Raw genomic sequence first — 56,180 nt, forward strand, 5'->3', positions numbered from 1 at the left:
GCAGCTCGAATCCCGCCCAGGTGGTCACATCGTGGCCATAGACGGCGCAGAACTCGGCATACTGCTCTGCGGTGATCCACTTGAACGAACTGTGCTTGATTGCCGTGTGCACCAGATCCCACTCCGGCGGTCCGACCGATGTCCGCTCCAGATCGAGAAGGACGGCCTCCCCGCTTTCCATCGCGGCCACGTTGCCGACCCAGGCGTCACCGTGGATCACGCACCAGGGAAGCCCATCCGGAAGCGACTCCCACCGTTGCCGGAGATCGGCCAAATGTTCTTGCAGCCAACGTCTATCGGGATCGGACAGGGTGTGGGCGGCACTGATCCGTTCGTCCAGCCGCACGAACGGAGCGATCTCACCAAGGTTGAGTTCGGTGGGAATCGGCAGTTGGTGGAGCTGCTTGAGCAGGGCAGCCACCTGCGTCGGGGTGCCCTGATGGTGCGGCGGTAGCTCGCGCCAGAAGGTAATCGCGTGGCCTTCGACCTCGACGGGCTGGTCGACATCAGGAACAACCTGCACCGCTGGAACGCCGGATTGCTGCAACCAGCGAGCCACGTTGACCTCACGCCGCGCTGCATCCAATTGCCCCGGGCGACTTGCCCGAGCGACCACCGATCCTGGCAGCCGGTAGATGGCATTCTCGCTCACCTGAATCGGTTCGGCATGGTCCACGTCCAGGCCGACCGCGGTGCCAGCCGAACGCACGATCGCCAACCAATCGGTTCCGGTCACGTCCGTCATGCGTGAACCAGCGTGCTGTCGATCTGCGAGCGCAGTTCATCAACCTCCGCCGTTTGGGCATGAGTCTGGGTGAACATGCGAAGCTCACGCAGATCATCCGCCGCCCGGCGGGAACGAAGGTGTCCAGCGTCGCTGAGCGCAGTCTGGCCGAAGGAGGCAGCCTCTACCGGATCGCCAGTGGCCATGGTGAGCGACGCCAGCTTGATGCCAGATATCGCCCGCGAGCGAACAAAGGCGTCGGTGTGTCCGGCAACGGCAATCTCCAATCGTTGCCGGGCCTCACCGACGAACCGACCTTCGAGTGCCACATCGAATAGGGCATGCCCGGTATCGCCGGAGTGCTGGGCATGGTCGTAATAGGCCATTCAAGGCGGATCGTTTTCCGGCGCCGCCTGCGCGAACTCCTCGTCAGCTTGTCCAACCGCTCGCACGGCTTCGTCGGTGCGGTGCAGTTTGGCCAGCGCTCGGGCTCTCGCCGCGTGCAGCATGGCCCGCTCCGTCGCCGTCAGTCGATCAGCCCGGACCATAGCCAGTTCGATGAAGGTGAGCCCATCGTCGGGGTGCCCGCACCAGATGGCCTGACGAGCCATTGACGACAACACCTTGCCTCGAAGGTGCCAGTTGCCGACCTCTTCGGCGCAGGTCAGCCCGAGCTGAAACATGCTGCGGGCATCAGCGTGCGCGTAGGCATCGAAGGCCATGAACCCGGCCGTATGTCCGAGGAACCCGACCGCGCTGTGCAGGTCCATGCGGTGCTTCTCGGCACAACTGGCACCCAGCAAGTTCACGGCATAGCGCAGCTGGGCCGAGACCGCTTCTCGAACCAGGCCACCGCCGTAGGTGTGATCCCAGGAGCTGAACTCGCGCGCGGCAGTTCGCACCTGCTCGATTTCCGCCAGGCCGACCGTCGACGGGACAGGCGTTGGTTCAAGCTGGGCCAGCAAATCCAGTAGCGGCTGTTTGGTCGCGACCGCCGCAGTGACGCCCAGCGCGGCGCGAACAAATTCCTGGCGTTTCACATCACCGAGCGTAGCGCCGGACTTTGCTGGCAGCTTGAACCAAAGCAGCTCGGGCGGCACTTCCAGCGCCTCCGCCCAACGGATCAGTTTCGACAGTTGCTCGGGTGCTGGCCCCTTCTCGATACGGCTGAGTTGGGCCTGGGTGAGGCCAAGCCAGGTGGCAACCAGCTCCTGCGGCAAGGGCCGATGGTGAAATGGGTGCGTGCGGTAGGCGAAGATCACCCGGCCCATGTGCCAAGTGGCGAGCGCATCGCGCATCTGATCGGTTTGCCAGAAGGCTGGCGGTACCGGCGACGGCTCCTGTCGTTCATCCCGAAGCGTGATTTCGCATGGCGCGCAACGCGATTCAACATTGTACCGATTGAGCCTGCTCCCACAACGAGCGCAGTACCGCTCTGTCTGGGGTCCCCGCGTCATGATGGCCGCTCCCGGGTTTTCCTGGGTTTTCTCGCCGTTTCGCTTTGGTCGCGTGACCCTACCAGCGCTTGACAGGCGACGCTATGCGTTTCATACATACCCCGAATACCCGCTTGTCGTGGCCCTTTTCGCCCCAGAAACCGACCCTTGGGCGGGTCACGAAAACCCTGCCGAGGAAAGGGGTAGGCGTGGCGTTGTCCCTAGTAGTTCCCATCTTTGGTCCGCCAGCAGCGGGCAAAACGACGTGACGATGCAGCTCGGATCGGCACCTGGGCGTCGGGTGTTCCGGCTGCGCGAGCATGTCTCGCAGGAGGTGCTGGCCGCAACGGCGGTCACGCCGGAGCAGTTGGGGTGGATCGACGACTACACCGTCGCCGCAGCACTCCGCTCCTACTTCGAAACCGTCAATGCGGACCCGACGGTTCAGGCAGTGCTGCTCGACAATTTTCCCGGTTCCGCGGCGCAGGTTGATCAGCTGCTGGCGATCCTGTGGTCGCTGACGCCCTGCCACATCGAGGCCATCGAAGTAGTGACCGACGTCAAGACGCTCCGGCAGCGCGCCCGGAACCGGAAGGTCTGCCATCGCTGCGAGCGTGACCCGATCAACGATCCCCGCTTGCCGGCGATTCCGAGCGATGCCGACCCGTGGCAGTGCGGCCGATGCGGGGGCCTGCTGCATCCCAGACGCAGCGATTCACCACGGCTGTTCAAAGCGCGCATGCAGCGCTATCACCAAGCGGCAGTGGGCATCCGTGATGGCTTTGCCCGTGCCGACGTCACCCTCACCCAGCTCGACACCACCAACACCATCGACGGGGCGGCCAATTTACTTGTCCCGCCGCTTATCTCACGGAGTGCGCCACGATGACGACTGCCGATCTGCCTACCCCTGGCCTGCGAGCCAACAGCGATGGCTATGGCCATGCCCGCATGCCCCGTGGGGCCGATGTTCCCGAACCGGACCGGATTGACCGCGTCGCGTACGGCCGGTTCCGCAATGTCTATCTCTACATCACCGAAGCGTGCCAATTGCGCTGCGAGCACTGCTACATGGGTGAGCGGTTGGACCGCGCGCTCAAGATGCCCTTGCCGCAGATTGTGGACACCCTGACCACCTGGCGGCGGATGGGCGGTGACAAGCTGACCATCCTCGGTGGCGAACCCACGCTGCACCCGCACTACTGCGAGGCGATTCGTCTCAGTCGGAAATTGGGCTACGAGCACGTCATCACCACGACCAACGCCCAGAAGCCCGCGCTCAAGAAGTTCCGCAAGCTCGAACCCGACGATTTCGCCTACATCCAAGTCAGTTTGGACGGCGGTAGCGGCGATAGCCACGATGCGATCCGTGGCGCCGGGACCTTCACCCAGGCGCTGGAAACCACCGCCGAACTGACCCGCCGCGGTTTCGACACCCGCATCATTTGCACGGGGAACAAGGCGAACGAGCAGGACCTGCTGCAGCTGCTCGACATTGCCGATCAGCTCGGGGTCAGCCTGGTGAAGTTCCATGTCTTCTCAACCATCGGCACCGGGCACGGCAACCCGGATATGGCAATGAACCCGCGGGAGTGGGTGGAGTTCTGTGACAACCTGAACGTTGTCGCACCGCAGTACAAAACGCGGGTGTGGTACCAGCCGACCTATGCCCGGCGCGACCAGATGGAGCGCTACGCCGCCGAGGGCTACCAGGGGTGCATCGGCCGGACCCTGGATCGCATCTCGATCTTCCCGGACGGCCGCTGCTACGTCTGCTCCTACCTGTTCGACACGGAGCTGCACTTCGCCCAGATGGTCGACGGTCAGGTGCAACTGAACCACGGGGTTAATGAGTTCGACCTGTTCACCAGCGCGCTGGCCGAAAGCTCCTGCGGCGGCTGCAAAGCCAGTGCCTGTCAGGGTGGCTGCCCGGCCGAGGAACTGGTGATGGGCAAAGCGTCTTGTGCTGCCTAGGACGACATCGTGCCGGTCTGCCGGTTGTGGAAATCCAGCGCCAAACCCGAAAGCGAGTCTGTCTGATGGATGCCATGGACACCCTGGTCGAGAAGCTTCGCGACCTGGACTGGAACGACATCGACGCCGTCGAAACCGCCTGCATCGAAGTACTCGATCTCTTGGTCGAAGACCCCAGCATCGTGCGCGATCGGATCACCGTCCTGCCCACTAGGCCGGAGTTGTTCACCCTGTGCGAGCACTACGACATCCTGGACAAACTGGTGCTGCACGATGACGCCGAGGCCGGCTTCCGCGTTCGATTGCACATCTTCCTGCACGGCTACTTCGACCGGCCACATAATCACCGGTGGAGCTACGCCAGGCGGATCCTGCGCGGCCAGTACCGGCACTACCTGTTCGGCAACGCTGAAGTGGATGAGCATGTCGATCCGGCCAAACTGCCAGTGCTCCAGGCGCGAGAAGAACTTGTCGGTTCCAGCTACGCCTTGCACCACTCGATGGTGCACGCCGTGGTGGCCGAGCCCTACACCGCCTCGTTGGTCATCCGTGGCCCGGCCGTCAAGGATCGCTTCTTGGTCATGGACCGGACGACTGGGCAGGCGTGGTGGCAGTACGGAGCCGAGCAGGAAACCGCCGAGGAGGCAGCGCGGAAGCGGATGAGCCGCAGCAGATTCAACGAGATGGTGCGACTCCTGGAGGAGTGGGGAGTGTGCTAGCGATAGCAGGCTGGCCCTGCCCATTCTGTTCGATCCATGGCTGCGGGGGCAACGGCTCAGGTCGGGTCCAGCTGAGGCGCGGTGGGTGCGCGGCACCCACGTCCTTGGCAAGCTGGTGCCGGAGGTCGCTCGCGAGCACGCGAAGTGCGCCGATTTCGTCATTCGAAACAGTGTCATCGTCGGCGGGTTGCGATTCCCTCACCGGAGCTTCGGTTTCTACAAGTGCGGTAACCAAACGCATGTAGATTCTCTTGGCTTCTGGTGTCAGGAACATCCCTCCGGCACCTTCACCGAAGTACCAATCATGGAACGACTCTCGAAACCTTCGAATGTCCGCCCGCGTGACGTCCAGATTCGACTTGGGCCAATAGCGTGGAAGACACCCAGTGGTATGAAACAGCGCTTGGTAGTGTTCAAGCCGCTTGGTCTGAAGGGTCTGATCATATGAATGCTCAAGCGTGAGCTGCAGGTTCGCTCGTGCTGTGACGTAGGTAATGATGCCGCCAACGATTGAACCGAGTACCGCCCCGATGAGCCCGACGAGAACCGTCACAACACGTCTCCGTATGCAGCAAAGGCCGAGCAGCCGTATTACTTCCTCCTATAACAGGATACGGCGACAGGAGCACCAGCCGACAGTTGTTGCATAGACCATCAGGCCACGCCAACTCTTCCCGCCGAACCGAACGCCTCCAGTTCGGTCAGCGTCGGTAGTGGGGCACCGTGGTGTCGTGCGCACCGCAGTGCCCCACTCGCCGACCCGAGCGCCATACTGCGAACCATCGACCACCTCTCCCGCAGGCCATAGAGCAGCCCGCCCGAGAACGCGGCGCCTGCGCAATGGGTATGCCGCACCGTCACCGGAAAGGCAGGCGCGGCAACTTCGTCCGTGCGGCTCACAGCCACCGCTCCATAGGCTCCAGCCGTCACTACCACCCAGGCCGCGTTGCTTTCCGCCAGCAGTGATCGGGCGACGGTGAACGCTTCGGCGTGGGCGCTGTCATCGACGTTGGTTTGCACGAGCAGCTTTTCGTAGCCGGCCGCCGCGGACCGAATCCCATCCGATAGCGGCGATCCGCCGAGGTTGATAAGCAGCGGAGCGTCCGCCGCTCTGGCCGCCGTGATCACCCGCACCGCGGCCGTCTCGATCAGTTCGTATGCGTCGACGTAGACGAATGCGGCGGTCTGAACTGGCGACAGATCGACCGCTTGTAGTGCGTCGACCGCACCGGGCAGATGCGCGAACCACGTCCGGGTGTGGTGCTGATCAGCGATCACCACGATCCACGGCGTGATGACGTCGGGATCGGACATAGCGGTCGTCGTGACATTGCGGCGCTGCAGCCAGGTTTGGACTGTCCGGCCGTCCTGAGCATCGCCAATTATGTTGGCTACGAGCGTGGTTGGAACATCGAGTGCGGCCAAGACTGCCGCGGCCATCGGGCCATCGGCAGCGATGGACTGCTCGGTGGCCCGAACCTCGGCACCGTGGTTGGCAGCCGGAAACAGCGGCACGCTCCAAAGTTCGGCCAGGGCAAGATACGAAACACAGACGATCGGGCCGTCAGCACGTGCCGCCATGATTCTCACCAGCCGTAGACGGAGAAGACGCTGCCCTTGGCGATGTGGTGCATGGCTGTGCTGCAGTAGTCAATCATGTGGTCGGGCAGTGCATCCGCCGCGAACCACTCAAGCGCGCTGCACTTGTCCGGCTCCAGATTGGTGGGTTCTCCCTGCCACGACCGGACGGTGAAGAAGAACGCCATCCGGCCGCCCGAGGATGAGTTGTGCATGATGTGGCTGAACTGCACATCAGCCGGAACGATCGTCACGCCGATCTCTTCATGGGCTTCACGGATCAGAGCGTCGATGACAGATTCGCCGGCCTCAATGTGCCCCGAGGGCAAATGCCATGCCCCATCTTCGAATCCGGTGTTCTGACGCTGGCCAAACAGCACTTCGTTACCGCGGCGCAGCAGCAGATGGACATCGCCGGTGACCTGGTGACGCTGGGGGTTGGTTTCGTGACTGGATTCAGTCGTAACGCTCATACGGGCGCGTTTCCTTCCATCCTGGATTATATCGCTGACCTGAACTTTTACCGAACTTCGGGGTGAATCACGCCGAGCCTAATCCGTTCGTGACGTCCGGCCTATACGCCGGACGCATAACGCGGCGAGCCAACGCGGTATAGCCCCTGACCAGGGGTTACGCGAATTCTGGACCGCACCAGCCCGCCGGATAACGGCCAAACCGTAAGGGAGGCAACCGTAATGCGTACGAAGCCACGTCATATTCACATCGAAAGCGGTGCCCTCACGCTCGACTACCAGGCGAGCGCCGAGCAAGCACAAAGCATGGCGGACGAGCTGACCAGCGGCGGCTACGCCGACTTGGAACTGGTGGTGACCATCGACGATAACGTGCCCGAGGATTTGCCGCTGCTGCCGTGTGCCGAGCTGTGGGAGTGAGCGTCACAGGAAGAAGCCGAAGACGATGTCAAATCCACGGCAGCACAGGACATTTGTCCAGGCCGATGGCAAGCTGGCCGAGTTCATGTGCCAGGTGTCCTTGATGGAGCTAACCGTCGAACGAGCCCGAGAACTTCGGTACATCCACCGGTTTCATCACCCAGACGAGTGCGTCGTGCACTTGGAGGCCGCGTATCTGTTGCTTATTAGCGAAGACGACTGCTGAGTGGAATGTCGGCCTCCCTCGTCATGATCCTGTGGCCTGCTTCGGTGTTCTTCACGGCGGTGCTGAGCTTCCGGTTTGTTGGTGGTGGAAGAGGGTTCTGACGACCAACCGTCACACCGTCACCTTGGTCCGGCGTCACAGTGACGCTATGGATCCGACCGATGCCATGGGTGGCGGCAGCGGCGATGAGGGCTCCTGGCTGCCAAGGCAGTCGGTCTCGGCGCCGGAGGGATGGGTGGAAGATGAAGCGGCGGGCTATTCAGACGATCCGCGATCCGAGATGGAGGCCGCAACTCACCCGATAGAGAGGGTGCCGGCCCAGGGTCGAGTTGGACGAGGGTGGCGCGAGGATGAGGACACGGCGGTTCTGCCGCGGTTGCAAGACATACTGCCTCCTACGAGAGCGACGCCGATTCGACGGCCGCCTTGGGTGGGTAAGGATGACTGTCCAAGTCCGCATTGATATTTCATCGGCTACGGCAACTCCTCTAATATGTAGCGCTCTAATTGCTTGTGTCGGAAGAGGTAGACGGCACCCGACTGGCGCAAGATCCCTCGCCGGTGTGCATCATCGAGAAACGAAACCAAAAGACGCGGCATCTTTCCCGTAAGCGCCAACCACCCTCGCGTCAGAATGGCCCAGCGACCCCAAGCGCTGTTAACGATACCTGTTGCGATACCTGTCGAAATTCCTAGGGCCACACTTGCCCACGGATTAATGATGAAGGAAAGTACAACTCCGTGTGCCAGGCTCGTCATGACGGCGTAGTAGATGGTTTGGGACCGACTGTTGGCTATCATCTTGGATGGATTCGCCACTTTGTCGACTTGGAATCGAGCGTGGGGGCCGAATGCGAGCAGCAGGAATAATCCATATACCAATCCGAGGCGAAACCAGTCCCACCATGTGCCTATTGGAGCTTTTTCCAGGAATCCAACAGCACCGATGATGGCAGCGGTGCCTACTCCACCACCCACCGCCAGCGCTGTTTCATGGCTCCAGGACTTCGAATGCGCTTGCTTAAGCCAAATTCGTAAGGGGTACGACGTCAAGCCAGCGGCAATGCCTGCGATGGGTAGCGTCAGCCATCTGTAGGGATACTCGACCAGCGGGCAGTTGAGAAGCAGCCACCCGGTCATTGCACCCGCTAGGCCGAAAATGGGCGCTTTCACTATTTCACACACAAAATTGTAAAAGCTACCAGGTGCTAGAAGGCTGAAGCCGATAGGCGGCTCGCCCGGTACAAAATATACGCTCAGAAATCCGAAGATAGATCCTATGGCGAGCCCGATGGAAAGGTTTGCGATATTGAAGTCTACGGCAATACTAGCAATTGCACCCACGAGGCCGAGAAGGATGGCGGCAATGAAAGCTCGTGTCGTCCGAGGAACCTTGTTAGCCAGTTCCCACCACTTCAGTTCGCCGTTTTCCAAGTTGCGGGCTGTGTAGTTAAGCCATACCGGAACTCGTTTGCTGTCATAGTAGCGACGCTTGCGTGACGTGATTATTCCGTCTTCGGCCCCATCGTGATCCGATTCAGTCTTGAAGGAGGGAAAGGCTGAAGCGACAAACTGCGAGAACAGCATTCGTTGTAGATGGAAAATGTCCTCGAATTGCGTTTCGAGAAGCCTCTCAGGGCTCCGTTTACCCACATCTGATACGTAGATCGCAGAAGCGAGAGAAACCATCAGAGGACTGGTAAAAGCTTCGCGCAGCGGATCTGTTAACGGGCGCTCCTTGAGTTGATTCAGGAGGTACCGCCATTTTGAGGCGGCAGCTCGTGTGCCGCGAGCAAGCGAAAGGTACTCCTCTATGTCGTCGACTTCCAGGCTTTCCAACTCGATTGCCCACGCCCCAGGCAGAGGTCCGATATCGCTTACCGTCTCTCGGTATTGATCAATACGACAGGTGAGAACGAACGGCAGGCTCGTTCCTTTCAGCCGTTCCATCGCGGCTTTGCGACGCGGTGCTGGCTCATTGCTGGGGATAAGGGCGATCCTGGGGTCAGTTTTGTTGTCGCTATCTGGGCTAGCCTTTCGTTCTTCGTTTCCCTTCTCGTCCATTTCGTCCAAGCCCTCAAGGATCGGAAGAATCCGCTTGGCTATGAGCTCCTTGGCATCGTCTTCGAGGCCAGGGTGGTCGCGAACAAGTACGCTGGCCAACCAGTCAATGAACCCTATCTTTTGATCGGTCGAGTCCCAGGATGAGAGGTTGAATATGACCGGCACCCGCCCGTTGAGAGTGCCGGGATCGTTCGGCGGTGAGGTACCCAGATATTTCCCGAGGATGGTATAGGAGAAATCTCTGACCATGGTCGTCTTGCCTGAGCCGGGACTGCCCAGAATAACGAGCCGACCTGATTCAATCTGAGAATAAAGCTTGACAACGTCGCCGAATACGCCGCGTAGCATCGACCTGTTTTCCGTATCTACCGGGGAGTACTCCCAATGATCTGTGAGGGTATCGTCGGCGACGCGCCATCGGACCGGAATTACCGAACGATGCAGTTGGTGCAGCACGGCTTCGTCATGCAACTCCTTCCGAACAGCTTGAGCGAGTTGGCGGGCTGTGTCGGCAAGATGAGGGTATACGGTTATCTGATCTGGTCTGGGGATTTCACTTGCTTGCTCTGTCGGTTGTTTGTTGGCGACGGTTTCCGCGGGCTGCGCAATCGGTGGTGGTGGCGAAGCCGTAACTTCTGGCGGTGCTGGATTCGCCTCGTCGGCAACTTTACCGTCGTCGATAACAGAGAGGCAGTTGCTAATAATCTGTGCTGCTAATGCGTCCAACGCCTTGTCTTCCGGGCCACCTTTCCGAATGAAGTAGCCTTTCGTATAGGAGGTTCTTTTAACAGCCTCCTTCCGAAGATCATCGGGCACCATATGCTCATGACCTTTTAATAAGCCAAAAATAATCGTCAGCAATTCGCGATGACTAGGCGCGCTAACATTCTTGATTTGCTCCCTGAGAAGAAGGGAGATCTTTCTTCCGGATGTAAATGTGGGTAGGCAACCTTCAAGGCTCTCGGCTGCGATAAGAAGTACTGGTATCTCAAGCCCTCGTCCAACACGAGTGTCAAGTGAGGCGAGACCAGCGTCACGCACGATATTAAGTTGTTCGGCAACGACTTTCAAGAGTCGTTCGTGTTCCGCCCCTGATGGATCATCCTTCACATCAGGAAGTGTAGCAGCGAAGCACCGCTATACCCGACAGTATTAAGCCATATTATGTATCAGGCATTGTAATTACATCGAAATTTTGAGAATCTATATATAGATGAACGAAAGAGATCCAGTACCCGAATGGAATCCGCAACGGCCAGAAGTATATAGACGACGGCCAGGTGTTAATTATGAGCAGTATATTGAATCATTCAATATATGTGACTGGATTCTGGATACATATCGCCTGGTAGATAGTGATTCTAGCCGGTGGAATTGCAAAAAGGGCCTGAAGGATAATCTGGCGTCGCTCTCCGGCGCATTGGCGAAGAGATATCCAGAAATCGGCCGTGAAATCCTGGATGCGCTTCATCATCAAGATCCGGATGCCGACTTTGGCAGCATCGGATATGAAGTTGAGACAGAACTCGGCCTACAGCAGGCATCTCCCGGAGAAGATCATAAGCCCGGCGCATCATCTCCCGACGCATTGCCTCCCGAGTCCCCGGCTGCTCCAGCGTCCTAATCTCGGCGAAGGCTCGACCTAGGTCCTACCCAGCACCTACCTAGCCTCTACTTTTCGGCATCTGCGCTGGTGAAGGCTCATTTCGGCGTGCAGGCTGAGTGTCGAGGTGCAGACCTCAGTCAAATACGGAGAAATCCGAAACCCGCGCCCCCCGGCGCAGCGCACACGCACCCTGACAAATTCACAGTGAAAGAACCTTCATGGAACCAACCGCCTTCACGGTGTGGTCATACGCCATGTTGACCCTCCTCATTCTCCGCCCGCAGGCGGCACGGGAGCTGTGGAAACAGCTTCCGTGGCCTGAGCGGAAAGAAGATGAGGAGGAACAGCGCCAAGCGCTGCGCTGCAACTGCCGACCTTGCCCCAATCGGGAAGTCTCGAAGCAGAAACAGCAGCAGAGGCCCAAACGCAAATCCACACCGAGACAGAAATGAGGTTGCCGCCGGAAGATTCCTTCCGGCGGTTCCTCGCTCAACGTTCTTTATCGCACCACGCATGTAAGGAGGTGCCCATCCGTGGGTACCAAAATGACCCCCGAAACCACCGGCCTGGATATGGCCGAGTCGCTGTATCCGGTCGTTCCGGACAGTGATGACGTGAAGGTGGCGAGCGAAATCTTCGCCTTCGCCCATTCCCGTCTCAAGGAGCTGCGCCGGGATCTGGATTCGGTTTTGGCCGAATGCGAAGAAGTGGCCCCCTTCGCCGTGAGCCACACGAAGCGCCTCGGCGAACTCCTGACCAAGGCCCACATCGGCTGGTTCATCCACTGGCCGCACGAGTAGCTCCGACTTCACGCCGTTCCGGGGGGGCGCCAGGCTCGTCGCCTGGTGCCCACCCCATCCCCATTTGAACTTTCTGAAGGAAACCATGTCTCCACCCACCAGCAGGCGCAGCCACCGCCTGCACCGCAATATCATCAATCTGTTCGCCAGCGCCGCAACTCTGGCCGCTGTGCCCGGCCTCACCGCCTGCGCTTCCAGCATCACTTCCGAGCCCGCCCCCGTTGTACTGGTTGTCCCGGCAACCTCGGCTGAACCTCTCCCGACCATCCCGAAATCCGTTGAGGCAGAACTCATCTCCTACGCGAACCAGGCCAAGCATCCCGGCGATGCCATCGTGCGCATCGTCAGCTTGGCCGACGGTCCGGTCATCGAACGGGACTTGACTCCTCTTCGGTAAGGACGTCGAACACGGCAATGCGAAAGCTCGCAAAATCCGCGAGAACATCGAGGCCCTGAAAGAGCATCTCGCCAACGTTCAGGCCACGGCGCCGGGGTTGGAGCTGGTTCGCCTCATGGACCGGGGCAGCCAATATCCTCGCGCCCGGATGTTCGTGTTGAGCAGTGGCGCAAGCACAGAACCGCCCGTCGATCTGGACGTTCGCGGCCTGAGCTTCAATCCAGCAGAGATCGCCGAATCCATCCATCGTCAGGGTCTTTTGAACCTGCCCGGCCACCATGTCACCTATGCCGGCCTCGGCGTGACCGGCGGCAGCGTACAGCCTCGGCTGCCTGCCTACGGGCGTCGGTTGCTGGAAGACCTGTGGATGCAGATCTGCAAGAAGGCTGGTGCCGCTCGCTGCGACATCGCCGAGTCCGAACCGGTGGCGGCACCACCGCGGGCAACCCTGTCCGTACCGATCGTGCCAGTGCTAGCGGCCTTCACCGACGCTGACGGATGCCCGCGCTACGCCCGGCTGGATGACCAAACTCTTGCATTTCGCTCCGGACAGTGCCGCGTTGTCAGCCTCGGCCGATGAAGTGCTGCGGCCCCTGGTGGAATCCGCCAGACGCTGCCGAGTGCGGCAAGTGGATGTGATCGGGCACATCGCTTGCACGACACTCGACGGCCGCGACAGCAGCAACCTGTCTGGCCGGCGGGCTCAGGCCGTGGCATCACGCCTTGAGGCCCTGGGCCTGCCACCCAGCGTGCTGGGCACTGTGGTCGGCCGCGGGGCCAACGAGCCGGTCATTCCCAACCTGACGCCCGATGGCCGGTTCATAGAATCGGCAGCCGTGCTGAACCGGCGGGTGGAAGTGACGCTGTGGCAATGATCATCGCCGCTCGGTCGATGCCGTGAACACCGGCGTATTGGGTTCGACCGCAACGCTTATCGCTGAGTCACGCGCCAGCACCGCTACCGAACCGCAGCACTTTCCTGCCACTTCCACCAGCTACTTATCAACACCGAAGGAGTTCCTATGGCTCGTCCCTTGAACCGGAGAGCCCGGTCAACACCCAGAACGTCCAGCTCGTCACCGCCATCCCCGGCGTACACGCCGCCCAGGTATCCAAGGCCGATGTCTGGACCGCGGTGCGCGGCGGGTCGTTGGCCCGCCGTAAGGCTGCCCCGATCGTGTGGGCGTTGTTTCGGGAACAGCTGCGTATCAACAAGTCCCGCTCGGCCGACCGTCTGAGCTACGGGGAGGCTGAAGTCACCAGCGAAGGTGTCCAGGCCGCTACGAAGATTCGGGACGAGGCGGTGGCCCAGCTCGGAAAGCTCACCCAGCGGGCCGTGCAATTGCGGGGCAATATCTGCCTCGTGGAGGCCGAGACTGGCCAACACGGCAGCGGAACTGAGCCTCGGTATCGAGATGTTGCGCGATGCGCTTCGCCTGGTCGCCAATCCCCGCCAGCTCTACCACGACGGCACCGACTCGATCCGCCGTCTGCTCAACGAAACATTCTTCGAGCGCTTCTACCTGGACGACCCGGATGTGGCTGCGGACGAGAAGACACCGCTGTTCACCGAACTGCACGATGCCCACCGGGCCTACCTGCAACGAGCCACTGCCGAGGCTGAGGGTATGCGGCTGGCGTCCGATCGGGCCGGACATCACCCCGCAAGCGGATCGAAAGGGTCGGAACGACGGAAGCGTCCACCTGCCTCAGATCCAACCGCTGAACAGCAGGTCAACGAGGGAAAATTCCCCGGAAACGACTCGGGCCTTACCCTCGTCAGTGTCTTTTCAGTCACTGGTTCAGGTAAGGCCGCGCTGGTCGGGCTGACAGGATTTGAACCTGCGACCACTTGACCCCCAGGTCGGTCGGGGTGCTAAAAGTGCAGGTAGATAGCTGTTTTCGGTAGTTCGCTGGCTCGTATCGAGCAGCACGTTGTTTGGCATCGTTCATAGCGTGTGGTCCCGTTGTGGTCCCGCAACACTTCGGGTTGTCGTCGAATCCGTCGAGCGAGTCAGGCGGTGAGAGCTATAGTCCGCCTGTGCAGTTGGACGCGCTCACCAGCGATGCCGTGCTCTCAGCGATCCAAGAGTTCGACGACTCGGGCCGCGAGAAGTTCTTAGCTGATCACGGGTTTGGAAAGGCTCGTGGGTACTACATCGAGCACAACGGCACGCTGTATGACTCCAAGGCGATTGCTGGCGTCGCATACGGCAACTTGCCGGGACGAAAACCGCTGCTCCCCGGCGAATTTAGCGGCGGGGATGAGACTGTGGCACGTGCCTTGCGGGCGCTCGGCTTCCACGTTGCTGTAAAGGCCAAGGACGCGAATGTGAGAACAGCTGCCAAGGAGCAAACCGACTACTGGTGGTCTGGCGACAGCTCCGAGAACTGCTGGGTGGAGATCCGCGGACTTGAGGGCATCGGTATTTCGCTGATGTGCCCTGACCTCCGCCAGAACGGTAGCCGCGACCCGTGGTACGAACTGGTCTCCTCGGTCCGGAAGAGGGATGTCGTCTACCACTACAGCACTCGCGAAAGTGCGTTCGTCGGCCGCTCTGTCGCTGCCAAAGACGCCTTTCATGATGCCGCGGACGGCACATACTCAGTTGCACTGACGGGATTCTCTCCCTTCGGCACTATAGTTGATCTCGCCGAAGTGCGTCGAAAGGCCGATGCCTTGTATGCCGAGCGTGACCGGCTAGCCATGGCATATGAAGGGCAGAAGTTGTATTTGCCCTTCCAATTCAAGCAAGACCGTTCGCGCATGGCGATGATGTCGAACTACTTCGCCAAGCTCCCGCGATCGATCATAGACATCCTATTCGACGGCCAGGCGCTGACCGAGCGGACGGCTCCGGTGCCGGAAATCCGCACGGGTTTCCTTCAGCCCTTCAAGCCGAAGGCGGACTCTGACTACCTGGCCGCCGTTGCCGCGAGCAGCAGTAGACGGACACGGGCACATGAAACGCTGGTAAACGCATTCGCTCAGTGGCTCGATGCACGCGGGATTGTCCCGCTCCGTAACGCCGCTATCGACCTGGGGACGGAAAACCCGCCTACAATCATCGAGGCCAAGCGAGTGAACGGCCGTTTTGCTGATGCCATCCGGGCGGCTGTGGGCCAACTGTATGAGTACAGGTATTTCGAAGTTGCGCGGGACGACTCCGGCCTAATATTCTTGGCCGACGAACCCATCCCGCCTACCTGGTGTAATTATCTTGAAGATGACAGGGAGATTGGCGTGATCTGGCCAGAGGGATGCGGCTTCTATCTGAGCGATCTCGCCACTAAGTTCCTGGAGCTAGACGTCTGAGCCAGTCAGGTATGCAAGTACCGGGAGGTAACCTTCCGGCTTACGTTCCGACCGTAGCGGGTTTACAGCGCGGTCTCTCAATCGCCCCGCTTTCGATCCCACTTACAGCGCGCAAATGGAGGATACTATTCTGATGGATGTAGCGTTTGGTCCGTTTCCCTTGGATGTTGCCATATGGGGAACCGTTGCGGCATGGGTGGGGTCAATCGTCACATCGGCATCGTTTGCTTTCGCCGCCTACGTTTTCTTTAAGAACTCAAGCCTCGATGCCAAATCGCAAGCCCGCCATATCCGATTCGTTCACCTTTATTGGACGTCGGACGGATATCATACCCAAATATCAAACTATTCTGATAAATCAATATTTGAAGTTACTCCCAATAGGGGAAGGAAGTATCCTTTTCGTGAAGTTCTTAGAGGGGTGTGCGAAGGTCGGTATCTTGCTGATGACGAGGTTCAGCATCTAAGAAGTGAGTGGGAATCTACAAGTGGTGGTGAAACTTCTATCTTAAATGCTGAGAGTAGCCACCTCGGCCCGGGAGTGGCGCGCGAATTTGCATACAATGGAACAAAGAGGGTCACGGAATGGTATTGGCTAGAGTTTCGTGATGCAATGGGCCGGAAATGGAAGATTAGTCTGGATGGAACTGATCCTGTACGCATAAGGGAAGGTCGGAGTCTTCGAAATTCAATCCGTCACCCGCGCCTCACAATCGCCGCGCTCGGGCGCCGTAGAAAGCTGAATAGGTGGCTGGACGAGAACTCGTAGATCGAGTCGAGTCCGGACGGGTACAACTCTCTCCGCGGTCAGAGGACTCTCCCAGGCAGTGACAGTGAAGAGGCCGCAATCGACGAGGGGCTGCTAGATCCGTTAAGTGCCTTCGAAGATGTCCAGGATCTTGCGAGCGGATTGTGGTGTCCCGGCGGCGGACCGTGAAAATGTGCCTTGAACTCGGTAAAGGGTTCTCCCAAGTTCTCGTCCTTCCCGACTGCTGCCGGGCCTCTCACGGCCTGTGGACGGCCTGGCACCATGTATCAGCGTGACTTGACCTCTGGTCTGTGCAAGCATCAAGAGTTTCCGCTCTGTAGACGTACATTCGTTATAAGATTTACCGTAATACAGGGCATCCAAAATCCAGCAACCTCTAATCGAATGGAATAGTAAATGGTTGACAGTCTCGAATGGCGGAGCCCGCTTGAAGTGCACTGGCTGTGCGATCATGAATTAATCGGAAGCGATATCGAGACAAAAATTTCCGGCTATCCAACCGTGATACATTTCCCGCATGACACCGTCGGTCGCGATGCCGACAGAATGCTCCAAAAGCCTCCCCAACTTATCGGCTCAGTACTGGATCAAGATTGGGGAATGGCCCGCGAAAACCCTCGGATTGCGACAGTCATGCGACTGGGTTTTACCGCAATTGTCCCGCCAGGATTGAACCCGGAGACAATGAAGACCGACATACTCAATTCGCTTGATCCATGGCTTGACATTGCCATTGATTGGCTGAGCGTTCTGACCGGAACCCATACGAGACACGTTGGCCCGCAGTTTCATTTGGCTTTCCAAGATAGAACCATGATGTTTGAGATATCGAACTCCGAAGCGAAGCATGCACCAGGAATTAGACCAATCCCCGTCCCGTCTTCACTACCAGGTAAAATAGCGACGAAGGAGGCCGTTGAATACTGCTTTGAGCGCGCAGCCTCGGTCGAGCCAGTTCCACTGGCCTGGTCTCTAATCAGCGAAGCACGGGCGCTGCACCGGGCTAGGCAGTATCGGCGGGCAGTGGTAGATGCTGGCAGCGCTGTCGAAATGGCAGCCTACGCCCTGGTGCAGCTTGAATTGGCAAGCAAAACGCCACCGGGTGTTGCGAAATATCTGATGGAAGCCCGGGGGAATCTTACACTGGGCACATTAGTGACCTACCTCAAAGCTACGGACTATCCACTGCCGCCCAATCTGTATGAAGACCTTGTTGTGATTCGAAATAAGGTGCTTCACTCCAATAAGGGAGTCGGACCCGTACTTCCGACCGAATCCGAAAGTGGGACGGCAATAGAAGTAGCGACTAAGGTAGTGAAGGATGCGTTTCCGCTTGCCGCAGGTACCCCAATACTCTGGTAGCGGTTACATGGGAAATTCCCCCGACCAGATTGCCTGGTTAGGGGTATTTCTCTGTCTGAGCGAGTTCGCCTTATGGCCCAAGGGTGTGGCCAAGTGACCGCTTTATCCGTGCGTTGGGGCACGTAGGAGGCACGGGCAGCCGGGTCGTCCGACCGTTCCCGCCGGCCTTCTGCTCCGGAGGCAGGTCAGAGGCAGATTCGGGGGTTCTCGGCCGGGTGTTGATATATCGAACTGTCGCGGTTTGGTCTGGGTCAGTTTGCCGCTGTTCGGGGCGTTCGTGTCACCGATGTGTCATCGAGGGAGGACGCCACGACTCAGGACGTAGCGACGCCGTACGTGCTCTTGAAGCTGGAGGGGTGTGGGAACACTGTGCACGCCGCCATCCACCAGGGCCACGCGTAGGTTGCGCAGCCTGATCCGATAGCAATCCGATGGAATGCCGTTATGCTTATCCACGTGATTACCGGCATAAAAACGAGCCACCTCTATGCAGCATGTCGGGTGCGAACCGTGCACCACTATGAACCGGGGGGCACCGATAATTCAGGTAGTGCTACTGGATTTGTAGTGATGTTCGCTCCCGGTCGATTTGCCCTTATTACCAATCGCCATGTGGTCGATCTGCCATGGAGTGATTCTAAGTTTGACGGGACGAAGCTAACCGGACTGGTGGCAGAAATCTGGACGGGCGACGTTGCGGGAGCGCTGGAACGAGTGCATGTCATCCTAGATCCGTCAGGTGTCCGCTCGCATCCGGATCCCTCGGTAGATGTCGCTGCGATCGAGCTAGTGATGTCGGATATGCAGATACGAGACAACGACGGCGCGCTGAAGCCGGATACCTTCAACTTGACGGTCTTCGGCGGGTTCACACTCGATTACTTCGCTACAGAAGAGGACTTCGCCTCCTTAATTGATGTAGGCGAGATGCTGTTCTTTCCCGGGTATCCCGAATGGTACGACCGGAATGGGGAGCGTCCGATTATGCGAACCGGTGCTATAGTTAGTGACCCCCGCTATGGGTACAGGCGCACGACTGGGCCCGTATCCAGCAAAGATGGAAATCATCAGATTCTTTTCGATGCCTTCTCTACGAGCGGGAATTCCGGTAGTCCGGTGTTCGTTGCGCAGCGAGGCTTTGTCCCGGGCGGGGACATAACCACACCAAATTCGCGTCCGCACCGGTTCATCGGCATCAATGCCGGGCATTTCGAAAACTATGGAGACAATTCATCACGCATGCATCACGTCGGGCTGTCGCGTATGTTCAAGGCAACTGCGATCGCAGATCTTGTTACGAGACTGTAAGTCCAGCCGCCGACATCGGACCATGGCGAAGTCGGGCTGTGGCCCTGCCGTGTGGTGGCTTGCAACATAGGCGGGCTGGCTGCGCCTGCCCCCTTATCGGCCTGCCTTTCGCGCGTAGAGGCTCCGGAGTCAAGAGTGAGCGAAGCTCATCACGCAGTGACGCCGTAGGCGCTCTTGACGCTGGAGGGGCGCGTGAACACAATGCAGGCCACCACACAGCAGGGCCAAGCGGCCGTAGGACGCTCAGTAGTTCGGCAACCGGGAGAAGGGGGCCGAGGCCCCCTCCGGGATCAGTACGGGTACCGGGCCATGGTCTCGATGTTGCGGCGGTACTGGGCGTCGCACCGGTGGCAGCGCCAGCGGATCTCCTGCTGCTCGCCGTGGGTGGGGTACTCGTAGAGGAACGGGACCGCGGCGGGCCGGTCGCATCCGCGGAGCTGGCAGGTGTCGGGCTTGGTGATCATCGTTCGGGTTCCTCTCCGGTTGGGGTGGTCTGGCTGAGGGCGTCTCGATCACGGCTCCGGCGGGTGTGGCGAGAACCGGTTGTTCGTCCGCTTCGCCACCGACAACACCACGATCCTCGCCATGCTGGCCGAAGCCGTCGAGCTGATGCGTGAGCGGCTGGCCAGGATGCGGGCGGCGGGGCTGCGCAAGATCGTCCCGAGCACGGATGAGCCGTTGATCCTGATCATCATCGATGAGGCGGCGTCGCTGTCGTCGTATGCGACTCGGGAGGAGCAGCAGGAGTTCCGCCGTCTGACGGGGCTGTTGTTGTCGCAGGGTCGGGCGGCGGCGGTGTCGGTGGTCGCGGCGTTGCAGGACCCGTCGAAGGAGACGATGCCCAATCGGCAACTGTTCCCCGTCCGCATCGGCCTGCGCTTGGACGAGCCGACTCAGAGCGCGATGGTCCACGGGCAAGGCGCCCGCGACCGCGGCGCACGCTGCGACGAGATCTCCGACCTGACACCGGGTGTCGGCTATGTCGGTGAGGACGGTAGCAGCGAGTTCGTTCGGGTGCGGGCGTATTTCGTCTCCGATGACGACATCGACGCCATCGTGGACGCCTACTCGCCCGCGCCCGAGATCGCCGCTCCGGCTGAGGATTACAGCGGCTTCGACCCCGATGACCTCGGCGACGAGCCTGAAGACGGGCCGGTGGCGGCATGAAACGGGGCTTCGTGACCGAGACACATGTGGTCGTCTACTGCGATACCTGCGGCGACCACTACACCGAGGGTGAGAACGAGGCGGTCTGCTTCGACTCCGTCACCCAGGCCATCGCCTACCTCACCGTCCACTCTGCGGGCGGTGTCGGCTGGGTCTACGACGGCGACAAGGTCACCTGTGACGGCTGCCAGGCCACCAACCGGTGCGTCGAGCACGGCCACACCTTCCCTAAGTCCTGGCGTACCACGGTGTGGCCGCTGGGCAATTCCACCCGTTCGCGCACCTGCGAGGTGTGCGGCGTCCCCGAGATCGAGGCCCAGCCATGAGCAACCACCGCTACGACGACAACGTTATCGACCTGACGGCTCGTCGCCGCTGCCATTTGGAGCGTTCCGGGTTGGACTCGGCCGCGATCGCCGCGCACCTGCTGGTCGAGACCGGGGTTGTCCCGCTGTGGGACAACAGCGACGACCACGACGACTTCGACGGTGGGGACTGGGCAGCATGAGCGCGACCCGACCGGCCGCGATTGAGGTCAACCCCGTCGTGCGGGCCGCAGCCGAGCAGGTGAGCGACCGCAAGCGGCGTGCCCGCAAGGACATCCACGCTCCGTGTTCGGGGCAACTGGCGTTGTTCGAGCCGAGGCCAGGAGAGCGGGCATGACACGGCCGAGGCTGCTGGACTTGTTCTGCTGCGCGGGTGGGGGCGCCACGGGCTATCACCGTGCCGGGTTCGATGTCGTCGGCGTGGACATCGCGCCGCAGCCGCGTTACCCGTTCACTTTCCATCAGGGGGACGCGCTGGAGTTCCTGGCCGCGCATGGGCAGGAGTTCGACGTGGTGCACGCTTCCCCGCCGTGCCAGCGTTACAGCCCGCTGGCGGCGTTGTACCCCGATCGGGAGTACCCGGATCTCGTGGCGGCGACCAGGACGGCGTTGCTCGCTGTCGGTGCGCCGTTCGTGATCGAGAACGTGATGCCCGCACCGCTGGATCTGGCTCGCTCGATCACGTTGTGCGGCAGCATGTTCGGGCTGCGCACCTACCGCCACCGCCGCTTCGAATCCAACGTCACATTGCGGCCCCCGGCTCACCCGGCGCATACCGCTCGCACGGCCACGACCAACAGGCGGCAGCGGTGGGCGGAAGGCTGGAACGTCTCGGTCACCGGCCACATCGGCACCTACGTCGGGCCTGAGGCGATGGGCATCGACTGGATGACCGGCGACGAACTGTGCCAGGCCATCCCACCCGCCTACACCCACCACATCGGCGCCCAGCTGCACACGCACCTGAGCGACCCGTCCGGACAACTCTCACTCTTCGAGGTAGCGGCATGAACACCACCACCGTCCACATTCGCAAAGACACCCACCTGGACGCCTTCGACTTGGCCGCGCTCGGCCTGCTCCACTTCCTGGCCGCAACCCTGGTCGGCCTGTGGTGGCTGGTGCTGTTCCCGATGATCTCCCTCCCCCTCGCCTTGGTCGTCACCGCGTGGGTGCTGTGGGGGTGGCCGGTGGGTCTGGCGGCTGCCGGGGTGTCCGTCGCCGGACTGGTGCTGTGGCGGCGTGCCTACCCGCGGATGTTCGACCGCTGGGTCACCCGCCGGGCACGTGCCCGGTTCCTGACCTGGCACCGCTACCGGCGCCGCTGGGTCAAGCTGATGCGCGCCTGCCACCTGAGCATCGACCGCGGTGACCGCACGTTCATCCCGCGCCTGCTCGGCGTGGAGATCGGTGCGGCGACGGATCGAGTTCGGGTGCGGATGCTCGATGGCCACTGCCCGGCGGACTTCGAGAACCGCGTCTCGCAGTTGGCGCACGCCTTCGGCGCCTTGGACTGCCGCGCCACCATCACCGGCCCCGGCACCGTCGAGTTGGCGTTCCGCCGCTCGGACTCGCTCGCGGAAACGGTGATCCTGCCGCGGGTGGATCACTGGATCAGGCCGAAGGCGGCGTAGATGGAACCTGATACCACTGACACTGACTCGGTGGTCCCGATCCGGCAGACCGCGGCCGAGCGCCGTAGCCTGCCGGATTTCCGGGATGTCGCCCACGCGCTGGCCGATGAGCAGCACGTCTGCCGTCGCCCGGTGCCGATGCGCGCTGAAGACCCGAGAACGCTGCGGGTGGATTACGTCGGCGCCCCGTGCAAGTCCACCATCGAATCCGTCTGCCCGGCATGCGCTGCCAAGGCCCGGTATCTGCGGATGACGCAATGCCACGAGGGCTGGCACATGAGCGCCGAACCCGAGATCGACAAGCGCGCACCCACCCAACAGCAGAAAGACCTGATCGCGACACGTTCGGATCTGTTCGCCGCCTACCAGGCCGCGAAGGAAGAAGACGACCGGCAGCGGATGGACGACGCCGCCGAAGACGTGGCCGGTATCGACAAACAACTCCGCGAATCAGGTTTCCGCGGCCGGTTGCCGGACCTGGACGCCACACGCAAGGATCGCCGCCAGCGTTCCACCCGGCGCCGCCAAGACGTACCGGACCTGCCCCGGCACAAGGTCGCCAAGACCACCATCGGCCGCGAGTACGCGGGCAAGTACCGGCCCTCCACGTTCGTGACGCTAACCCTCCCGTCCTACGGGCTGGTGCACAAAGACGGCGCGGTCAACTCCAAAGGCGAGGTCTGCGGGGACGGCTCACCGCGTGACCCCGACTCCTACGACTACACCCGCGCGGCGCGCGACATCGTGCATTTCGCGGCCCTGGTGGATCGCTGGATACAGAACCTGCGGCGCGCGGTCGGCTGGGACGTGCAGTACTTCGCCACCGTGGAACCTCAGCGTCGGGGCGCCCCGCACCTGCATCTGGCGATTCGGGGATCGATCCCGCACGCGGTGTTCCGGGCGGTGACCGCGGCGACCTATCACCAGGTGTGGTGGCCCCGGTTCGACCCGGAAAACGAGGTGTACTCCGGCGACACCATGCCGGTGTGGGATCACGCGGCCGGCACTTTCACCGACCCCGACACCGGGCAACCGTTGACCGGATGGGACGACGCACTGGACATCATCGACTCCACCGATGACCTGGAACCGGCGCACGTGATCCGCTTCGGTGTCCAGGTCGATTCCAAGGGCATCCTCGGCGGCACACCGCAAGCCGACGAGAAGGTCCGCTACCTGACGAAGTACCTCACCAAGTCGGTAGCGGAAATCCTCGAACCTCAATCCCGGCGGGCGGCCGAACACTACGACCGGCTCCACGCCGAACTTCAGCACACGCCGTGCTCGCCGCGGTGCGCGGTTTGGCTGCGTTACGGCATCGTCCCCAAGGGCGCCACGGCCAAGACGCAGCCGGGTCGCTGCAAGGGCAAAGCGCACCGCCGGGACACGTTGGGGCTGCCGGGTCGGCGGGTGCTGGTGTCGCGTCGCTGGTCGAACAAGACCCTCCCGGACCACAAGCACGACCGCGCGGAGTTCGTTCGGCAAACCCTCGCCGCGGTCGGGATCGTCAAACCCGATCGCTCGCACTTGATCATCACGCCCGTGGAACCGGGCGACAAGAACGTCCCGCCGCGCGATCACCTGATCATGGCGGCGGTCTCCCAGCGCATCACCTGGCGCGCCGAGTACACCAGAGCACTACTCGCCGCCAGTCCGCCAGGGGCGCAGAAAACTTCGGCAATCACACAAGCAGCCTGAGGAGGGGTTGATGGATACACGGCTGGTTGACGGCAAATGGTATTCGACGGCGGAGCTGGCGTTGCTGCTCGGCATCGATCCGTCGAGTCTGCGGCGGTGGCGTACCGCGAATCCTCCGTGCGGCCCCGCGTTCGTGCGGGTCTCTCCGCGGGTGGTGAAGTACGCGGCGGAAGATATCGAGGTGTGGTTGCGGGGTCGGCGTACTGATCCATCCCAGGCGGCGGCGTAATGGCTGAACGAGCGAATATCCCTGTCGGCGTCCGGCTGTCGTCCGACATCGAAGAGCGGCCGGACTACGGTCGACGTCCGTTCAAGGCGCGAGTCCGCTGGACTGATCCAGCGACGAAGAAGCGCCCCTCGGTCTCGGAACCGTTCGAGACTCGGGAAGAGGCTGAGGCGTGGATCGCCCGTCTGGAGCGGAAGGCAGCCCAGGGGATCGACCCGAAGACGGCCACAATGCGCCTGGCGGACTACGGCGAGGCGAACATGGAGTTGGCGTTGCGGGGTCTGGAGAAGAAGACCACCGACCCGTACATGGCTGGCTGGCGCAAGCGCGTGGTTCCGACGTTGGGGCATCTCCCGGTGGCCATGCTGACCAATGGTGCGGTGGATCGCGCGGTGGTCGGTTGGATCAACGACGGCGCCGGTAAGTCGACGGTGAAGAACAGTCTCGCCGTGCTGGTGCGGGTGATGGAACAGGCTGTGCGGGACGAGGTTCGGGAGACGAACCCGGCGCGGGTGCGTGGTTGGCAGAAGCTCTATCAGCAGATCGAGGACGAACTCGATGATCCGCGGTCGCTGGCGTTGCCCAACTGGTCGGCGCTTCTGACGCTGGCTGATGCCCTGGTGGCTCGTTCGGCGGATCGGTATCAGGGCTGGGGTGATGTGGTGATCTTCGCTGCCTGCACCGCGTCCCGTATCGGCGAGGTCTCCGGCTGCCGCGTCGGCGACATCGACACTGATACCTGGACCTGGCGGGTGCGGCGGCAGACCACACCGGGGCCGGGCGGCATGGAGGATAAGGGCACCAAGGGCAATCGGGTGCGCTACGTTCCGCTGATCGAAGAAGTTCGGCAACTGGTTACTCAGCGCATCGCGATCGTCGGAGCCGACGACCCCGATGCCCGGCTGTTCCGCGGCCCGCGCGGCGGACGGATCGCTACCGGCGTGCTCCGGGATGCCACCCATTGGGATGAGGTCGTGACCAAGCTCGGCTATGAGCACCTTCGGCGACACGATCTGCGGCACACCGGACTGACGTGGATGGCCGATGCCGGGGTGATTTGCACGTGCTCCAGAAGATCGCCGGACATGCCGACAGCCGGACTACAGAGCGGTACCTCCACCCGGATCGTCGGGAGATCACCGGGGCCGGTGACAAGCTCTCCGAGCACCTGCGGTCCCGTTCTGGTCCCGCTCTGCGGGTGGTCGGCGAATGAGTAAAGCCCCTCCGACGCTGGTCAGAGGGGCTTTCTCGTCTGTCGGGCTGACAGGATTTGAACCTGCGACCACTTGACCCCCAGTCAAGTGCGCTACCAAACTGCGCCACAGCCCGTTGCGTCCGCTGTGCGGGCGCTCGAAGAGATTACCGCACGAGGCTGGAGGGGTGCTAATCGGCTGGTCAGAGGGGGTTGAAGGGTTGGGCTGGCCGGGGTGGATCGCCGGTCGGGGAGGAGTGGGCGGTCAGCGGTAGTCGTCCACGTGGTCTACGGCCCATTGGGCGAAGGTGCGGGCGGGTATGCCGGTGACCGACTCGGAAGTGGGGCCGACCGGGCTCGGTTCAGAGCCGGCCTTCGCCCACATGTCGAGGACGGGGCGGTAGTACACATCGGCTGCTTCCTCATAGGTCAGTTCGATCAGTCGGACCGGCTCGCCCAGGGCGGCGGCGATGGCGGCGACCTGCTGGTGGTGCGACAGGGATTCGGGGCCGGTGAGCGGGTAGGTCTTGCCCGCGTGGGAGGGGTCGTCGAGCGCCGCGATGGCCGCGTCGGCGATATCGGCCTCGTGGATGGGGGTCAGGTGCAGGTCGGGGAAGGGGACGCGGACGACGCGCTCGGCCCTGATGGTGGGAAACCAGGTGCGGGCGTTGGCGGCGAAGGCTCCCGGCCGCAGGACGGTCAGCGGCAGGCCGGATGCTCGCAGCGGGTTCTCGACCGCGAGATGCCTTGCGCCGATGGGGTTCTGGTCGTTCTCCGCCGCGATGGACGACAGCAGCACGACGTGGGCGACACCAGCGGCCTCGGCGGCGTCGATGAAGTTGCCGATGCCTTCCGCGGCGGCGTAGCAGAAGACCTTGTCCACGCTCGCGAGCGCGGCGGTGACCGATTCCGGGTCGGTCAGGTCGAGTCCGACGAGTTCGACATCGTCCGGCACGGTGGTCTCGGCGGGACGAGAGCTGGCCGCGCGCACCGGTTTTCCGGCCGCGCGCAGCTGGTCGACGACGGTCCGGCCGACGATGCCGCGAACGCCGGTGACGAGGTAGGTCATGAAATATCTCCTTCGGAGCGGGAATCGGTGAGATGGGCGAGAATGCGGCGCAACTGTTCGCCGTAGCGCTGCTCGAATTCGGCGGTCCGGGCCTCCACGCCGAACAGTTCGCGAACCTGGACCGGCAGCAGCAGTGGGGCGATGACCATCCCCATCACCGCGAGCTGGAACGCGGCCGGGTCGAGGTCGGCGGCGACCTCGCCGCGCTCTTGCCGGCGCCTGGTCTCGGCGATGTCGGTCTCGGAGATCGGGTGCGTACCGGTCGGCGCGGCATCGGACAATCCCCGCCACATGAGCAAGCGGATGCCGCGGGGGTCGCGCAGACCATCGCGGAGATAGTTCGTGACCACCTCCGCCAACGGCAGCGCCGGATCGCTGAAGGCGGCCTCACGCTCCAGCCAGTTCTGCTGGAGCGCCCGGTAGAGACCTTCCTTGCCGCCGAAGTAGTAGGTGATCAACTGCTTGTTGACACCGGCCCGCTGGGCGATGTCACCCACCCGGGCACCGGCGTAGCCCTTGGCGGCGAACTCCTCCAAAGCCGCCTCGAGCAGGCAGCGTTTGGTGCGTTCGGCGTCGCGGACGCGGTGAGCGGGATCAGGTGTGCGGTGTGTCGCCACATACCCAGATTAGGCCAGTATTTTACAACTGGCTAATTGTTTTAGACGCTCGGTGGATAGTCGAGGTGCGTTGCCTAGCACCGCGACCCGCCCCATCGCTGTCAAACGAACGCCAGGGGCGGAGACGCCGGAAAGGTCACCGGAACGGCCGCCGGTGCGCGGTGGAAGGAGCTCGGCAGCCACTCCAGTTCGTCGGCGGGGACCGACAGCCGGATCTCCGGAAGGGCGTCCAGCAGTTGGTCGAGCGCTTCCTGGACGATGACCATGGCGACCGACTGGGCAGGACAGGTGTGTGGCCCGGCGCCCCAGGCCAGGTGCGACCGGTTGCCCTGGCGCTCGCCCGCCACCGCCGCGGGATCGTTGTTGCACGCCGCCAAACCGATCAACACCGGTTGGTGCTGGGGCAGCCACACATTCCCGACGATCTGCGGCTGGTTCGGGTATCGCACGCAGGAATTCGCAGTGGGAGGATCGGTGAACAGCACCTCGTCGATGGCGTCCCGGGTGGACAGCGCTCCGCCGAGCAGTTCGCCGCCGAATCGTTCATCGGTCACCAGCAACAGCACGGTGACCGCGATGAGGTTCCACGTCGGTTCGGCGCCCGTGGTGTACAACGAGGCCATCTGCTGCACGAGTTCGGTTTCGCTCAACCGAGCCGGATGCTGTACCAGCCAGGACGCCACATCCGCCGCGGGCGCCGCGCGTTTGGCCGAGATCACCTCGAGCATCGCCGCGGCGAGCGTTCGATGGCTCGCCTCCGCCGAGGCCGCGTCGGCGGCGTCGCGCAGGCTCATCATCGCCGTGTAGGCGTTCTGCCGGACCTCCGGCGGGAATCCCAATACCTCTTCCAGCACCCTGACGGTGAGCGGGATCGCGTACTCGCTGAGCAGATCCGCCGAACCGGCCGCGCAGAAACCGTTGATCAGCGACAGCGCGGTGCGTTCCACGGTGTCGCGCAGCGTGTGCAGGTCGATGCGATCGAGGCTGCCGGTGACGGCGTTCCGGTAGCGAGCATGCTCCTCTCCCGCCGTTCGCGACGCGTCCGGCCGCCAGCGCATCGCCCACGGCACCGGACATCCTTCCGGCACGTTCTGTTCCCATTCGCTGGGATCGGCCGAGAAATGCACGGCGTCGGTGAGCACGTCCAATGCCGTGCGGTAATCGATGATCAATGTCGCGGGCACCTCCGGCGCTACTTCGACCGGGACGAGCGGGCCGTGATCGCTGCGCATCCGCCGGTATGCGGCGTGCGGGTCGGCCGCGAACTCGTTCGAATACAGCTTCATCCTCGCGCACCGTGGCGATCGAAGGGCAGCGCAAGAGACGAGGGATCAGTCAAGACAGGCTCCTGGAAGGAAATGCACGATCGAGAGCGGGATCCGCGCGACTTCTCTGGCGTACGCGAATCCGGCCCTGCGCGGAATAGCCGGGTCGGCTACCGAAGGAAAGCGTGTGCGAGAGAACGACGACACGCAGTGGGTGAAAATAGTCGCAGGCCTGCCGATCGGATCGTGAATCCTGGTGATCCGTGTACCCGGTGCCACCTCGACACTTCTGAACTCCCCTGCTTACGCCGCCGGCATTCGGTGCCACGGCCGAACCCGGCCGTCATACCGACCGGTCCGCCAAAAGTGTTCGACCGCAGCGTAATTCGACTAACGGGGGGAGCATACCGAGGTCTGTCGTCCTTCGCAGCGCGAGCAATTCGAGACAGTCATGCCCCGCGAGACATTCGCCTCCGCGACGTTCTGCCCGGGCATGAATATTTGTAAACGCATCTCTAACAAAGCGTGAACTGATCACCCCCCGGCGTGGTGCGTCAAACCATGACACTCGTGGGCGACGACTGCGCAGGGGCCTGCACGACAGTCAATTTCGAACGTTTGCGCAGCGTGAATCCCAGCGTCTCGTACAAATGGATCGCCGACGTATTGCCGGCGGAAGCGTGCAGAAACGGTGTCTCACCCCGCGCGCGGATGCCCGCGCCGACCGCGCGGACCAGGCGCGTAGCGAAGCCGCGGCCACGGAATCCGCCGTCGGTGCACACGGCGCTGATCTCGGTCCAGCCCGGCGGGTGCATGCGCTCTCCGGCCATCGCCACGAGTCTGCCGTCGACCCGCAGCCCCAGATAGGTGCCCATCTCGATGGTCCGTGGAGCGAATGGGCCGGGTTGGGTGCGAGCGATCAGCTCGAGGATCTCGGGCACGGCCGCCGCGGTGAGCCGTTCCAGTTCCGGGTCGTGGGCGACGCGCAGGGCGGTGCCGTCCATCTGCACCGAGTCCATGTGGTTCAGGACCGTCCAGCCGTCGGGCGGCACGTGGCCGTAGCCGCGCAACGCGGTGCTGCCGCCCGGCCCGAGAAGTGTGGCCAGATCGGCCCAGTCTCGTTCGTCCAGCACGGGCGGGTGGCCGACGAACCTGGCGACCTCCGGGTCGTAGCGGCCGACCCGGCCCACCCAGCCGGCGAACCGGCGGTGTTCGCCACGCAGCGACGCCCGCACCGGGTCGTCGAGCGGGTGTAGCGAGGTATCGACGTCGACAATCGAATCAGTGGTCACCGCGCACTCCTCCACAACAGCGTCCGACGAGAGAACGTTAGCGAGGCGCACGATCACCCGACACGGGTTGCGCTCACCGCGATTCCGATGCATCGACCGCGTGGAGGCGCGGGCGGGTCATCGCGCGTGTGTCGAAACCATCGACGTCTGCGGCGTATTCGCGCCGGTGCGGAAGTCGGGCGCGAACGCCGCCACTGTCGCCAGGGCCGAGGCCGCGAAGCACAGCAGCACCGCCCAGCCAAGTGACGCCGACGACGCGGTTCCACCGAATGCCAGTAGTACGCCGGTGGTCATGGCGATGCAGAACGTGGCCGACAGCCGCTGCGTCAACTGCAGGAAGGACGCGGCCACCCCGTGCAACGACGAGGGTGAGAACGCCAGCGTCACCGCCCGCAGCGGCGGCTCCACCACGCCGCTGGTGAGACCGCAGGCGACTTGGATCGCGGCCAGCACGAGGAACAGAATCCATCCGTCCAGGAGCAGTGTCGTGGCGGCGGTCGCCGCCATGCAGGCGGTTTGGACGACGAGCCCGTAGGCTACGACCACGGACCCGTGCACCGCGAAAAGCCGTTGCCCCCAACGCGCCGCGAAGATCCGGGCCAGCGCGGAGGGAATCAGTGCCAGCGCGACCACCAGTGCGGGGATCTTGTGGACCTGGAGGAAGTACACCGTCTTCACCGTGGTGAACGCGAGCATCGATCCGAACCACAGCAGCGCCACCACATTTCCCGTGACGTAGCCCCGGGAACGCATCAACGGCGGCGCGAACAGCGGCAGACGGCCGCGGCGGGCGTATGCGCGCTCCCAGAGGGCCAGTCCGATGACGAGAAGTCCGCTCGCGACGACGATGGCGGCGACCGCTGGGGCGGGGAGACCCGGATCGATGACGGGGATCGTGACGATGACGACGAGCAGTCCGAGCGCCGCGATCCCTGGGAGGTCCAGATCGGTCGAGCGGCGCCCACGGACGTCGCGAGGGAGCCCGCGGAGGCCGAGCGCGACCGTCGCGAGCGTGAACGGCACGGGCAGCACCAGTACGGCGCGCCAGCCCAGATCCGGCGGCAGCATCCAGAGTGCCGTTCCGGCGAGGACCGGCCCGGCGATCGCGGCCAGCGCGCCCGCGGTGGTGTACGCAGCGAGAGCGCGCAGGCGGGCGGCTCCGGTGAAGACGTCCTGGATGACGCCGAGCACCTGCGCGCTGATCACCCCCGCGCCGAAGCCCTGCACCAACCGGCCCGCGATCAGCGGCCACGCGCCGGGGGCGAACGCGGAGACGACGGCGCCCACGAGGAACAGCCCGAGTCCGGCGACGAACAGGTTGCGGCGGCCGTACGCGTCGCCGAGCCGCCCGGCGGGGGCGAGCCCGAGGCCGAAGGTCAGCGAGTACGACGCCAGGTACCACTGCACGTCCGAGTTCGCCAGACCGAGCGTCGACCGCACGTCCGGCGCCGTGAAAGCGACCGCCGCGGAGTCGAGCAGCGTCGCGAAGCCCGCCCCCAGGCAGCACCAGAGAGCGGCAGCCCGATCGCGGATGACCGGTGGGCGGGTGACCGAGGATTGCGGTGAGTGCCTCAACTCGGCACCTGTCCCGCACCACCGTGCGGCCTGATCCGGCCGCCGGTGGTCGTCGCATGCATGCCGGAAGTATCGAGCCGCGACGAATCGATCGGAAGCTTTAGGATCGCCCCGATCTCATGGCCGATGCCCGGCAGGCGGGCCGGAGAGGCGCCGAATCACACGCTTTCTTGACCTGCCGGTCGAAAACTATTACGGTTCAAATCATGGGCAGGCCGCGCAACTTCGATCCGGACACGGTGGTGGAGCGGGCCATGGAGGCGTTCTGGACCCATGGGTACGCCAACACCTCGCCCGCGCAGCTGGCCGAGGCCACCGGGGTCGGCAAGGGGAGTCTCTACCACGCTTTCGGTAGCAAACGCGCGTTGTTCGACCAGGCTTTGGATCGCTACGACCGGCTCGGTGCCGAGCTGGCCGCCGAGATCCTGTCCCGCCCGGGTTCCACTCGCGACTGTCTGGCCACGTTCCTGTGCGGTCTGGTGGATTCCGACCTGGCCCAGCCGGTTCGGCGCGGCTGCTTGGCGGTGAACACCGCCATGGAACTGGGCGGACACGACCCGGAGATCACCCGCGCGGTCCGCGCCATGCAGGACCGTGTGATCGGAGCGTTGGAGGCTCGCATCGATCAGGGGCGGCGCGACGGTGACGTGCGCGCCGGGGCCGACCCTCGGGCGGCGGCCGAATTCTTGATGAACACCATCGTCGGCCTGCGAGTGATGGCCAAGACCTACGATGCGCCCACGTTGCATCGCGTCATCGATACCGCTTTGACCAGCCTCTGAATTCCGATGCCCGACCGTCGGCCCGCTTGCTGCCCACATTGTTGACCTGTAGTTCAAGAAAGAAAGGTTCCCTCATGGATCTCGAACTGTCCGGCAAGACCGCCGTCGTCACCGGCGCCGGTCGCGGCATCGGCCTCGCGGTGGCGGAGGCGTTGACCGCCGAAGGTGTCCGGGTGGTCGGCGCCGCGCGCACCATCACCCCCGAGCTCGAAAAGGCCAGTGTCGCGGCCGTTCCCGTCGACCTCTCCACTTCCGAGGGGGCGACTCGGTTGATCGATGCCGCCCTCGAAGAAGTGGGCGGCGTCGATATCGTGATCAACAACGTCGGCGCGGTGAACGCCGCGCGCCTGGAGTTGGGCGGATTCCTCGAGGTCGATGACGCGCAGTGGCGCGAGCTGTTCGACCTGAATCTGTTCAGCGCGATCTGGGTCACCCGTGCGGCCCTGCCGAGCCTGCTGGAACGGCGCGGCTCGATCGTCACCATCTCATCGATCAACAAGCATCTGCCCGCCGCGGGCCCGGTCGGTTACAGCGAGGCCAAGGCCGCGTTGACCGCGCTCACCAAGCGGCTCAGCGAGGAGTTCGGGCCGCGCGGAGTGCGGGTCAACACCGTCTCTCCCGGCGTGGTCGGCACGCCGCTGTGGCGTGGACCCGACGGTGTCGGCGCCAAGTTCGCTGCCGCGCAGGGGCTTTCGCAGGAGGAACTGCTCGCGGCCGTGCCCGAGCAGTTCGGCATCGCCTCCGGCCGGATCAGCGAGCCGGAGGAGGTCGCCGCTCTCGTCGCCTTCCTCGCGTCACCGAAAGCCGCGAATATCGTCGGTGCGGACTACGTCATCGACGGAGGCACCTTGAAGATCGCCTGACGAGGTCCGCGGCGGGAGTGCTCTCGTGCTCCCGTCGCATGGTCTTCCGGGTTGAATACGTTCGCGCACTTGGTATCACGAGCTTCGCCGGTATCTGTCGCGTCCGGAAGCGTCAGCATGTAGCGTGGCTGGTCGGACGGCGCGGATAGGAGCGGACTGGTGCGTGTCCATCATCTGGATGCCGGGGGAACCCGTCCCTTCGGAGGCCGTTTGTTCGACGGCCGGCCGGGGTTTCGGCGTACGGCCGCCGGAGCTTGCCACTGTTTGTTGATCGAGCACTCCGCTGGATTGGTCCTGGTCGACACGGGTTACGGCGAGCAGGCGCTGTCCCGGCCGGATGTCTGGGTGGGGCGTCAACTCATCCGGCAATCGAATCCGGTTCTGGACCAGCCGATCGCACGGCAGATCGAGGCGCTGGGCTTCTCCCGCGACGACGTCCGCGACGTCATCGTCACGCACCTCGATCTCGATCACGCCGGTGGCCTCGCCGATTTCCCGCAGGCCACCGTGCATGTGCACCGGGCGGAACTCGATGCCGTCGCGGGCCCCTTCGGCAGGCGCGAGAAGTTGCGGTATCGGCCGGTGCAATTCGAGCACGGACCCGAGTGGTCGGTGTACGACGAAACCGACAGCGACGCGGAGCGCTGGTTCGGGTTCCAGGCGGTGCGTGAACTGCGGGGGCTGCCGCCGGAAATCCTCATGGTTCCGCTGGCCGGACACACGCGCGGTCATGTCGGCGTCGCGGTCGACACCGGAAACGGCTGGCTGTTGCACGCCGGTGACGCATACACCTATCACGGGCAGATGCGTGCGAAGCCGTCGATGCCGTTGGGCGCGCGAATCTTCCAGTGGTACGTGGACACTCGGCGACAGTCCCGCATCGAGAATCAGCAGCGGCTACGGGAACTCGTCCACGACAACGGCGACGCGGTGACGGTCTTCTCCGCCCACTGTGCGACGGAGTTCGAACGACTTCGCGGTTGACACCCGACGCCCGGAGCGGCACGCGCTTATGATCCGACACCGAAGGATCGGTGCGACGGCCGGCGCCGAAGGCCGGGTTCAGCGCCGGGCGATCGCCCGCGCCACGCTGCGGAAGAGTTTGCGCCGAAGGCTCGTCCGTGCCCTGGCGAGCAGCGGTGGCTCCGGCGCCGGTGCGGTCGCACCGAAGCGGGGGAAGAGCGCGATGGCATTGTCGCGCTGGATGTTTCGCCGCGTGCTGTCGTCACATCCGGGAAAAGTGTCGAGCCCGGCGTTGAAATAGTGGACCGCGGGTTCGGGCGCGAAGGGCCAGTCGCTGCCGTAGAGCACGTGCCCGGGTTCGGCGAACGCGAGCAGGGACGGCAGTGCCGCCGCGCTCGCCGACAACGCGGTATCGAAATAGAACCCGGCGAAGTCGTCCAGGATGTCCAGCGGGCTGCGCCCGGTGTCGTTGAAGATGGCCAGTGCCATGCGGTGTGCGGCGTAGGGGACGAACCCGCCTGCGTGGGCGAGGACGAAGCGGACGTTGGGATACCGCCGCCGAATGCCATTGCGTACGAGCAGGTACGCCGCGCGGGTGGTGTCGAGCAGGAAATCCGCGGCGAATGGCGCGACGCCCGGCACGGCGGGCGCGGGCAGGTCCGCGGGGTGGACGAACGCGACGGCCGATCGCCGGTCCAGCACCCGGAAGAGGTCGTCCTGCCCGTCCTCGCCCAGATAGGTCCCCGCCGCGTTGCCGAGCAGCACGACGCCGTCGGCGTGCAGGTCGTCGAGGGCGCGTCGAGCCTCGTCGGCGGCAGCGGTGACGTCGGGCATGGCGAGGGTTGCGAAGAACCCGAACCGGCCGGGTTCGGCCTGCGCCAGCGCGGCGGTGTAGTCGTTGACCGAGCGGGCGAGTGCGGCCGCCTGTGCCGGGTCGGCCAGGAACGTGGTGCCGGGCGTCGACACCGACAGCACCGCCGAAGCGATCCCGGCCCGCGTCATCGACGCACGCGCCGCCTCGGGACTCCACTCGGGCAGTGCACGCCCGCCCGGGGCGGTCACACCGTGCACCCGCAGCGCTTCGGCATAGTCCGGCGGGATCAGGTGCTGATGCACGTCGATGCGATTCATGGGGTTTTAGCAGTCCTTTCTCCGGGCGCACCGGGCTCGAAGAGGTCCGGACCCTCACTCTGGCGCACCCTCGGGTCGTTGCGCAAGCAATTCTGATGATTTCATCATTGTTGCTTGACAGACTATTTCTACATAACTGATGATTGCATCAGATCAACGATCTGGAGGTAGTGGTGACAACCGACAGTGCCGCCGAGACCGGGCGGATGATCCGGGTCGGCAATCGAGACATCTTCTACAGCGAAGCCGGCGCGGGCGCCGCCGTGGTGCTCTTGCACGGGGGCGGACCTGGAGCCAGCGGTAGGTCGAACTACTCCCGCAACATCGAGGCGCTGGCCCGGCGTTTCCGGGTGATCGTTCCGGACATGCCCGGCTACGGGCGCTCGACCAAGCGCATCGACCAGTCCGATCCGTTCGGCGACTTGGCCGCGGCGGTCGGTGGGTTGCTCGACGCCCTCGATATCGACTCGGCACACCTGATCGGCAACTCCTACGGGGGAGCGGCGGCGTTGCGGTTGGCCATGGACCGACCCGAGAAGGTGCGGAAACTGATCCTCATGGGCCCCGGTGGGGTGGGAACCACGCGCGCGTTGCCGACCAAAGGCTTGCAGTCGCTGCTGTCCTATTACGGCGGTGACGGCCCTAGCCGGGCCAAGCTGGCCGAGTTCATCCGCGAGTATCTGGTTCACGATGCCGGCGGTGTCACCGAGGAGATCATCGACGACCGTTATCGGGCCAGTCTCGATCCCGACGTGCTCGCCGATCCGCCCTTGCGGCGTCCCTCGGGACCGTCGGCATTGCGAACGCTGTGGCGCATGGATTTCACCCGCGACGCACGGTTGCCGGGCGTGCGCAATCCGACGCTGGTGATCTGGGGCGCCGAGGACAAGGTGAACCGGCCCGACGGTGGGCGCATGCTCGCCGAGCGGATGCCCAACTGTGATCTGTACCTGGCGGCGGAGACCGGCCACTGGGTGCAGTGGGAGCGCGCGGAGCTGTTCAACGCGCTGGCCGTCGCGTTCCTGGGAGCGGCGTGATGAGCGAGCGCACGGGCCGGGCAACCGGTGGGTCGGTGTTCGGCGCGGTGCATCTGGGCTATGTCGTCGTGCATTCGCGGCGGCTGGCCGACTGGCGCCGGTTCGGCGGGTTGGCCATCGGGATGCACGTCGACGAACTGGACACCGACATGTTGCGCTTCCGTCTGGACGACCACGCCTGCCGCTTCCTCATCCGGCACGGCACGGCCGAGGACGTCACCGCGCTGGGCTGGCAGGTGGACGACCACGAGACCTTCGACCGCATCCTTGCCCGGGTGAGCGACCGCGGCGTGCCGATCGAGGAAGGCACCGCCGAGCAGGCGGCCGCGCGCGGCGTGCAGCGCCTGTGGCGCTTCCCCGGCCCCAAGGGCATCGCCACCGAAATCTTCACAACGCCGGTGACCAGTCCGGAACCCTTGCGGATGCTCAGTTCCGGCTGGGTCACCGGCGAGGCGGGGATGGGCCACGTGGCGATCGTCTCCCGTGAACCGGAGTCGATGCGCGGCTACTACGACACGGTGTTCGACGCGCGGTTGACGGACTACATCGACGAAAACATCTCCGGCTTGACGATGAAGATCCGGTTCTTGCGAGTGAACGAGCGTCACCATTCGATCGCGATCGCGAACCTGCGCGGGATGAAGATCGATCCGCTGCGAACTCGGGTGCAGCACATCAATATCCAGTCCGCGAGCCTGGAGGACATGCTGGCCGCGTTCGGCCGGGTCACCGATCTGGGTTTCCGGATGGCGTGGTCGGTCGGCCAGCACACCAACGATCGCGAATTGTCGTTCTATTGCGTGACGCCGTCCGGTTTCGAGCTGGAGGTCGGCTGGAATCCGGTGGTGATCGGCCCGGAACTGGAATCGACCTGGGAACCGAGCACCTATCAGGGCATCAGCATCTGGGGCCACACCACGGTGGGGGAGACGGTGCTGGACAAGTTCGCCCAGTTCCGGCAAGCCCTGCGGACCATCAAAACTCCGGAACCCACTGTCGCCGAACTGACGGGAGGACTGTCGCGATGAGCGACTTCGATGTCGATGTGGTGGTGGTCGGCCTCGGCCCGACCGGTTTGACCCTGGCCAACCTGCTGGGACGGCGAGGGGTGCGAGTGCTGGTGCTGGAACGGGAGCCGGAGTACTACGGGATGGCCCGCGCGGTGTACACCGATGACGAAGGCATGCGGGTCTTCCAGACCGCCGGGGCCGCGGACGAATTGGCGGCGGACATGAACGTCGATTCGACCGTGCAGTGGGTGCGCGGGGACGGCTCGGTGCTGGCGCAGTTCCATCAGACCGACCGGCCGCTGGGCTGGCCCGTGGTCAACTTCCTGTACCAGCCGTATCTGGAGAACACGCTCGAACGGGCACTCGACCGCTATCCGCACGTCACGGTGCGGCGCGGTCGCGAGGCGGTCGACTTCGACCAGGATGCCGACGGCGTGCACGTCGAGCACGCCGAATGCCGGGGTACGGGCTACGGCAAGCGCCCGGCGGACACCGATCCGCGCACGGCCGAACGGGTGCGGGCGAAGTTCCTGGTCGGCTGCGACGGCGGCCGGAGCGTGGTGCGCACCAAGCTCGGTATCGAGATGTCCGGCACCAGTTTTCCGGAACGGTGGCTGGTCGTCGATCTGAGAGCCCGTGAGGGTGTCGATGCGTTCCGGCATCTGCCGTATTTCAACTTCGTGTGCGACCCGGAACTGCCGATCGTGTCCTGCCCGCAGCCGGACCGGCATCACCGGTTCGAGTTCATGCTGTCGGAATCCCAGACCAACGAGGAGATGGAGGACCCGGAGACCGTACGCCGCTACATCGCACGCTTCGTCGACCCGGACGAAGTGGAGGTGCTGCGCAAACTCGTCTACACCTTCAACGCGGTTGTCGCCGATCGCTGGCGCGACGGGCGGATCCTCGTCGCGGGCGACGCCGCGCACATGACCCCGCAGTTCATCGGTCAAGGCATGAATTCCGGAGTGCGCGATGCGGACAACCTGTCCTGGAAGCTGACCGCGATCATCGAACACGGTGCGGCGCTGGACATCCTGGACAGCTACGAGTCCGAGCGGAGGCCGCACGCGAAGGCGATGATCGATCTGTCGGTATTGAACAAGCAGATCGTCTCGCTCGACAACAAGCTGCTCGCGGCGGCCAGGGACATCGGGCTCACCACCGCGCTGCGGGTGCCGGGGCTCGGCGGCTGGATCCGCGGCGCGAAAATGAAACCGCGGCCGCGCTTCCGTCGCGGCGCCTACCTCGGTCTGCCCCGGCGCGTGCTGCGTGGTATCGAGGGAACCCTTGCCCCGCAACCGGACATCCGCGACTACAACGGACGTCACCGGCGCTTGGACGAGGCGTTGGGCATCGGATTCGCGGTCCTGGGCTACGGCACCGATCCGCGCCGGGCCTTCGGGCCGGAGCAATTGGCATTCCTGCGTGGTCTCGACGCCGCCTTCGTCACCGTGTATCCGCTCGGTGGACGCCCGCAGGGCAAACCGGGCGACGGCCGCGACGACGTCACCGACATCGAAGACCACACCGGCACTCTGACCCGCTGGTTCGGCAAGGCCGGACTGCGCCCCGGCGGCGTCCTCGTGCTGCGCCCCGACCGATTCGTCTTCGGCGCCGCCGCGGCCGGGCACGGCGCGTCATTGGTCACCGAACTCGCACGGCAACTGGGCATCTTTCCGATGTCGCGAGTGGAACAGCACGACCTCCGCGCGCAGTACGAGCAGGCCTGACAACCTCGCGCGGCATGTTCACAGCTGCGGCCGGGGTGGCAGCGGCCCGGACGCACCGGCATCCGCATCGGGCTGCCGGTCCGAGGCCCGCGCGCTGCCTTGCCGCCCGATCCGGCCTCAGGGAGTCGGGCGAGTCGCGATTGGCCTCGAGTTTGCCGAGATGGACCGTTCTAGGACGTGCTCTCGTGGAGCGAGGTAGCGTGAAGATGTGTCGGCCGAGGCCGGCCACGGGAAACAGCGTGGTCGTCCCCGTCGGCAGCGCGTGGTCGGTGCGTTCACATCGTGGTCCGTACCCGGCAGGAAGCCGCCCGGCGGCTTCCGCTGAACAGCAGTGCCGGTTCGTGCGAAAGATCCGCCATCATGAGTGTTCACGCCCCCCTTTACCACGAGGTGCTCTCCCGCGAGGAGTTGCCGGACGAGTTCTTCGGGCTCTTCCTCGACCCGACCCGCACCTACAGCTGTGCTTTCTGGTCCCACCCTGACGACACCCTGGAAAAAGCCCAGACGGCGAAGATCGACCTGGCCTTGGCCAAGTGCGATCTGCAGCCGGGAATGGCCCTGCTGGACGTCGGTTGTGGCTGGGGCTCCACCATGCTGCGCGCCATGGACACCTACGGTGTGAACACGATCGGGCTGACCCGCAGCCGTAACCAGTACCGATACGTGCGGGACATGCTCGTCGACCGGCTGATCCGGGGCCGTCCGTACGGTGGGGTGCGCGTGCAGGGCTGGGAGGACTTCGACCGGCGCGCCGACCGGATCGTCTGCATCGGAGCGCTGGAACACCTGCCGGTGGACCGCTACGGAGAGTTCTTCGATTTCGCCTACCGGATCATGCCCTCCGACGGGGTGCTGCTGTTGCAGACCGTGGTCAGCTACAGCCGCGAACATCTGCGGGCACACGGTACCCAGATCACCAGCGACGACTTCGCGTTCTTGCGATTTCTGCGCGAGACCATCTTCCCCGGCGGCGAGCTTCCGCTGCCGACCGGTCATCATCCCAAAGGGGTCACCGAATACGCCGAGGACGCCGGATTCACCGTCGCCGACATCCAGGCACTGGGACCGCACTACACGACGACACTGGACTGCTGGGCCGACGCCCTCCACGAAAACCGGGACCGGGCTGTCGAGCTCGCCGGGCGGGACACCTATAACGCCTATATGCGGTATCTGACCGGTTCCGCCGATTACTTCCGCCGCGGGCATACCGACGTCATGCAGTTCACCTGTCTCAAACCCGACGCTCGGCGCCCGCCGCACTGAATCCGTACCCTCGCCTGCCGGGCGGCGGCCGCATCAGCGATTCGCCTCCGTGGGGAACAGGTCGTCGTCGCCGGTCGACGGGCTCATGCCGTGCGTGCCGGGGTCCGCGGCCCATCGCACGTCATCGCGCGGGTACCGGATGGGCAGCGGTAGCCTGCGTCTGCGGAGCTTGAGGTTGATGAGCGTCATGTCGCCGTTGTAGTGGGCGAGGACACGGGGGTCCATGACCGCACGCCACAACGGGGGGATCGCGGCGAGCACGACCATGGTGGCGTAGCCGGCGGGCAGTTGCGGCGCCACGTCGCAGCTGCGCAGGGTCTGATAGCGGCGGCCGGGGTTGGCGTGGTGATCGCTGTGGCGCTGGAGGTGGAACAGGAAGATGTTGGTGACCAGGCGGTCGCTGTTCCAGCTGTCGCGCGGCGAGCAGCGAGCGTAACGCCCGTCGGGTCGGCGGGTACGCAGCAGTCCGTAGTGTTCGACATAGTTGACGGTTTCCAGCAGGCCCGCGCCGATGAGCGCCTGAATGGCGAGGTACGGCGTGACAACGGGGCCGAAGGTCACGATCAGGCCGCCGAACAGCACCGCGCTCATCGCCCAGGCCTGCAACAAATGGTTACCGGGACTGAACCAACGTTTGCCGTTACGGGCCAGGCGCGTGCGTTCCAGCGCCAGTGCCGACCGGAACCCGCCCATCATGGTGCGCGGCAGGAACTGCCACAGCGATTCGCCGAAGCGGGCGCTGGCCGGGTCCTCGGGTGTGGCGACGCGGACGTGGTGGCCGCGGTTGTGCTCGACGAAGAAATGTCCGTACCCGGACTGCGCGAGCGCGATCTTGGCCAGCCACCGTTCGAGATGTTCGGCGCGGTGGCCGAGTTCGTGGGCGGCGTTGATACCGATGCCCGAGACGAAGCCGAGAGTGACCGCCAAGCCGAGCTTGTCGGCGAGGCTCAGCTCATGGCTGGCCCACATATAGCCGGCGATGAGCAGGCCGATGAATTGCATCGGCAGGAACAGAAAGGTGCACCACCGGTAATAACGATCGTTGGACAGCGCTTCGTAGTCTTCGTCGCGCGGGTTGCTTCCGTCGTCGCCGATGAACCAGTCCAGCAACGGGATCACCACCAGCACGATGATCGGGCCGATCCACCAGAACAGTTCCAGTCCGGTGTGTGCCACCAACGTGGAAGGCAGCAGTGCGCAACCCGGGGCGATCAAGCCGAGAATCCAGAGGTACCGCTTGGGGTCGCGGGCTCGCGTGTGCTCGAAGATCGTCATAGTCATCTCGCCGATCCGTGAGGACGACACTCAACCGACAGTTCCGACTGCGGACAACACCTGAACCATGCGCGCCAATCCAGGATAACTGGAAGTTCGCCAGGTGGTGGTGAACCGTGGAAAGCGCTGCCTGAGCGGGCAATCCTCATCATGCGCACACGGTCCGACGCCCGATCGGTGGGGAGGTTTTCGGGACCCGTCTCGCGTGTGTCGCCTGTTCGGCTCGGTGTGGCGTGGACGGGATCGGCAACGGTGCGCTTGTTCGCCGCTGTGACGTCGACTGTCTGGAAGCGCTGCGGATTTCGACAGCCGAGGTTCGACAGCCGGCCTTCGGACGGTCGAAGTTGCCGGATCCGACGCGGGTCGATTCGTGCCAGATGTCCGAGTGTCACCGTTGCGCACACCTGAGTGGCTCAGGTCGGCGGGGGTGAGCCAACTCCGACATCCGCACCTTTCGTCCCGATTTCGACCCAGCTAGCGAAGATCAACAGCAAATTTTCTGCAAATCGATGCACCGGCTCCGAGGCATCGGGAGACCGTGGGGTGCGGCTCCGCCTGCCGCACGGACGCCTGTGCTCCTCCGGGCAGGCAGTCGGCCGCGGCTCGGTCGTGAAAACCGAACCGCGGCCGACCATGGTGCACGAAGTTCGCGGCACTACGAGCAGAACCTCTGTGCGCGGCGCGGCGCGCCGAATCTCCGATTCAGATACTGACGGTATCCGAGTTGGTCGTGCTTTCGCAAATCAGGGCAGCGCTCCGCAGTTGGTCGGCGCGGGCTGGCCCGCGAGCCGTTCGGTCATCCAGTCCTGCGAGGCACCCAGCGAGGGGAAGAACGCCAGTACGTGGGTAACCCGCAACCCGGTGATGACGCTGGGTAACTCGGCATTCGCATTCAACTGGACGGGTGCGCCACCGCCGCACCATCCGGCGGCCAGTTCGCGCACGGGCACGTACGGCGCGCCCTCGTCGGCCTGGTTCGAGGCGATGAGGACGGGCACTCCCGGGGTCATCGTGCCGACCCGCTGGTCGTTGAACGCCGCCTTCAACACCGGCGACTGATCGATCACCGCCGTCAGTGGTTGCCCGCTGGTGGTCCACTGTGAGGTATTCGGGAACTGCTGGGCCAGTCCCAGCGGCACGGCGCACTTGTCCATCGACTCGCGCATGATCGCCTTACCGGTGTCGTTGAGTTCGGCGTCGAGCACCGGCCGGGTCTCGGGGTAATTGGCGGCGATGCCGTTGAGGATCCACGCGAAGGCGGGTCCGAGCGGGGCTCGTCCGTCGTTGAAGGCGATGAAGTACTCGTCATCTACCACCGGCCCGCCGACGTAGGCGCCCCGCACGTTCAGATCGGGGGCGTAGCCCGGCTGCAGTTCGGCCGCGCCCGCGGAGGCCATGCCGCCCTGGGAGTATCCGTACAGAATGACCGGCGATCCGGGATTCAAGCTGGTGCCCGGCAATTGCAGCGCCGCGCGCGCGGCGTCGAGGACCGCGTAGGCCTGAGATTTGCGGTTGAGGTAGTCGTGCACATCCGGTGTGCCCAGACCGTGGTAGTCGGTCACCATCACCGACATGCCGCGGGCCAGCAGCGTGTAGATCGCCAGTACGTCGTATTCGACGATTACGTCGAACGGGGGCTGGTATTGGACGAATTGCGCCAGCAATTTCGACGGCGCGCACTGATCGCCTTGCCCCTTGGTGCCGACCGCGTAGGAGATCAGCGGTCGTTCGCCCGGACCGGTCCACGGCTGGGACGGTTCCAGATAGGTTCCCGTCACCGCTGTGCGGGCACCGTGGGTATCGCTGCTGGTGTACATGATGCGCGTCGACGTCGCGGGGACCTGCCCTGGGACGCCGGGGACCGAGATCGCCAGCCGCGACCCTTCGGTGCGGATGATGGAGCCCGGTGCGCCCGCCGGTGCCGCAGGCGGGATGTAGAAATCGTCGCTGGCGACGGTTTCGGCGGCAGGTTCCGTCCATGCGTGTGGGGCGGCGACGGCCCCACCCCCGACCACGAGGAGGGTTCCCGTCAAAGCTGTGGCCAATCTGAGTATTCGGCTCCTCACGATGCGATCCTTCCTGCGATTGGGATACCCCTGGCATCTAGAATCGGATACTGAGAGTATCTGTAAGGGGTCGAAATTGTCCGGGAATAGCGATGAGTGTCGGCGGCTCGCGGGGGCGGGGCGTTCCCGGCCGACCCGGGCGCAGAGCCAGGTGCGGACGCGCGCTGTTTTGATCGCGACCGCCGAGCGGCTTTTTCTGGAGGACGGTTTTCAGGCCACGACTCTGGACAAGGTCGCGAAAGCCGCCGGTTTCACCAAAGGGGCGGTGTATTCGAACTTCCGCACCAAAGACGAGTTGTGTCTGGCGGTGCTCGACGAAATTCACGCTGAGCGGGCGGCGGAGGTCGCCGAGATCATCGCCGCGCCGACGGCCGCGCAGCGACTGCTCCGGATGACGGAATGGGCCGAACGGGTGGTCGGCGAGCCCGACTGGACGCATCTCGAACTGGAGTTCAGCGTGCACGCTCGGCGCGACGAGCACCTGCGCGCCGAGTTGGCGACCCGGCTCGACAACATCGTGGGCATGGTCGGCGCCGCCTTGCGCGCGACGGACGATCTCGACACCCCGATGCCCCGGGCCGAAGCCGCCGTCGCCGTGCTGGCCCTCGGCGTGGGGCTGGGTCTGTTCCGGTCGATCGATCCCGGCATCCCGGTCGCGGGAATGATCTCCGCGCTGCGCGCGATCGCGGGGTTGTCTCCAGGCGACTGATCGGGGCGGCGCGCGTCCGGTCCCTCGGGGTGGCGCCGCACCGGTCTTGCGGTCACGCCGCGCGCCGCTAATATAAGTCAAAACTTATCAAGGAGGTTGTCATGGCGTTGCTCACCGATCCCGCCGCCATCGCCGGGCTCGTGACCCGTGAGGTCCGCACCGGATCCCGCGACGGCGTACCCACCCGAATAGCAGTCGCCCGTCGGAACTACCCGACCGATCGAGCGGATCTCTGGGACGCGCTCACCGATGCCGAGCGGATTCCGCGCTGGCTCCTGCCGATCAGCGGTGATCTGCGGGTCGGCGGGCGCTATCAGCTCGAAGGCAACGCCAACGGCGTCGTCGAACAGTGCGACGCGCCGGAGCGGTTCGCCGTGACCTGGGAGATGGGACCGCAGATCTCCTGGCTCACCGTCGTTCTCACGCCGACCGCGGACGGCACCGAATTGGAGTTGCTGCACGAGGCGCCGGTCGCCCCCGAGTTCTGGGCGCAATACGGGCCGGGTGCGGTGGGCGTCGGCTGGGATCTCGCCCTCATGGGTCTCGGGCTGCACTTGTCGAGCGGAGATCCGGTGGACCCGGCCGAGGGGCTGGCCTTCCCGACCACACCCGAGGGCCTGACGTTCGTCCGGACGGCGGCTCTCGGCTGGGCGGAGGCGGCCGTAAGTGACGGTGACGATCCAGACGCCGCGAACTCGGCGGCGCGGCGGACGATCGACTTCTATACGGTCGTCCCGGAGGACGGCGCCGAGTCCTGATGGATCGATCGCCGGCGAAGATCTTCGAGGCGCTCGGCGACCCCGTCCGCCGGTTTCTTCTCGAAATGGTGGCGGCCGAAGAGCAGCCCGCGGGCGCGCTGGTCGCCGCCGTGCAGCAGCGCACGCGGATCTCCCAGCCCGGCGTCTCCCAGCACCTCAAGGTGCTCCGCGACGCCGGGCTGCTACACGTCCGCGCCGAGGGCACACGACGGCTGTACGCCCTCGACCCCGCCGGTGTCGAGGCCGCGCGGGCTTGGCTGACCGGGCTGGCGGACCCGATGCGCCATTTCGCTCAACCGCTCGACGCGCTCGCGACGGAGATCGCCCGTGGAAAACGCACGCGCCGCGGGGCCGGTCGAACCGGCGGCGAGGATTCCGGCAGGCGAACTCGCCACGCATGAGTGGCGGGCGCACCGGGCGTCGCCGCGGTCAGCAGCGGCCGAACACCACGGCCGCGTTGTGGCCGCCGAATCCGTACGAGTTGTTCAGCGCGTACTCGATGTTCTGGGTGCGCGCGCTGCCGTGCACGATATCGAGATCGATCTCGGGATCCTGGTTGTCGAGGTTCAGGGTGGGCGGCACCACACCGTCGCGCACGCTGAGCACGGTCAAGGCGGCTTCGACCGCGCCCACCGCGCCTACGGAGTGCCCCAGCGCGGATTTGGGGGCGTAGACCGAGGGGTGGTCGCCCACGGCCGCCCGGATCCCCTTGGCCTCCGCCAGGTCGCCGAACGAGGTGGCCGTCGCATGGGCGTTGACGTGGTCGATGTCTTTGCCGCTCACGCCTGCCGTTTCCAGCGCGCGGCGCATCGCGCGAATGTTTCCGGCGCCCTCCGGATGCGGGAGCACCATGTGGTAGCCGTCCGCGGTCAGGCCCGCCCCCATCAGGCGAGCCAGGGGCTTCGCGCCTCGCGCCCGCGCGTGGTCTTCGGACTCCAGCACGAACAGCGCGGCGGCTTCGCCGAAGACGAAACCGTCGCGGTCACGGTCGAACGGGCGCGACGCGCGCTCGGGCTCGTCGATCCGGGTGCTCAATGCCCGCATCATCGCGAATCCGGCCACCGCCAGCGGGTTGATGCGGCCTTCTACACCGCCCGCCACGATCATGTCGGCTTCCCCCAGGATGATCGAGCGCCACGCGTGGACCAGCGCCTCGCATCCCGAAGCGCACGCCGAGACGGGTGTGATCACGCTGGCTCGCGCACCGAGCTCCAGCCCGACCACCGCGGCGGCGCCGTTCGGCATGGCCATGGGCACCGCGAAAGGGGACACCTTGCGGTAGCCCGATTCCCGCATCAGGTCGTTGGACTCGATGATCGTGTCGGCGCCACCGAGACCGGTGCCGATGCAGACGCCGAGTCGATCGGGATCGACCTCCGGGCGGCCCGCGGTGTCCCAGATCCGTTTGCCCATGACATAAGCGACCTGCTGGACGTAGGACATGCGGCGCTTCTGGACGCGGCTGAGCTCTTCGGTCGGATCGAGCTTGAACTGGCCGCCGATGTCGACGGGCACCTGGAAACGCTCGAAGTCGGGGTCCTGCACCTTGGCGATTCCGGTCTCTCCGGCGAGCAGTCCCTTCCATGTCGCATCGGTGCCGGTGCCGACGGCGGTCGACATCTCGACAGCGGTCACGACGACGCTCCGGAACCCTCCGTTGCTGGTCGAGAAGTCCGTCAAATCGGACATCAAACCCCTTCTTTCGGCTTGTCGGCTCGCATACTCGAGCGAGGCTATGTGCGCGCCGGAAGACCGGGGTAGTAGCCCGAGTGCCGTTCACCGCTACGATCGGGCCATGCAACCGGATGGGGGAGAGCGTCGGGTCACGGTGGTCATTCCCGACGAAGTAGTGCTTCTGGACGCCGCGATCCCGATCGACGTGTTCGGATCCGACCCGAACTACCGGCTCGAGGTGTGCGCGGTCTCGCGGACGGCGGCGACCTCGGTTCCGGGGCTGTCGTGTGTGACGGTGGCCGGGCTGGAGGCGCTGCGTGACGCGGAGACGGTGGTGGTGCCCGGGTACGCGTCCTTCGCGACGCCGCCGCCGGAACCGGTGCTGCGAGCGCTTCGCGCGGCCCACGGCCGCGGCGCGCGAATGCTGTCGATCTGTACCGGGGCTTTCGCGCTGGCCGCCGCGGGGTTGCTGTCGCACCGGCCCGCCACGACGCATTGGCGGGCCGCTCCGTTGCTCCAGAGCGAATACCCCGACGTCGAGGTGCACGCGGATCGGCTGTTCGTGGACGACGGCGATGTGCTGACCTCCGCCGGAGTGACCAGCGGTATCGATCTCTGCCTGCACGTGGTGCGCAAAGACATCGGCGCTGCGGCCGCCAACGAACGGGCTCGCGATCTGGTGGCGCCCCCGGTGCGCGAGGGCGGCCAAGCCCAGTACACCCGGCAGTTCGCCAAGCAGACCTCCTCAGGCGCGCTCGCCGAGACACGGGCGTGGATTCTGGCGAACCTCGACCGCAGGCACTCGCTCGAGGATCTCGCCAAGCGTTCGAATCTCTCACGCCGCAGCTTCATACGGCGATTCCGGCAAGAGACCGGAACCTCCACGCACGTTTGGATCACCAGCGCGCGCCTGAACCAGGCGCGGGAACTGCTCGAGACGACCGAACTCCCGATCGACCAGATCGGCTACCGCGTCGGCCTCGGGAACCCGGCGAACACCAGGGCTCTGTTCAAGCGCCATCTCGGTGTCAGCCCGGGGCAGTATCGGCACATGTTCACGATCGGCAACGGAAGGCAGCAGGGAAGCTAGCCGGGCAGCCGTTCCGCGGGATAGCCGTGCAGCCGCCGGTCGGTGTCGCCGACGACGACCGGGTGGCCGACCAGGTCGAACATCGCGATATCGGAGTGGTGATCGCCGAACGCCGTGCACGACGACAGGTCCACGGCCGTTCGCTCGGCGTAACGCAGCAGCGCCGCGGACTTGTCGGCGCCGACCATCGTCGCGGGCACCGCACCGGTGTATCTGCCGCCCGCGGTCTCCAGCGTCGTGCACAAGACCGACGTGGCGCCGACGGCTTCGGCGATCGGGTGGAGTGCGGGGACGAACGAGCCGGACACCAGGACGATGCGAGTCCCGGCGCGGCGCAACTCGTCCAACCGGCGCCGCACCGCGACATTGAAGAACGCCGAATCCGCGGCACGGGACGCGAACCAGTCACGGCCGGTGCGCGACACCTCGGCGACTTGGCGGCCGGCCCAGTGCCGATAGAACCACCGATGGGATTCGCCGCGGCTCATCCCCGCCGCGCGCAGCGCGCGGAACTCCTCGAGCACGGCGTCGGCTTCCTCGCCTCGAGCACGGCGTCGCGCGTCGAAGACGAACAAGGACAGGAAGGTGACATCACGGACCAACGTTTCGTCGACGTCGACGAAAGCCGCTGGGACGTGGCGGTCGTCGACCGCAGGCGCGCCGGCGGGATCGGGAGCCGCGTGCGGTTGGTTCACGAGGCCGCGGCCTCCGTCTGAACAGCGGATTCCGCGCGTCGCTCGGTTTTCCCCGTGCCCTGGGGCGCGCCGTCGTCGCGCAGGGTGTGCGGGACACCGAAGAGTTTCAGCAACGGCGCCGTCATCGCCGTGGTGATCAACGCCATCATGACCAGCAGCGAGTACAGCCGCTGGTCGATGACGCCGATCGTGAGCCCGACATTCAGGATCACCAGTTCCGTCAACCCCCGGGTGTTCATGAGCGCGGCCAGCGCGGCGGATTCCGTCCGGCCGGTCCGGCCGAACCGAGCCGCCGAGTAGGTACCGCCGAGTTTCCCCGCGAGCGCGGCGAACATGATCGCCGCGAACTCGGCGATACTGGTGCGATCCAGACCGCCCAGGTCGACCTGGAGGCCGGCCACCACGAAGAACGCGGGCAGGAAGATGCTGCTCAGCAGTTGCGCGCCGCTGTCGACGGCCGCGCGCAGCCGCCGGGGGAAGACGACCCCGAACAGGAACGCGCCGAAGATCAGGTGCAACCCGATCCATTCGGTGGTCGCTCCCAGCAGAAGGGCGCCGGAGACGCCGACGAAGACCATGTTGGACGGGTTCTTCTCGGATCCGGCGCCCGCGATGCGGTCCAGGGCGGGGCGCACCGCCCACCACAACACCACGACCAGCGGAACGAACAACAGCAACCGCCAGTGGTGACCGAGGCCGGGCCGGGCGATGCCGATGACCACCGCCAGGACGCACCAGGCGAGGACGTCGTCCAATGCCGCGCAGGTCATTGCCGTCTGGCCCAGCCGGGTGCCGAGCAGCTTGCGGTCGTGCAGGATGCGGGCCAGCACCGGAAACGCCGTGACGGCCAAGGCGCAGCCGATGAAGAGCGCGAAGTTCAGCCGGTTGCCGCCGTCGTGCCGGGCCAGCGCCCACACCGCGACGGCGGAGCCGAGCGCGAACGGTGTGAGGTAGGCCGACAGCGCGACCGCGGTGACCGATCGTCGCCGTCCCGCGACGGACCGCAGATCCATCTCGAGGCCCGCCGAGAACATGAAGATCATCACGCCGACGTTCGCGAATGCCGTGAGATACGAGCGAATATCGTGCGGGAAGACGGTCTCGGACAAGTGCGCCCCGAGCAACGTCGGGCCCGCGAGTACGCCTGCCACGATCTCGCCGATCACCGGAGGCTGGCCCAATCGCTCGGCCAGCCAACCCAGCACACGCGCCGCGGCCACGATCAGTACGAGATCCAACAACAAGAAGATCATTTGGTCGCTCGGCAACGCCTCGACTCCGTTCCGACATCGAGGGGAGGAGCGGATCCGATTCTCGCACGGGGTATTTCCGTGACGCGTCGACCGCAGTGTGAATCCCCCGAAACATGGACTGCCTGCGCTCAGACGATATCGCACCGGCCCGACGAGCGAGCGTCGAGAGTGATCTACGACACATTCGCGAGGGTGTCGGCGCGGGCTGGCGCAAAGGTGTGCATGTCTGTCGCGAAAGGTACTGGCTGGTCGCTCTTTCCGTTCGGAATACTTCGATCCATGGCTTGCGCCGGTCGGAGGGCGCAGCCGAGGGGAGTCGACGTTGTTCGAAGGTAAGACAGTACTCGTAACCGGTGCGGCAACCATCATCGGCACCGAAGTCGCTCGCGTCTTCGCCGACTATTCGGCGAATGTCGTACTGGGTGACCTGGATACGGACGGGGGAGAGAAGGCGGCCGCCGAGATCGGCGAGCGCGCTCTCTTCGTACCCGTCGACCTGCGCAGCGATTCGTCGGTCAGGTCGTTCGTCGCGGACGCGGCCGACGCGCACGGACGCATCGACGCGCTGGTCAACATCGCCTGCGTCTACGGTGACGACGGGCCTGGCGCGGATGCGCGGGCCGAGTGGCTCGAGGTGCTGAACACCAATGTCGTCGGTACGGCGATGTTGTGCGAAGAGGCCCGAAACCGACTGCGGGACACGGCGGGGTCCATCGTCAACTTCACCTCGCCCAGCGGGCGAGTAGCTCAGGCCGGGCGCGTTCGATACCCGGTCAGCAAGGCGGGGTTGTTGCAGCTGACCCGCAGTCTCGCATTGGAATACGCGGGCGACGGGATCCGGGTGAACAGTGTCTCGCCGGGCTGGACCTGGTCTCGCGTGATGAACGAGATCACCGAAGGGGACCGAGCCCGCACCGATGCGGTGGCCTCCCGGTTCCACATGCTGGGCAGGGCGGGAGACGCACGCGAGATCGGCGAAGTCGCGGCGTTTCTCGCCTCGTCCAAGGCGAGCTTCGTCACCGGAGCCGAATGGACCGTGGACGGCGGTTACTCGGCCCTCGGTCCCGAGCAGACCACTTCGGCGATCGAACTGCTCCAGCGTGAGCGGCCGGGACCGCACGCAACTTCTCTGGCTTAGGAGTTCCGCAATGACTGCAGCAACAATTTCGGCGACATCCCTGCTGACCGCGGTGCGTTCGCTGGTTCCCGATCTGGCGGCACGTCGCAGTGAGATCGATGCGGAGCGCAGGCTTCCCTCCGACATCGTCGAGCGGCTGCGTGAGATCGGTGTGTACCGCATGTGTTTCAGTGCGGAGATCGGTGGCCCCGGCCTGACGTCGCTGGAGCAATTCGAGGTCGTCGAGGCGCTGTCCTACGGCGACACCGCCACCGGCTGGTGCGCCATGATCGGCGCCGCGACCGGCATCTACGCCGGCTATCTCGACGAGCGGGCCGTCGCGGAGCTGATGCCGACCCAGGATCTGATCACCGCGGGACTGATCTTCCCGGCCGGCCGCGCCGAGCGGGTGGCGAACGGTTATCGCTTGACGGGGCGTTGGAAGTTCGGCAGCGCCATCACGCACGCGGACCTGGTCATCGGCGGCGCTTTCGTGACATCGGGCGGTCGCATGGAAGAGACCGCGGAGGGCGCGCCGGTCGTCCGGCTCTTCTTCATGCCCCGCGATCAGGTCGCCGTGTTCGACACCTGGGACACCACGGGCTTGCGCGGCAGCGGCAGCAACGATTACGCGGTCGAGGGTCTCTTCGTCCCGGAGCACCATTCCTTCGCGTTCAGTGAACGGAAGAGCTGTCGCGGGAAGCTGTCCGAACCGGAGGCGCTGGCCCGCATCATGCCGGGTGTCCCGCTCGGCACGGCCCGTGCGGCCCTCGACTACGTCCGCGGCCTGGCGGAGGGGAAGACGGTGAACGCGACCGGTCAGAAGTGGGCGGACAACTACCGCGCCCAGTACCTGCTCGGTGAGTGCGAGATGGAGTACATCGTCGCGCGCGGCGCTGTCGTCAACACGGTGGAGGAGCTGTGGAACGCGTTGGACCACAGGCGTTTCGCGGACTTGCCGACCGATCTCCGGATCGCGACCGCCTTGGCGAGGACCAACGCGTTCCGCGCCGCGCAGCGCATCCTCACCCGGCTGTGCGAACTCGTCGGCACCGATTCGATCTACCGGCCGAATCCGCTGGACATCTGGCTGCGTGACACGAACACGATGGCGCGGCACATCATCGCGCACGACCAGGTGATCCAGTCCACCGGCGCCTTCGTGCTGGGCGGCAGGCCGGAATTCCCCTTCGTCGTGGGTCTGGGCTGATCGCGATGGAAGTCGATAATCGCAAGCGGCTGCCGTCCCTGACCGGACTGCGGTTCTTCGCGGCGTTCTCGGTGTTCGTCTTCCATGTGATGCTGCCCGCCTCGCCGATACCGCCTTACAAACCGGTCAATCTGTTCGCCGACCCGGATATCGCCTACGACGCGGCATGGGTGGTCGGCAAGGCGGGTTTTCTCGGGGTGTCGTTCTTCTTCGTCTTGAGCGGCTTCGTGCTGACCTGGTCGTGGAAACCGGGATCGAGCAAATTGCAGTTCATTCGGCGGCGAGTGGTCAAGATATTTCCCAATCACTTGACGCTGTGGGTGGCCTCGATGGTGTTGTTCGCGGCGGCTATCACGCCGTGGAAGGCATGGCTGCCGAATTTATTCCTGATCCATGCCTGGTTCCCGCAGAATTACATCAACGCGGGGGTCAACACGCCGTCCTGGACATTGTCCTGTGAGCTCCTTTTCTATGTTCTGTTCCCGTTCTTGATACCGGTCGTACTGCGCATCGAGTCGAAATACCTGTGGTACTGCGCCGCCGCCATGGTGGCCGGCATCTGTGTGATCGTGCTGCTGACCGCATTCGTCATACCGAGTTCCGAGAAGTCGGAGCTCACACCCATACCCGTATTGCAGCTCTGGTTCGGCTATCTCTTTCCGCCGTCGCGGCTGTTCGAATTCTTCCTCGGCGTGTTCGTGGCACGGATAGTGCAAGAGGGGCGCTGGATACGGGTGCCGCTCTGGGCGTCTCTCGCAGCGGTGGTCGCGGGATACGTGGTGGCGATGTACACGCCGTTCTACGTCGGCTTCGTCCTGGCGACCGCGGTGCCCCTCGCGCTGTTGATCGGGTCCGCCGCCCAGTCCGACCTCGACGGCGCCTCGCGGTTCCTGTCCAGCAGGCTCATGGTGCGGCTCGGTGAGATCTCCTTCGCCTTCTACATCTGTCAAGGCGTGACGCTGTTCTACGTCCGCCGCACGATGGACGCCGCCACCTTCAGCGCGCCGGTCGCGGTATCGCTGATCGTCGCGTTGTTCTTCCTGAATATTCTCGCCGCATGGTCTTTGTTCACCTTTGTGGAATCTCCCGCGATGCGCCGCTTCGCCCGGCCGAAACGCGTCGCGGTTGTCGCGGAAAAGGTGGCGAGTTAGGCGCTTCGGTTTACTGTCGGCAACAATCGAATTACCTGTTCGGCGGTGCGTGGCGATGCCATGCACCGCCGAATTGCCTTCCCTGCGGTGGAAAACAATATGGTTGCCGCCCTGTCCGGGCAGCGCTATCCTGGTGTTATAAACCACAGAACCGTTTAAAACATGGGGGGTGCTGGATCAATTGGGGTAGGTGATTCGGATCCGGCTGTGAGCATCGGGGCTCGCGGTTCTCGGGTATCGAATGAATTTCGGCACTGAATCCGTATCCCAGCACGACGTTCTGATCGCAAGCAGATGCCGACGGCTCGCTCCGCGCTGATCGCGGGAATTTTTCTGTGCCGTCCGGTTGCGTGCGCTCTTTTTGTGTGTCCGGAAGGTAGTGATGAGTACGACTGTCGACAACGGCTCCGAGCGACTCCAGGAGCTCGAGCGACCACAAGCCCACCCGAGACCCGACGACGACGTCGAGTCGGTTGCCACCCGGATCCTTCGCATGGTCTTCGCCCGTCGGCGCAGTGCCGAGGAGAAGTCGCTGTGCGATGTGGCTCCCTGTGCGGACTGCTTCGCGCCGCACCTGAGCAAAGTGATCCGATACATCGAGGCCGGCGTGCCGGTCCATTTCATCATCCCCGCGTTCCCGGCGAAGTCGCGCAACCGCCGCAAGACGCTGGGGCGGCTGCCCGACATGGCGGAAACTCTGGCGATCGAGTCCCTGCAGGGATTCTGTGACCAGATCTCGGCCGTCTACCGGCCGGGCGCCATCGTCACCATCTGCTCCGACGGCCACGTGTTCAGTGACACGCTTGGCATCCCGGACGTTCACGTGGACGACTACGGTGACGAACTCCGCCGCGTCATCCGCTCGACCGGCGGCGGCTCCGTCGGCCTGTACGGCCTGCGCGACGCCATGCCGGAGATGTCCTGGGACGAACGCAGGCGCCGCCTGCTCGCCGAGTACTCCGACGGCATCGACGCGCTGCGCGAGGCGATCCGGACGGAACCCGCGGCCCGGCGCATGTTCAACGGAATACACCGGTTCATGGTCGAGGACAACGCCGTGCTGTTGCCCGACCTGTCGGCCACGAAGCGGCGCAACCGATCGAAGGAGACCGCTTACGCGGTGGTGCAGCGCAGTCAGGCGTGGAGCCGTCTGATGGGAGAGATCTTCCCCGACGCGGTGCGGCTGTCGATCCATCCGCAGACGAATCACTCCGAGAAGATCGGCTTCCATCTGCTGCGGACCCAGGACAGCTGGCTGACTCCGTGGCACGGCGTGGTGCTCGACGACGGAACGAACTACTCGCTGGTCAAGCGGATGCACGCCGAGGAGCTTGGTGCTCGTCTGGTGTGGCGCAACAGTCGCCCCAGTCATTTCGTCCTCGGACGGACACCAGAGATCGAAACACAGTGAACCTGAGGAGACACATGACGAAAAGCTTGAACGAGGTACTGCTCGAGGGGGAGCCGCTGCGGCCGTTCGGCCGCCTGGTGGAGTCCGGTTCGGAAGGACGAACCCTCGCCGATGTGCCGGTCGAGGAACTGCTCGCGCTGGCGCTGGATGCGAAAGTGGTCGTACTCCGCGGATTCGGCCTGCTCGGCAAGCAGGAACTCGAAAACTATTGCCGGACAGCGGGAGAGATCCTGCAATGGAACTTCGGGTCGATCCTGGATCTGGTGGTCCGGGACACTCCCGACAACTATCTGTTCGACAAAGGCGATGTCCCGTTCCACTGGGACGGCGCGTTCGCCGAGCAGGTGCCTCGATTCTTCCTCTTCCAATGTCTGCGCGGCGAGGGCGCGGGCGGCGAGACCGTGTTCTGCGACAGCGTCCAAACCTATCGGGACGCCCCGGAAGACCTGAAAGAACTGTGGGCCCGTACCTCGATCACGTACCGCACCGACAAACTCGCGCACTACGGCGGCCTGGCCGAATGGCCCTTGCTCGGCACCCATCCGGCCACCGGCGAGACGACGATCAGATACGCCGAGCCCCTGGATCCCGCGCGCTACGCCAATCCGCTGTTCTTGACCGTCGACGGCATCTCGGCCGAGGACGGCGTGCGCGTCATGGAGGACCTGCGCGAGCGGCTGCACGACGCCCGCTACTGCTACGCCCACGAGTGGCGGACCGGCGACATCGTCGTGGCCGAGAACCACGCTCTGCTGCACGGCCGGAACTCGTTCACCGGGTCGGTCTCGCGGCACCTCCAGCGCATCCAGATCATCTGAGAAATCGGCCATCAGGGAGGAATATCAATGGCTAATTCAATCTCCGGACCAGCGGACGACTACGACGTCGTCATCATGGGTGGTGGGCCCGCCGGGTCCACGCTCGCCGCGATGCTCTGCCGCGACACCGATCTGCGTGTGGCGGTGTTCGACCGCGAGGTGTTCCCGCGCGAGCACATCGGCGAATCGGGTGCGCACCCGCTGGTCCCCGTTCTGCAAGCCAGCGGCGCGCTCGAGAAGGTGCTGGCGAGCGAGTGCTGGATCCAGAAGTTCGGCGGAATCTACCAGTGGGACACCGAGCGGCCGTTCGTCGGCTTCTTCGAGCACTCGGACTATCTGGTCGACGGTGTGTACCGCTGGTCGGTGCACATCAACCGCGCCGAATTCGACACCGTGCTGCTCGAGCACGCCGAGTCCTGCGGCGCGCACGTCTTCCAGGGCGTGCGGGTGGTGCGGTTCCTCGCCGACGCGGACCGGGCCACGGTCGTGCTGGAGGACGGAACCGAGGTCACGGCAGGCTATTTCGTCGACGCTTCCGGCAGGGCGAATCAAGTGGCCGCCCGCGGGTCGCAGCGCGACAAGCAGTGGCTCTCGGACTACCGCAACGTAGCCGTGTGGTCGCACTACCGCAATTGCGTGCCCGCCCAGCGGGCGGCGGGGGACTGGAACGTGTTCCGCGCGGACGATCTGTCCCCGATCTACGCGGTGGCGTTCGAGCACGGATGGGTGTGGTACATCCCGACGCCCCGGCTGGTCGACGGCGTGCGGGAGACGGTGTGGTCGATCGGCGTCGTGACCAATCCGGAGTCGATCGCGCGGGTGGATCTGCGTGATCCGGACATTTTCCTGAAGACGATCAAGTCGATTCCGGTGCTCCAGGATCTGGTGGCGAACGCGGAGCCGATCCGTGACGAGATGCTGACGGCCACCAACTA

58 protein-coding genes and 1 tRNA gene (2 of these 59 only partly in view) are annotated in these 56,180 nt (G+C 64.4%); 39 read left to right on the forward strand and 20 right to left on the reverse strand.

Annotation, left to right across the window (positions count from 1 at the left end):
• The 3 genes in view from ACWESM_RS13430 to ACWESM_RS13440 are tightly spaced (each overlapping or abutting the next) and all read right to left on the reverse strand, a layout consistent with a single transcriptional unit that may run on beyond the window.
• A protein-coding gene (locus tag ACWESM_RS13430; RefSeq protein WP_452491906.1) for a phosphotransferase family protein crosses the window boundary here: on the reverse strand, positions 1 to 745 show its 5' portion. 152 nt of this gene lie to the left of the window's left edge; the window shows 745 of its 897 coding nt (coding positions 1–745); the start codon lies at positions 743 to 745; the stop codon falls past the left edge of the window.
• Positions 742 to 1,110, reverse strand: coding sequence for a hypothetical protein (locus ACWESM_RS13435; protein ID WP_452491908.1), 369 nt, complete (start codon positions 1,108 to 1,110; stop codon positions 742 to 744). The genes ACWESM_RS13430 and ACWESM_RS13435 overlap by 4 nt, the downstream gene beginning before the upstream one ends.
• Positions 1,111 to 2,022: a helix-turn-helix domain-containing protein gene (locus ACWESM_RS13440; protein ID WP_452491910.1), complete on the reverse strand. Its 912-nt coding sequence runs from the start codon at positions 2,020 to 2,022 to the stop codon at positions 1,111 to 1,113.
• A gap of 409 nt (positions 2,023 to 2,431) precedes the next feature.
• Between ACWESM_RS13440 and ACWESM_RS13445 the strand changes: the two genes are divergently transcribed.
• The 3 genes from ACWESM_RS13445 to ACWESM_RS13455 all read left to right on the forward strand — a co-directional run bounded on the left by ACWESM_RS13445 (position 2,432) and on the right by ACWESM_RS13455 (position 4,853).
• On the forward strand, positions 2,432 to 3,049 hold the full coding sequence (locus ACWESM_RS13445; protein ID WP_452492180.1) for a hypothetical protein: 618 nt from the start codon (positions 2,432 to 2,434) through the stop codon (positions 3,047 to 3,049).
• A complete protein-coding gene (locus ACWESM_RS13450) occupies positions 3,046 to 4,134 on the forward strand; it encodes a radical SAM/SPASM domain-containing protein (RefSeq protein ID WP_452491912.1) in 1,089 nt (362 codons plus the stop codon). The genes ACWESM_RS13445 and ACWESM_RS13450 overlap by 4 nt, the downstream gene beginning before the upstream one ends.
• A gap of 74 nt (positions 4,135 to 4,208) precedes the next feature.
• Entirely contained in the window at positions 4,209 to 4,853 is a 645-nt protein-coding gene (locus ACWESM_RS13455) for a hypothetical protein (RefSeq protein WP_452491914.1), read from the forward strand.
• On the opposite strand, the gene ACWESM_RS13460 is transcribed toward ACWESM_RS13455, so the two are convergent.
• The 3 genes from ACWESM_RS13460 to ACWESM_RS13470 form a co-directional block, all read right to left on the reverse strand.
• Positions 4,810 to 5,406: a hypothetical protein gene (locus ACWESM_RS13460; protein WP_452491916.1), complete on the reverse strand. Its 597-nt coding sequence runs from the start codon at positions 5,404 to 5,406 to the stop codon at positions 4,810 to 4,812. The two genes, ACWESM_RS13455 and ACWESM_RS13460, sit on opposite strands and share 44 nt — an antisense overlap.
• Positions 5,407 to 5,507: 101 nt before the next feature.
• A complete protein-coding gene (locus ACWESM_RS13465) occupies positions 5,508 to 6,434 on the reverse strand; it encodes a carbohydrate kinase family protein (RefSeq protein WP_452491917.1) in 927 nt (308 codons plus the stop codon).
• Positions 6,435 to 6,439: 5 nt separating this feature from the next.
• Complete coding sequence (locus tag ACWESM_RS13470; RefSeq protein WP_452491919.1) at positions 6,440 to 6,904, reverse strand: NUDIX hydrolase; 465 nt, start codon at positions 6,902 to 6,904, stop codon at positions 6,440 to 6,442.
• 222 nt (positions 6,905 to 7,126) lie between these two features.
• Here ACWESM_RS13470 and ACWESM_RS13475 point away from each other — a divergent pair, with 222 nt between their 5' ends.
• On the forward strand, positions 7,127 to 7,324 hold the full coding sequence (locus ACWESM_RS13475) for a hypothetical protein (RefSeq protein ID WP_452491921.1): 198 nt from the start codon (positions 7,127 to 7,129) through the stop codon (positions 7,322 to 7,324).
• A gap of 700 nt (positions 7,325 to 8,024) precedes the next feature.
• Here ACWESM_RS13475 and ACWESM_RS13480 read toward each other — a convergent pair.
• Complete coding sequence (locus ACWESM_RS13480; protein WP_452491922.1) at positions 8,025 to 10,724, reverse strand: hypothetical protein; 2,700 nt, start codon at positions 10,722 to 10,724, stop codon at positions 8,025 to 8,027.
• Between the two features lie 103 nt (positions 10,725 to 10,827).
• Between ACWESM_RS13480 and ACWESM_RS13485 the strand changes: the two genes are divergently transcribed.
• The 9 genes from ACWESM_RS13485 to ACWESM_RS13525 all read left to right on the forward strand — a co-directional run bounded on the left by ACWESM_RS13485 (position 10,828) and on the right by ACWESM_RS13525 (position 19,172).
• Positions 10,828 to 11,238, forward strand: a complete 411-nt coding sequence (locus ACWESM_RS13485) for a hypothetical protein (RefSeq protein ID WP_452491924.1) — start codon at positions 10,828 to 10,830, stop codon at positions 11,236 to 11,238.
• Positions 11,239 to 11,765: 527 nt separating this feature from the next.
• On the forward strand, positions 11,766 to 12,020 hold the full coding sequence (locus ACWESM_RS13490) for a hypothetical protein (RefSeq protein WP_452491926.1): 255 nt from the start codon (positions 11,766 to 11,768) through the stop codon (positions 12,018 to 12,020).
• Positions 12,021 to 12,084: 64 nt separating this feature from the next.
• Positions 12,085 to 12,417 (forward strand): hypothetical protein, encoded by a 333-nt coding sequence (locus ACWESM_RS13495; protein WP_452491927.1) that lies wholly within the window; start codon positions 12,085 to 12,087, stop codon positions 12,415 to 12,417.
• 148 nt (positions 12,418 to 12,565) lie between these two features.
• Positions 12,566 to 12,997, forward strand: a complete 432-nt coding sequence (locus ACWESM_RS13500; RefSeq protein ID WP_452491929.1) for a hypothetical protein — start codon at positions 12,566 to 12,568, stop codon at positions 12,995 to 12,997.
• A complete protein-coding gene (locus ACWESM_RS13505) occupies positions 12,939 to 13,292 on the forward strand; it encodes an OmpA family protein (protein ID WP_452491930.1) in 354 nt (117 codons plus the stop codon). The genes ACWESM_RS13500 and ACWESM_RS13505 overlap by 59 nt, the downstream gene beginning before the upstream one ends.
• A gap of 540 nt (positions 13,293 to 13,832) precedes the next feature.
• Positions 13,833 to 14,273, forward strand: coding sequence for a hypothetical protein (locus tag ACWESM_RS13510; protein ID WP_452491932.1), 441 nt, complete (start codon positions 13,833 to 13,835; stop codon positions 14,271 to 14,273).
• A gap of 185 nt (positions 14,274 to 14,458) precedes the next feature.
• Positions 14,459 to 15,733, forward strand: coding sequence for a hypothetical protein (locus ACWESM_RS13515; RefSeq protein WP_452491933.1), 1,275 nt, complete (start codon positions 14,459 to 14,461; stop codon positions 15,731 to 15,733).
• Between the two features lie 1,165 nt (positions 15,734 to 16,898).
• Entirely contained in the window at positions 16,899 to 17,864 is a 966-nt protein-coding gene (locus ACWESM_RS13520; RefSeq protein ID WP_452491935.1) for a hypothetical protein, read from the forward strand.
• Positions 17,865 to 18,320: 456 nt separating this feature from the next.
• Positions 18,321 to 19,172 carry a hypothetical protein gene (locus ACWESM_RS13525; RefSeq protein WP_452491937.1) on the forward strand — a complete coding sequence of 284 codons (852 nt, stop codon included), beginning with the start codon at positions 18,321 to 18,323 and terminating at the stop codon, positions 19,170 to 19,172.
• A gap of 290 nt (positions 19,173 to 19,462) precedes the next feature.
• Here the strand turns inward: ACWESM_RS13525 and ACWESM_RS13530 are convergent, their stop codons facing one another.
• Positions 19,463 to 19,636: a hypothetical protein gene (locus ACWESM_RS13530; RefSeq protein ID WP_452491938.1), complete on the reverse strand. Its 174-nt coding sequence runs from the start codon at positions 19,634 to 19,636 to the stop codon at positions 19,463 to 19,465.
• A 79-nt stretch (positions 19,637 to 19,715) separates the two neighbouring features.
• On the opposite strand from ACWESM_RS13530, the gene ACWESM_RS13535 reads away from it, so the two are divergent.
• From ACWESM_RS13535 to ACWESM_RS13575, 9 genes are read left to right on the forward strand one after another with little or no spacing between them, the layout of a single operon-like run.
• Complete coding sequence (locus ACWESM_RS13535; RefSeq protein WP_452491940.1) at positions 19,716 to 20,339, forward strand: hypothetical protein; 624 nt, start codon at positions 19,716 to 19,718, stop codon at positions 20,337 to 20,339.
• An 11-nt stretch (positions 20,340 to 20,350) separates the two neighbouring features.
• Positions 20,351 to 20,665 (forward strand): hypothetical protein, encoded by a 315-nt coding sequence (locus ACWESM_RS13540; RefSeq protein WP_452491942.1) that lies wholly within the window; start codon positions 20,351 to 20,353, stop codon positions 20,663 to 20,665.
• Positions 20,662 to 20,847, forward strand: coding sequence for a hypothetical protein (locus ACWESM_RS13545; RefSeq protein WP_452491943.1), 186 nt, complete (start codon positions 20,662 to 20,664; stop codon positions 20,845 to 20,847). Before ACWESM_RS13540 ends, ACWESM_RS13545 begins: the two co-directional genes overlap by 4 nt.
• The gene (locus ACWESM_RS13550; protein WP_452491945.1) at positions 20,844 to 21,002 is read left to right on the forward strand and encodes a hypothetical protein; all 159 of its coding nucleotides are present in this window, start codon (positions 20,844 to 20,846) and stop codon (positions 21,000 to 21,002) included. Before ACWESM_RS13545 ends, ACWESM_RS13550 begins: the two co-directional genes overlap by 4 nt.
• Positions 20,999 to 21,676 (forward strand): DNA methylase, encoded by a 678-nt coding sequence (locus ACWESM_RS13555; protein WP_452491947.1) that lies wholly within the window; start codon positions 20,999 to 21,001, stop codon positions 21,674 to 21,676. Before ACWESM_RS13550 ends, ACWESM_RS13555 begins: the two co-directional genes overlap by 4 nt.
• Positions 21,673 to 22,299 carry a hypothetical protein gene (locus tag ACWESM_RS13560; protein WP_452491949.1) on the forward strand — a complete coding sequence of 209 codons (627 nt, stop codon included), beginning with the start codon at positions 21,673 to 21,675 and terminating at the stop codon, positions 22,297 to 22,299. The genes ACWESM_RS13555 and ACWESM_RS13560 overlap by 4 nt, the downstream gene beginning before the upstream one ends.
• 30 nt (positions 22,300 to 22,329) lie before the next feature.
• A complete protein-coding gene (locus ACWESM_RS13565) occupies positions 22,330 to 23,997 on the forward strand; it encodes a replication initiator (RefSeq protein ID WP_452491951.1) in 1,668 nt (555 codons plus the stop codon).
• 10 nt (positions 23,998 to 24,007) lie between these two features.
• Complete coding sequence (locus tag ACWESM_RS13570) at positions 24,008 to 24,226, forward strand: helix-turn-helix transcriptional regulator (protein ID WP_067809589.1); 219 nt, start codon at positions 24,008 to 24,010, stop codon at positions 24,224 to 24,226.
• The gene (locus ACWESM_RS13575) at positions 24,226 to 25,440 is read left to right on the forward strand and encodes a site-specific integrase (RefSeq protein WP_452491953.1); all 1,215 of its coding nucleotides are present in this window, start codon (positions 24,226 to 24,228) and stop codon (positions 25,438 to 25,440) included. Before ACWESM_RS13570 ends, ACWESM_RS13575 begins: the two co-directional genes overlap by 1 nt.
• 38 nt (positions 25,441 to 25,478) lie before the next feature.
• Here the strand turns inward: ACWESM_RS13575 and ACWESM_RS13580 are convergent.
• From ACWESM_RS13580 to ACWESM_RS13605, 6 genes are all read right to left on the reverse strand, one after another.
• Positions 25,479 to 25,552: transfer RNA gene (locus tag ACWESM_RS13580), tRNA-Pro, on the reverse strand.
• A gap of 128 nt (positions 25,553 to 25,680) precedes the next feature.
• Positions 25,681 to 26,484: an SDR family oxidoreductase gene (locus tag ACWESM_RS13585; protein WP_452491955.1), complete on the reverse strand. Its 804-nt coding sequence runs from the start codon at positions 26,482 to 26,484 to the stop codon at positions 25,681 to 25,683.
• Positions 26,481 to 27,101, reverse strand: coding sequence for a TetR/AcrR family transcriptional regulator (locus ACWESM_RS13590; RefSeq protein ID WP_355076658.1), 621 nt, complete (start codon positions 27,099 to 27,101; stop codon positions 26,481 to 26,483). Before ACWESM_RS13590 ends, ACWESM_RS13585 begins: the two co-directional genes overlap by 4 nt.
• A gap of 101 nt (positions 27,102 to 27,202) precedes the next feature.
• The gene (locus tag ACWESM_RS13595) at positions 27,203 to 28,387 is read right to left on the reverse strand and encodes a cytochrome P450 family protein (protein ID WP_364435781.1); all 1,185 of its coding nucleotides are present in this window, start codon (positions 28,385 to 28,387) and stop codon (positions 27,203 to 27,205) included.
• 533 nt (positions 28,388 to 28,920) lie between these two features.
• On the reverse strand, positions 28,921 to 29,658 hold the full coding sequence (locus ACWESM_RS13600) for a GNAT family N-acetyltransferase (protein WP_452491956.1): 738 nt from the start codon (positions 29,656 to 29,658) through the stop codon (positions 28,921 to 28,923).
• Between the two features lie 117 nt (positions 29,659 to 29,775).
• Positions 29,776 to 31,233: an MFS transporter gene (locus ACWESM_RS13605; RefSeq protein ID WP_452491957.1), complete on the reverse strand. Its 1,458-nt coding sequence runs from the start codon at positions 31,231 to 31,233 to the stop codon at positions 29,776 to 29,778.
• Between the two features lie 206 nt (positions 31,234 to 31,439).
• On the opposite strand from ACWESM_RS13605, the gene ACWESM_RS13610 reads away from it, so the two are divergent.
• The 3 genes from ACWESM_RS13610 (at position 31,440) to ACWESM_RS13620 (ending at position 33,862) form a co-directional block, all read left to right on the forward strand.
• A complete protein-coding gene (locus tag ACWESM_RS13610; RefSeq protein WP_355076651.1) occupies positions 31,440 to 32,015 on the forward strand; it encodes a TetR/AcrR family transcriptional regulator in 576 nt (191 codons plus the stop codon).
• 74 nt (positions 32,016 to 32,089) lie between these two features.
• Entirely contained in the window at positions 32,090 to 32,878 is a 789-nt protein-coding gene (locus tag ACWESM_RS13615) for an oxidoreductase (protein ID WP_452491960.1), read from the forward strand.
• Positions 32,879 to 33,037: 159 nt separating this feature from the next.
• A complete protein-coding gene (locus tag ACWESM_RS13620; protein WP_379252661.1) occupies positions 33,038 to 33,862 on the forward strand; it encodes an MBL fold metallo-hydrolase in 825 nt (274 codons plus the stop codon).
• Between the two features lie 78 nt (positions 33,863 to 33,940).
• Here the strand turns inward: ACWESM_RS13620 and ACWESM_RS13625 are convergent, their stop codons facing one another.
• Positions 33,941 to 34,972, reverse strand: coding sequence for an amidohydrolase family protein (locus ACWESM_RS13625; RefSeq protein ID WP_452491962.1), 1,032 nt, complete (start codon positions 34,970 to 34,972; stop codon positions 33,941 to 33,943).
• A 206-nt stretch (positions 34,973 to 35,178) separates the two neighbouring features.
• On the opposite strand from ACWESM_RS13625, the gene ACWESM_RS13630 reads away from it, so the two are divergent.
• From ACWESM_RS13630 to ACWESM_RS13645, 4 genes are all read left to right on the forward strand, one after another.
• Positions 35,179 to 36,009 (forward strand): alpha/beta hydrolase, encoded by an 831-nt coding sequence (locus ACWESM_RS13630; protein ID WP_364435824.1) that lies wholly within the window; start codon positions 35,179 to 35,181, stop codon positions 36,007 to 36,009.
• A complete protein-coding gene (locus tag ACWESM_RS13635) occupies positions 36,009 to 37,037 on the forward strand; it encodes a VOC family protein (protein WP_452491964.1) in 1,029 nt (342 codons plus the stop codon). Before ACWESM_RS13630 ends, ACWESM_RS13635 begins: the two co-directional genes overlap by 1 nt.
• Complete coding sequence (gene mhpA, locus ACWESM_RS13640; RefSeq protein WP_452491966.1) at positions 37,034 to 38,752, forward strand: bifunctional 3-(3-hydroxy-phenyl)propionate/3-hydroxycinnamic acid hydroxylase MhpA; 1,719 nt, start codon at positions 37,034 to 37,036, stop codon at positions 38,750 to 38,752. Before ACWESM_RS13635 ends, mhpA begins: the two co-directional genes overlap by 4 nt.
• A gap of 360 nt (positions 38,753 to 39,112) precedes the next feature.
• Positions 39,113 to 40,018: a class I SAM-dependent methyltransferase gene (locus tag ACWESM_RS13645; RefSeq protein ID WP_364435757.1), complete on the forward strand. Its 906-nt coding sequence runs from the start codon at positions 39,113 to 39,115 to the stop codon at positions 40,016 to 40,018.
• Between the two features lie 33 nt (positions 40,019 to 40,051).
• On the opposite strand, the gene ACWESM_RS13650 is transcribed toward ACWESM_RS13645, so the two are convergent.
• A complete protein-coding gene (locus tag ACWESM_RS13650) occupies positions 40,052 to 41,299 on the reverse strand; it encodes an alkane 1-monooxygenase (protein ID WP_355076635.1) in 1,248 nt (415 codons plus the stop codon).
• A gap of 737 nt (positions 41,300 to 42,036) precedes the next feature.
• A complete protein-coding gene (locus ACWESM_RS13655; RefSeq protein WP_452491968.1) occupies positions 42,037 to 43,359 on the reverse strand; it encodes a lipase family protein in 1,323 nt (440 codons plus the stop codon).
• Positions 43,360 to 43,528: 169 nt separating this feature from the next.
• Here ACWESM_RS13655 and ACWESM_RS13660 point away from each other — a divergent pair, with 169 nt between their 5' ends.
• The 3 genes from ACWESM_RS13660 to ACWESM_RS13670 all read left to right on the forward strand — a co-directional run bounded on the left by ACWESM_RS13660 (position 43,529) and on the right by ACWESM_RS13670 (position 45,227).
• Positions 43,529 to 44,068 (forward strand): TetR/AcrR family transcriptional regulator, encoded by a 540-nt coding sequence (locus ACWESM_RS13660; protein WP_364435750.1) that lies wholly within the window; start codon positions 43,529 to 43,531, stop codon positions 44,066 to 44,068.
• Positions 44,069 to 44,169: 101 nt separating this feature from the next.
• A complete protein-coding gene (locus ACWESM_RS13665; protein WP_452491970.1) occupies positions 44,170 to 44,826 on the forward strand; it encodes an SRPBCC family protein in 657 nt (218 codons plus the stop codon).
• Positions 44,826 to 45,227, forward strand: a complete 402-nt coding sequence (locus ACWESM_RS13670) for an ArsR/SmtB family transcription factor (RefSeq protein WP_452491971.1) — start codon at positions 44,826 to 44,828, stop codon at positions 45,225 to 45,227. The genes ACWESM_RS13665 and ACWESM_RS13670 overlap by 1 nt, the downstream gene beginning before the upstream one ends.
• Positions 45,228 to 45,255: 28 nt before the next feature.
• Here the strand turns inward: ACWESM_RS13670 and ACWESM_RS13675 are convergent, their stop codons facing one another.
• Complete coding sequence (locus ACWESM_RS13675; RefSeq protein WP_355076626.1) at positions 45,256 to 46,515, reverse strand: KasA/KasB family beta-ketoacyl-ACP synthase; 1,260 nt, start codon at positions 46,513 to 46,515, stop codon at positions 45,256 to 45,258.
• Between the two features lie 106 nt (positions 46,516 to 46,621).
• Between ACWESM_RS13675 and ACWESM_RS13680 the strand changes: the two genes are divergently transcribed.
• Positions 46,622 to 47,590, forward strand: a complete 969-nt coding sequence (locus ACWESM_RS13680) for a GlxA family transcriptional regulator (RefSeq protein WP_355076625.1) — start codon at positions 46,622 to 46,624, stop codon at positions 47,588 to 47,590.
• Here the strand turns inward: ACWESM_RS13680 and ACWESM_RS13685 are convergent.
• Positions 47,587 to 48,285, reverse strand: a complete 699-nt coding sequence (locus ACWESM_RS13685; RefSeq protein ID WP_452491973.1) for an HAD family hydrolase — start codon at positions 48,283 to 48,285, stop codon at positions 47,587 to 47,589. The genes ACWESM_RS13680 and ACWESM_RS13685 overlap by 4 nt on opposite strands.
• Positions 48,282 to 49,553: a cation:proton antiporter gene (locus ACWESM_RS13690; protein WP_355076621.1), complete on the reverse strand. Its 1,272-nt coding sequence runs from the start codon at positions 49,551 to 49,553 to the stop codon at positions 48,282 to 48,284. The genes ACWESM_RS13685 and ACWESM_RS13690 overlap by 4 nt, the downstream gene beginning before the upstream one ends.
• A 307-nt stretch (positions 49,554 to 49,860) precedes the next feature.
• Here ACWESM_RS13690 and ACWESM_RS13695 point away from each other — a divergent pair, with 307 nt between their 5' ends.
• From ACWESM_RS13695 to ACWESM_RS13720, 6 genes are all read left to right on the forward strand, one after another.
• The gene (locus ACWESM_RS13695) at positions 49,861 to 50,676 is read left to right on the forward strand and encodes an SDR family oxidoreductase (RefSeq protein WP_364435732.1); all 816 of its coding nucleotides are present in this window, start codon (positions 49,861 to 49,863) and stop codon (positions 50,674 to 50,676) included.
• A gap of 10 nt (positions 50,677 to 50,686) precedes the next feature.
• Positions 50,687 to 51,865, forward strand: a complete 1,179-nt coding sequence (locus tag ACWESM_RS13700; RefSeq protein WP_397281266.1) for an acyl-CoA dehydrogenase family protein — start codon at positions 50,687 to 50,689, stop codon at positions 51,863 to 51,865.
• 5 nt (positions 51,866 to 51,870) lie between these two features.
• Positions 51,871 to 53,016, forward strand: a complete 1,146-nt coding sequence (locus ACWESM_RS13705) for an acyltransferase family protein (RefSeq protein ID WP_356965413.1) — start codon at positions 51,871 to 51,873, stop codon at positions 53,014 to 53,016.
• A gap of 382 nt (positions 53,017 to 53,398) precedes the next feature.
• Positions 53,399 to 54,427, forward strand: coding sequence for an isocyanide synthase family protein (locus tag ACWESM_RS13710; RefSeq protein ID WP_364435725.1), 1,029 nt, complete (start codon positions 53,399 to 53,401; stop codon positions 54,425 to 54,427).
• 14 nt (positions 54,428 to 54,441) lie between these two features.
• On the forward strand, positions 54,442 to 55,245 hold the full coding sequence (locus ACWESM_RS13715) for a TauD/TfdA dioxygenase family protein (protein WP_364435722.1): 804 nt from the start codon (positions 54,442 to 54,444) through the stop codon (positions 55,243 to 55,245).
• A gap of 27 nt (positions 55,246 to 55,272) precedes the next feature.
• Positions 55,273 to 56,180, forward strand: partial view of an NAD(P)/FAD-dependent oxidoreductase gene (locus ACWESM_RS13720; protein WP_452491976.1) — the 5' portion only. The gene runs 889 nt beyond the window's last position; the window shows 908 of its 1,797 coding nt (coding positions 1–908); it begins with the start codon at positions 55,273 to 55,275; the stop codon falls past the right edge of the window.

The sequence above is a fragment of the Nocardia sp. NPDC003999 genome (assembly GCF_053604885.1).

Excerpts from the sequence above, each read along its gene's own strand:
- ACWESM_RS13435 (WP_452491908.1), bottom strand. The coding sequence starts at position 1,110 with ATGGCCTATTACGACCATGCCCAGCACTCCGGCGATACCGGGCATGCC.
- ACWESM_RS13440 (WP_452491910.1), bottom strand. The coding sequence starts at position 2,022 with ATGCGCGATGCGCTCGCCACTTGGCACATGGGCCGGGTGATCTTCGCC.
- ACWESM_RS13445 (WP_452492180.1), top strand. The coding sequence starts at position 2,432 with ATGCAGCTCGGATCGGCACCTGGGCGTCGGGTGTTCCGGCTGCGCGAG.
- ACWESM_RS13450 (WP_452491912.1), top strand. The coding sequence starts at position 3,046 with ATGACGACTGCCGATCTGCCTACCCCTGGCCTGCGAGCCAACAGCGAT.
- ACWESM_RS13455 (WP_452491914.1), top strand. The coding sequence starts at position 4,209 with ATGGACACCCTGGTCGAGAAGCTTCGCGACCTGGACTGGAACGACATC.
- ACWESM_RS13465 (WP_452491917.1), bottom strand. The coding sequence starts at position 6,434 with ATGGCGGCACGTGCTGACGGCCCGATCGTCTGTGTTTCGTATCTTGCC.
- ACWESM_RS13470 (WP_452491919.1), bottom strand. The coding sequence starts at position 6,904 with ATGAGCGTTACGACTGAATCCAGTCACGAAACCAACCCCCAGCGTCAC.
- ACWESM_RS13475 (WP_452491921.1), top strand. The coding sequence starts at position 7,127 with ATGCGTACGAAGCCACGTCATATTCACATCGAAAGCGGTGCCCTCACG.
- ACWESM_RS13485 (WP_452491924.1), top strand. The coding sequence starts at position 10,828 with ATGAACGAAAGAGATCCAGTACCCGAATGGAATCCGCAACGGCCAGAA.
- ACWESM_RS13490 (WP_452491926.1), top strand. The coding sequence starts at position 11,766 with ATGACCCCCGAAACCACCGGCCTGGATATGGCCGAGTCGCTGTATCCG.
- ACWESM_RS13500 (WP_452491929.1), top strand. The coding sequence starts at position 12,566 with ATGTTCGTGTTGAGCAGTGGCGCAAGCACAGAACCGCCCGTCGATCTG.
- ACWESM_RS13505 (WP_452491930.1), top strand. The coding sequence starts at position 12,939 with ATGACCAAACTCTTGCATTTCGCTCCGGACAGTGCCGCGTTGTCAGCC.
- ACWESM_RS13510 (WP_452491932.1), top strand. The coding sequence starts at position 13,833 with ATGTTGCGCGATGCGCTTCGCCTGGTCGCCAATCCCCGCCAGCTCTAC.
- ACWESM_RS13520 (WP_452491935.1), top strand. The coding sequence starts at position 16,899 with ATGGTTGACAGTCTCGAATGGCGGAGCCCGCTTGAAGTGCACTGGCTG.
- ACWESM_RS13530 (WP_452491938.1), bottom strand. The coding sequence starts at position 19,636 with ATGATCACCAAGCCCGACACCTGCCAGCTCCGCGGATGCGACCGGCCC.
- ACWESM_RS13545 (WP_452491943.1), top strand. The coding sequence starts at position 20,662 with ATGAGCAACCACCGCTACGACGACAACGTTATCGACCTGACGGCTCGT.
- ACWESM_RS13550 (WP_452491945.1), top strand. The coding sequence starts at position 20,844 with ATGAGCGCGACCCGACCGGCCGCGATTGAGGTCAACCCCGTCGTGCGG.
- ACWESM_RS13555 (WP_452491947.1), top strand. The coding sequence starts at position 20,999 with ATGACACGGCCGAGGCTGCTGGACTTGTTCTGCTGCGCGGGTGGGGGC.
- ACWESM_RS13560 (WP_452491949.1), top strand. The coding sequence starts at position 21,673 with ATGAACACCACCACCGTCCACATTCGCAAAGACACCCACCTGGACGCC.
- ACWESM_RS13570 (WP_067809589.1), top strand. The coding sequence starts at position 24,008 with ATGGATACACGGCTGGTTGACGGCAAATGGTATTCGACGGCGGAGCTG.
- ACWESM_RS13575 (WP_452491953.1), top strand. The coding sequence starts at position 24,226 with ATGGCTGAACGAGCGAATATCCCTGTCGGCGTCCGGCTGTCGTCCGAC.
- ACWESM_RS13585 (WP_452491955.1), bottom strand. The coding sequence starts at position 26,484 with ATGACCTACCTCGTCACCGGCGTTCGCGGCATCGTCGGCCGGACCGTC.
- ACWESM_RS13595 (WP_364435781.1), bottom strand. The coding sequence starts at position 28,387 with ATGAAGCTGTATTCGAACGAGTTCGCGGCCGACCCGCACGCCGCATAC.
- ACWESM_RS13610 (WP_355076651.1), top strand. The coding sequence starts at position 31,440 with ATGGGCAGGCCGCGCAACTTCGATCCGGACACGGTGGTGGAGCGGGCC.
- ACWESM_RS13615 (WP_452491960.1), top strand. The coding sequence starts at position 32,090 with ATGGATCTCGAACTGTCCGGCAAGACCGCCGTCGTCACCGGCGCCGGT.
- ACWESM_RS13625 (WP_452491962.1), bottom strand. The coding sequence starts at position 34,972 with ATGAATCGCATCGACGTGCATCAGCACCTGATCCCGCCGGACTATGCC.
- ACWESM_RS13630 (WP_364435824.1), top strand. The coding sequence starts at position 35,179 with ATGATCCGGGTCGGCAATCGAGACATCTTCTACAGCGAAGCCGGCGCG.
- ACWESM_RS13635 (WP_452491964.1), top strand. The coding sequence starts at position 36,009 with ATGAGCGAGCGCACGGGCCGGGCAACCGGTGGGTCGGTGTTCGGCGCG.
- mhpA (WP_452491966.1), top strand. The coding sequence starts at position 37,034 with ATGAGCGACTTCGATGTCGATGTGGTGGTGGTCGGCCTCGGCCCGACC.
- ACWESM_RS13645 (WP_364435757.1), top strand. The coding sequence starts at position 39,113 with ATGAGTGTTCACGCCCCCCTTTACCACGAGGTGCTCTCCCGCGAGGAG.
- ACWESM_RS13650 (WP_355076635.1), bottom strand. The coding sequence starts at position 41,299 with ATGACTATGACGATCTTCGAGCACACGCGAGCCCGCGACCCCAAGCGG.
- ACWESM_RS13665 (WP_452491970.1), top strand. The coding sequence starts at position 44,170 with ATGGCGTTGCTCACCGATCCCGCCGCCATCGCCGGGCTCGTGACCCGT.
- ACWESM_RS13670 (WP_452491971.1), top strand. The coding sequence starts at position 44,826 with ATGGATCGATCGCCGGCGAAGATCTTCGAGGCGCTCGGCGACCCCGTC.
- ACWESM_RS13675 (WP_355076626.1), bottom strand. The coding sequence starts at position 46,515 with ATGTCCGATTTGACGGACTTCTCGACCAGCAACGGAGGGTTCCGGAGC.
- ACWESM_RS13680 (WP_355076625.1), top strand. The coding sequence starts at position 46,622 with ATGCAACCGGATGGGGGAGAGCGTCGGGTCACGGTGGTCATTCCCGAC.
- ACWESM_RS13700 (WP_397281266.1), top strand. The coding sequence starts at position 50,687 with ATGACTGCAGCAACAATTTCGGCGACATCCCTGCTGACCGCGGTGCGT.
- ACWESM_RS13705 (WP_356965413.1), top strand. The coding sequence starts at position 51,871 with ATGGAAGTCGATAATCGCAAGCGGCTGCCGTCCCTGACCGGACTGCGG.
- ACWESM_RS13710 (WP_364435725.1), top strand. The coding sequence starts at position 53,399 with ATGAGTACGACTGTCGACAACGGCTCCGAGCGACTCCAGGAGCTCGAG.
- ACWESM_RS13715 (WP_364435722.1), top strand. The coding sequence starts at position 54,442 with ATGACGAAAAGCTTGAACGAGGTACTGCTCGAGGGGGAGCCGCTGCGG.